The 56645-nt window shown below is 70.3% G+C and carries 54 protein-coding genes and 1 pseudogene (2 of these 55 cut by a window edge); 38 read left to right on the forward strand and 17 right to left on the reverse strand.

The window, feature by feature from the left end; genetic code table 11:
• On the forward strand, nt 1-2455 hold the 3' portion of the coding sequence (uvrA, locus tag OG878_RS29605) for an excinuclease ABC subunit UvrA (protein WP_328889605.1). Its footprint begins 563 nt before the window's first position; the window shows 2455 of its 3018 coding nt (coding positions 564-3018); its start codon lies off the left edge, out of view; its stop codon occupies nt 2453-2455.
• A 254-nt stretch (nt 2456-2709) separates the two neighbouring features.
• Nucleotides 2710-3138: a Rieske (2Fe-2S) protein gene (locus tag OG878_RS29610; protein WP_328889606.1), complete on the forward strand. Its 429-nt coding sequence runs from the start codon at nt 2710-2712 to the stop codon at nt 3136-3138.
• Between the two features lie 55 nt (nt 3139-3193).
• Here the strand turns inward: OG878_RS29610 and OG878_RS29615 are convergent, their stop codons facing one another.
• Nucleotides 3194-4120, reverse strand: coding sequence for a hypothetical protein (locus OG878_RS29615; protein ID WP_328889607.1), 927 nt, complete (start codon nt 4118-4120; stop codon nt 3194-3196).
• Between the two features lie 391 nt (nt 4121-4511).
• Between OG878_RS29615 and uvrC the strand changes: the two genes are divergently transcribed.
• The 12 genes from uvrC to OG878_RS29675 all read left to right on the forward strand — a co-directional run bounded on the left by uvrC (nt 4512) and on the right by OG878_RS29675 (nt 17688).
• The gene (gene uvrC, locus OG878_RS29620) at nt 4512-6566 is read left to right on the forward strand and encodes an excinuclease ABC subunit UvrC (RefSeq protein ID WP_328889608.1); all 2055 of its coding nucleotides are present in this window, start codon (nt 4512-4514) and stop codon (nt 6564-6566) included.
• Entirely contained in the window at nt 6563-7588 is a 1026-nt protein-coding gene (gene rapZ / locus OG878_RS29625; protein ID WP_328889609.1) for an RNase adapter RapZ, read from the forward strand. Before uvrC ends, rapZ begins: the two co-directional genes overlap by 4 nt.
• Complete coding sequence (locus tag OG878_RS29630; RefSeq protein WP_328889610.1) at nt 7585-8619, forward strand: gluconeogenesis factor YvcK family protein; 1035 nt, start codon at nt 7585-7587, stop codon at nt 8617-8619. The genes rapZ and OG878_RS29630 overlap by 4 nt, the downstream gene beginning before the upstream one ends.
• A complete protein-coding gene (gene whiA, locus OG878_RS29635; RefSeq protein WP_030919772.1) occupies nt 8610-9599 on the forward strand; it encodes a DNA-binding protein WhiA in 990 nt (329 codons plus the stop codon). Before OG878_RS29630 ends, whiA begins: the two co-directional genes overlap by 10 nt.
• Before the next feature lie 262 nt (nt 9600-9861).
• A complete protein-coding gene (gene gap, locus OG878_RS29640) occupies nt 9862-10869 on the forward strand; it encodes a type I glyceraldehyde-3-phosphate dehydrogenase (protein ID WP_277325565.1) in 1008 nt (335 codons plus the stop codon).
• A 108-nt stretch (nt 10870-10977) separates the two neighbouring features.
• Nucleotides 10978-12189 (forward strand): phosphoglycerate kinase, encoded by a 1212-nt coding sequence (locus tag OG878_RS29645; protein ID WP_328889611.1) that lies wholly within the window; start codon nt 10978-10980, stop codon nt 12187-12189.
• A 6-nt stretch (nt 12190-12195) separates the two neighbouring features.
• Nucleotides 12196-12972 carry a triose-phosphate isomerase gene (tpiA, locus tag OG878_RS29650; RefSeq protein ID WP_328889612.1) on the forward strand — a complete coding sequence of 259 codons (777 nt, stop codon included), beginning with the start codon at nt 12196-12198 and terminating at the stop codon, nt 12970-12972.
• Nucleotides 12973-13087: 115 nt separating this feature from the next.
• Nucleotides 13088-13324, forward strand: coding sequence for a preprotein translocase subunit SecG (gene secG / locus OG878_RS29655; protein ID WP_328889613.1), 237 nt, complete (start codon nt 13088-13090; stop codon nt 13322-13324).
• Nucleotides 13325-13432: 108 nt separating this feature from the next.
• Nucleotides 13433-13768, forward strand: a complete 336-nt coding sequence (locus OG878_RS29660; RefSeq protein WP_078852825.1) for an RNA polymerase-binding protein RbpA — start codon at nt 13433-13435, stop codon at nt 13766-13768.
• Between the two features lie 155 nt (nt 13769-13923).
• Nucleotides 13924-15579 carry a glucose-6-phosphate isomerase gene (gene pgi / locus OG878_RS29665; protein ID WP_328889614.1) on the forward strand — a complete coding sequence of 552 codons (1656 nt, stop codon included), beginning with the start codon at nt 13924-13926 and terminating at the stop codon, nt 15577-15579.
• A 4-nt stretch (nt 15580-15583) separates the two neighbouring features.
• Entirely contained in the window at nt 15584-16087 is a 504-nt protein-coding gene (locus OG878_RS29670) for a PH domain-containing protein (RefSeq protein ID WP_328889615.1), read from the forward strand.
• Complete coding sequence (locus tag OG878_RS29675) at nt 16084-17688, forward strand: PH domain-containing protein (RefSeq protein ID WP_328889616.1); 1605 nt, start codon at nt 16084-16086, stop codon at nt 17686-17688. Before OG878_RS29670 ends, OG878_RS29675 begins: the two co-directional genes overlap by 4 nt.
• 233 nt (nt 17689-17921) lie before the next feature.
• Here the strand turns inward: OG878_RS29675 and pgl are convergent, their stop codons facing one another.
• The 5 genes from pgl to tkt are packed head-to-tail and all read right to left on the reverse strand — an operon-like array spanning nt 17922 to nt 24510.
• Nucleotides 17922-18704 carry a 6-phosphogluconolactonase gene (pgl, locus tag OG878_RS29680; protein WP_328889617.1) on the reverse strand — a complete coding sequence of 261 codons (783 nt, stop codon included), beginning with the start codon at nt 18702-18704 and terminating at the stop codon, nt 17922-17924.
• The gene (gene opcA / locus OG878_RS29685; protein ID WP_328889618.1) at nt 18701-19735 is read right to left on the reverse strand and encodes a glucose-6-phosphate dehydrogenase assembly protein OpcA; all 1035 of its coding nucleotides are present in this window, start codon (nt 19733-19735) and stop codon (nt 18701-18703) included. Before opcA ends, pgl begins: the two co-directional genes overlap by 4 nt.
• A complete protein-coding gene (gene zwf, locus OG878_RS29690) occupies nt 19732-21264 on the reverse strand; it encodes a glucose-6-phosphate dehydrogenase (protein WP_328889619.1) in 1533 nt (510 codons plus the stop codon). Before zwf ends, opcA begins: the two co-directional genes overlap by 4 nt.
• Before the next feature lie 5 nt (nt 21265-21269).
• Nucleotides 21270-22388 (reverse strand): transaldolase, encoded by a 1119-nt coding sequence (gene tal, locus OG878_RS29695; RefSeq protein WP_328889620.1) that lies wholly within the window; start codon nt 22386-22388, stop codon nt 21270-21272.
• Nucleotides 22389-22422: 34 nt separating this feature from the next.
• Nucleotides 22423-24510 carry a transketolase gene (gene tkt / locus OG878_RS29700; protein ID WP_328889621.1) on the reverse strand — a complete coding sequence of 696 codons (2088 nt, stop codon included), beginning with the start codon at nt 24508-24510 and terminating at the stop codon, nt 22423-22425.
• A gap of 376 nt (nt 24511-24886) precedes the next feature.
• Here tkt and OG878_RS29705 point away from each other — a divergent pair, with 376 nt between their 5' ends.
• From OG878_RS29705 to OG878_RS29715, 3 genes are all read left to right on the forward strand, one after another.
• The gene (locus OG878_RS29705) at nt 24887-25840 is read left to right on the forward strand and encodes a heme o synthase (protein WP_328889622.1); all 954 of its coding nucleotides are present in this window, start codon (nt 24887-24889) and stop codon (nt 25838-25840) included.
• A 96-nt stretch (nt 25841-25936) separates the two neighbouring features.
• Nucleotides 25937-26296, forward strand: a complete 360-nt coding sequence (locus OG878_RS29710) for a hypothetical protein (RefSeq protein WP_277325552.1) — start codon at nt 25937-25939, stop codon at nt 26294-26296.
• Between the two features lie 120 nt (nt 26297-26416).
• Nucleotides 26417-27550, forward strand: a complete 1134-nt coding sequence (locus OG878_RS29715; protein ID WP_328889623.1) for an amidohydrolase — start codon at nt 26417-26419, stop codon at nt 27548-27550.
• A gap of 9 nt (nt 27551-27559) precedes the next feature.
• On the opposite strand, the gene OG878_RS29720 is transcribed toward OG878_RS29715, so the two are convergent.
• From OG878_RS29720 to OG878_RS29735, 4 genes are all read right to left on the reverse strand, one after another.
• A complete protein-coding gene (locus tag OG878_RS29720; RefSeq protein WP_328889624.1) occupies nt 27560-27982 on the reverse strand; it encodes a hypothetical protein in 423 nt (140 codons plus the stop codon).
• A gap of 209 nt (nt 27983-28191) precedes the next feature.
• Nucleotides 28192-29205, reverse strand: a complete 1014-nt coding sequence (locus OG878_RS29725) for a COX15/CtaA family protein (protein ID WP_328889625.1) — start codon at nt 29203-29205, stop codon at nt 28192-28194.
• A gap of 99 nt (nt 29206-29304) precedes the next feature.
• Nucleotides 29305-30072: an ABC transporter permease gene (locus tag OG878_RS29730; RefSeq protein WP_328889626.1), complete on the reverse strand. Its 768-nt coding sequence runs from the start codon at nt 30070-30072 to the stop codon at nt 29305-29307.
• A complete protein-coding gene (locus OG878_RS29735; protein WP_328889627.1) occupies nt 30069-30995 on the reverse strand; it encodes an ABC transporter ATP-binding protein in 927 nt (308 codons plus the stop codon). Before OG878_RS29735 ends, OG878_RS29730 begins: the two co-directional genes overlap by 4 nt.
• 136 nt (nt 30996-31131) lie before the next feature.
• Here OG878_RS29735 and OG878_RS29740 point away from each other — a divergent pair, with 136 nt between their 5' ends.
• The 10 genes and pseudogenes from OG878_RS29740 (at nt 31132) to OG878_RS29785 (ending at nt 38847) form a co-directional block, all read left to right on the forward strand.
• On the forward strand, nt 31132-31872 hold the full coding sequence (locus OG878_RS29740) for a helix-turn-helix transcriptional regulator (RefSeq protein WP_328889628.1): 741 nt from the start codon (nt 31132-31134) through the stop codon (nt 31870-31872).
• Nucleotides 31869-33290 carry a Fe-S cluster assembly protein SufB gene (sufB, locus tag OG878_RS29745; protein ID WP_328889629.1) on the forward strand — a complete coding sequence of 474 codons (1422 nt, stop codon included), beginning with the start codon at nt 31869-31871 and terminating at the stop codon, nt 33288-33290. The genes OG878_RS29740 and sufB overlap by 4 nt, the downstream gene beginning before the upstream one ends.
• A gap of 60 nt (nt 33291-33350) precedes the next feature.
• Nucleotides 33351-34532, forward strand: a complete 1182-nt coding sequence (sufD, locus tag OG878_RS29750) for a Fe-S cluster assembly protein SufD (RefSeq protein WP_328889630.1) — start codon at nt 33351-33353, stop codon at nt 34530-34532.
• Nucleotides 34532-34849, forward strand: a complete 318-nt coding sequence (locus OG878_RS29755) for a bifunctional 3-phenylpropionate/cinnamic acid dioxygenase ferredoxin subunit (RefSeq protein ID WP_030919832.1) — start codon at nt 34532-34534, stop codon at nt 34847-34849. The genes sufD and OG878_RS29755 overlap by 1 nt, the downstream gene beginning before the upstream one ends.
• A 7-nt stretch (nt 34850-34856) precedes the next feature.
• Nucleotides 34857-35621 carry a Fe-S cluster assembly ATPase SufC gene (gene sufC, locus OG878_RS29760; RefSeq protein WP_030919835.1) on the forward strand — a complete coding sequence of 255 codons (765 nt, stop codon included), beginning with the start codon at nt 34857-34859 and terminating at the stop codon, nt 35619-35621.
• Nucleotides 35618-36874, forward strand: a complete 1257-nt coding sequence (locus OG878_RS29765; protein WP_328889631.1) for a cysteine desulfurase — start codon at nt 35618-35620, stop codon at nt 36872-36874. The genes sufC and OG878_RS29765 overlap by 4 nt, the downstream gene beginning before the upstream one ends.
• A gap of 10 nt (nt 36875-36884) precedes the next feature.
• The gene (sufU, locus tag OG878_RS29770) at nt 36885-37340 is read left to right on the forward strand and encodes a Fe-S cluster assembly sulfur transfer protein SufU (RefSeq protein WP_277325541.1); all 456 of its coding nucleotides are present in this window, start codon (nt 36885-36887) and stop codon (nt 37338-37340) included.
• Complete coding sequence (locus tag OG878_RS29775; protein ID WP_277325540.1) at nt 37337-37672, forward strand: metal-sulfur cluster assembly factor; 336 nt, start codon at nt 37337-37339, stop codon at nt 37670-37672. The genes sufU and OG878_RS29775 overlap by 4 nt, the downstream gene beginning before the upstream one ends.
• Nucleotides 37673-37799: 127 nt before the next feature.
• A pseudogene (locus OG878_RS29780) lies at nt 37800-38417 on the forward strand (hypothetical protein); the annotation flags it as partial.
• A 64-nt stretch (nt 38418-38481) separates the two neighbouring features.
• Complete coding sequence (locus OG878_RS29785; RefSeq protein WP_328889632.1) at nt 38482-38847, forward strand: VOC family protein; 366 nt, start codon at nt 38482-38484, stop codon at nt 38845-38847.
• Between the two features lie 52 nt (nt 38848-38899).
• Here OG878_RS29785 and OG878_RS29790 read toward each other — a convergent pair whose 3' ends face one another.
• Nucleotides 38900-39922 (reverse strand): DUF7847 domain-containing protein, encoded by a 1023-nt coding sequence (locus OG878_RS29790; protein ID WP_328889633.1) that lies wholly within the window; start codon nt 39920-39922, stop codon nt 38900-38902.
• Between the two features lie 234 nt (nt 39923-40156).
• Between OG878_RS29790 and OG878_RS29795 the strand changes: the two genes are divergently transcribed.
• Both OG878_RS29795 and OG878_RS29800 read left to right on the forward strand, forming a co-directional pair.
• Complete coding sequence (locus OG878_RS29795; RefSeq protein ID WP_328889634.1) at nt 40157-40477, forward strand: DMT family transporter; 321 nt, start codon at nt 40157-40159, stop codon at nt 40475-40477.
• Entirely contained in the window at nt 40477-41013 is a 537-nt protein-coding gene (locus OG878_RS29800; protein WP_328889635.1) for a TetR/AcrR family transcriptional regulator, read from the forward strand. Before OG878_RS29795 ends, OG878_RS29800 begins: the two co-directional genes overlap by 1 nt.
• Here the strand turns inward: OG878_RS29800 and OG878_RS29805 are convergent.
• A complete protein-coding gene (locus OG878_RS29805) occupies nt 41003-41872 on the reverse strand; it encodes a winged helix-turn-helix transcriptional regulator (RefSeq protein WP_328889636.1) in 870 nt (289 codons plus the stop codon). The two genes, OG878_RS29800 and OG878_RS29805, sit on opposite strands and share 11 nt — an antisense overlap.
• Before the next feature lie 120 nt (nt 41873-41992).
• Here OG878_RS29805 and OG878_RS29810 point away from each other — a divergent pair, with 120 nt between their 5' ends.
• On the forward strand, nt 41993-43219 hold the full coding sequence (locus tag OG878_RS29810; protein ID WP_328889637.1) for an MFS transporter: 1227 nt from the start codon (nt 41993-41995) through the stop codon (nt 43217-43219).
• 80 nt (nt 43220-43299) lie between these two features.
• Entirely contained in the window at nt 43300-44286 is a 987-nt protein-coding gene (dapD, locus tag OG878_RS29815) for a 2,3,4,5-tetrahydropyridine-2,6-dicarboxylate N-succinyltransferase (RefSeq protein WP_328889638.1), read from the forward strand.
• Here the strand turns inward: dapD and dapA are convergent.
• The gene (dapA, locus tag OG878_RS29820; protein ID WP_328889639.1) at nt 44283-45185 is read right to left on the reverse strand and encodes a 4-hydroxy-tetrahydrodipicolinate synthase; all 903 of its coding nucleotides are present in this window, start codon (nt 45183-45185) and stop codon (nt 44283-44285) included. The genes dapD and dapA overlap by 4 nt on opposite strands.
• A 150-nt stretch (nt 45186-45335) precedes the next feature.
• Here dapA and OG878_RS29825 point away from each other — a divergent pair, with 150 nt between their 5' ends.
• On the forward strand, nt 45336-46031 hold the full coding sequence (locus OG878_RS29825) for a DUF4232 domain-containing protein (protein WP_443049177.1): 696 nt from the start codon (nt 45336-45338) through the stop codon (nt 46029-46031).
• Nucleotides 46032-46044: 13 nt separating this feature from the next.
• On the opposite strand, the gene OG878_RS29830 is transcribed toward OG878_RS29825, so the two are convergent.
• Nucleotides 46045-46488, reverse strand: a complete 444-nt coding sequence (locus OG878_RS29830) for a GNAT family N-acetyltransferase (RefSeq protein WP_328889640.1) — start codon at nt 46486-46488, stop codon at nt 46045-46047.
• Between the two features lie 315 nt (nt 46489-46803).
• On the opposite strand from OG878_RS29830, the gene OG878_RS29835 reads away from it, so the two are divergent.
• The 4 genes from OG878_RS29835 (at nt 46804) to OG878_RS29850 (ending at nt 52299) form a co-directional block, all read left to right on the forward strand.
• Nucleotides 46804-48279, forward strand: coding sequence for a hypothetical protein (locus OG878_RS29835; protein WP_328889641.1), 1476 nt, complete (start codon nt 46804-46806; stop codon nt 48277-48279).
• Nucleotides 48280-48452: 173 nt separating this feature from the next.
• Nucleotides 48453-49922, forward strand: coding sequence for an alkaline phosphatase PhoX (locus OG878_RS29840; protein ID WP_328889642.1), 1470 nt, complete (start codon nt 48453-48455; stop codon nt 49920-49922).
• 487 nt (nt 49923-50409) lie between these two features.
• Nucleotides 50410-51990, forward strand: a complete 1581-nt coding sequence (locus OG878_RS29845) for a TROVE domain-containing protein (RefSeq protein ID WP_328889643.1) — start codon at nt 50410-50412, stop codon at nt 51988-51990.
• A 78-nt stretch (nt 51991-52068) separates the two neighbouring features.
• On the forward strand, nt 52069-52299 hold the full coding sequence (locus OG878_RS29850) for a hypothetical protein (protein WP_014156926.1): 231 nt from the start codon (nt 52069-52071) through the stop codon (nt 52297-52299).
• A gap of 108 nt (nt 52300-52407) precedes the next feature.
• Here OG878_RS29850 and OG878_RS29855 read toward each other — a convergent pair whose 3' ends face one another.
• The 3 genes from OG878_RS29855 to OG878_RS29865 form a co-directional block, all read right to left on the reverse strand.
• A complete protein-coding gene (locus tag OG878_RS29855) occupies nt 52408-53622 on the reverse strand; it encodes a TerD family protein (RefSeq protein ID WP_328889644.1) in 1215 nt (404 codons plus the stop codon).
• Nucleotides 53623-53686: 64 nt separating this feature from the next.
• Nucleotides 53687-53920, reverse strand: a complete 234-nt coding sequence (locus OG878_RS29860; protein WP_328889645.1) for a hypothetical protein — start codon at nt 53918-53920, stop codon at nt 53687-53689.
• A gap of 272 nt (nt 53921-54192) precedes the next feature.
• A complete protein-coding gene (locus OG878_RS29865; protein ID WP_328889646.1) occupies nt 54193-55002 on the reverse strand; it encodes an NAD-dependent epimerase/dehydratase family protein in 810 nt (269 codons plus the stop codon).
• 294 nt (nt 55003-55296) lie between these two features.
• Here OG878_RS29865 and OG878_RS29870 point away from each other — a divergent pair, with 294 nt between their 5' ends.
• Together OG878_RS29870 and OG878_RS29875 are read left to right on the forward strand one after the other, a co-directional pair.
• The gene (locus OG878_RS29870; RefSeq protein ID WP_328889647.1) at nt 55297-56286 is read left to right on the forward strand and encodes a 5-dehydro-4-deoxyglucarate dehydratase; all 990 of its coding nucleotides are present in this window, start codon (nt 55297-55299) and stop codon (nt 56284-56286) included.
• Nucleotides 56283-56645, forward strand: partial view of a hypothetical protein gene (locus OG878_RS29875; RefSeq protein ID WP_328889648.1) — the start only. The gene runs 819 nt beyond the window's last position; 363 of the gene's 1182 nt are visible here — the first part of the coding sequence; its start codon is at nt 56283-56285; the stop codon falls past the right edge of the window. Before OG878_RS29870 ends, OG878_RS29875 begins: the two co-directional genes overlap by 4 nt.

Below are 56645 nucleotides of genomic sequence, written 5' to 3' on the forward strand. Positions count from 1 at the left end.
CGAGCCGCCCACGCTGAAGAAGCAGGAGAAGCACACCATCGAGGTGGTCATCGACCGTCTTACGGTGAAGGAAAGCGCCAAGCGCCGCCTGACCGACTCGGTCGAGACCGCGCTCGGCCTGTCCGGCGGCATGGTCGTGCTCGACTTCGTCGACCTCCCCGAGGACGACCCCGAGCGTGAGCGGATGTATTCCGAGCACCTCTACTGCCCGTACGACGACCTCTCCTTCGAGGAGCTGGAGCCGCGCTCCTTCTCCTTCAACTCGCCGTTCGGCGCCTGCCCCGACTGCACGGGCATCGGTACGCGGATGGAGGTCGACCCGGAGCTGGTCGTCCCCGACGAGGAGAAGTCCCTCGACGAGGGGGCGATCCACCCCTGGTCGCACGGCCACACCAAGGAGTACTTCGGGCGGCTGATCGGCGCCCTCGCCGACGCGCTGGGATTCCGTACGGACATCCCGTGGGCGGGTCTGCCGCAGCGCGCCAAGAAGGCCCTGCTCCACGGCCACAAGATCCAGACCGAGGTCCGCTACCGCAACCGGTACGGGCGCGAGCGCGCCTACACCACCCCCGCCTTCGAGGGCGCGGTGCAGTTCGTCAAGCGGCGGCACTCCGAGGCCGAGAGCGACTCCAGCCGGGAGCGCTTCGAGGGCTACATGCGCGAGGTGCCCTGCCCGACCTGTGAGGGCACGAGGCTGAAGCCGATCGTCCTCGCGGTGACGGTGATGGAGAAGTCCATCGCCCAGATCTCCGCGATGTCGATCAGCGAGTGCGCCGAATTCCTCGGCCGGCTGACGCTGAACGCCCGCGACAAGAAGATCGCCGAGCGAGTGCTGAAGGAGGTCAACGAGCGGCTGAGGTTCCTGGTCGACGTCGGCCTCGACTACCTCTCGCTGAACCGCGCGGCAGGCACCCTGTCCGGCGGCGAGGCACAGCGCATCCGGCTCGCCACCCAGATCGGCTCCGGCCTGGTCGGTGTGCTGTACGTGCTGGACGAGCCGTCCATCGGACTCCACCAGCGCGACAACCACCGGCTGATCGAGACCCTGGTCCGGCTGCGCGACATGGGCAACACGCTCATCGTCGTCGAGCACGACGAGGACACCATCAAGGTCGCGGACTGGGTCGTCGACATCGGCCCCGGCGCCGGCGAGCACGGCGGCAAGGTGGTCCACTCCGGATCACTCAAGGAGCTGCTGGCCAACGGCGATTCGATCACCGGTCAGTATTTGGTCGGCAAGAAGGTCATCCCGATGCCGGACATCCGGCGCCCGGCCGACCCGGCCCGCCGGCTCACGGTGCGCGGAGCCCGGGAGAACAACCTCCAGGACATCGACGTCTCCTTCCCGCTCGGTGTGCTCACGGCGGTCACCGGTGTCTCCGGCTCCGGAAAGTCGACGCTGGTCAACGACATCCTCTACACCCACCTGGCACGCGAGCTGAACGGCGCCAAGTCGGTCCCGGGCCGGCACACCCGGGTCGACGGTGACGATCTGGTCGACAAGGTGGTGCACGTCGACCAGTCGCCGATCGGCCGTACGCCCCGGTCCAACCCGGCGACGTACACCGGCGTCTTCGACCACGTCCGCAAGCTCTTCGCGGAGACGATGGAGGCGAAGGTGCGTGGCTATCTGCCGGGCCGCTTCTCGTTCAACGTCAAGGGCGGCCGTTGCGAGAACTGCTCCGGCGACGGCACGATCAAGATCGAGATGAACTTCCTGCCGGATGTGTACGTCCCGTGCGAGGTCTGCCACGGGGCGCGGTACAACCGGGAGACCCTGGAGGTCCACTACAAGGGCAAGTCCATTGCCGAGGTGCTGGACATGCCGATCGAGGAGGGCCTGGAGTTCTTCGAGGCCGTCCCGACGATCGCCCGCCATCTGCGTACGCTCCACGAGGTGGGCCTCGGATACGTCAGGCTCGGCCAGTCCGCGCCGACGCTCTCCGGCGGTGAGGCGCAGCGCGTGAAGCTCGCGAGCGAGCTGCAGAAGCGCTCCACCGGCCGCACGGTCTACGTCCTGGACGAGCCGACCACCGGACTGCACTTCGAGGACATCAGCAAGCTCATCAAGGTGCTGTCCGGGCTGGTCGACAAGGGCAACTCGGTGATCGTCATCGAGCACAACCTCGATGTCATCAAGACCGCGGACTGGGTCATCGACATGGGCCCCGAGGGTGGCAGCGGTGGTGGACTGGTCATCGCCGAGGGCACCCCGGAGCAGGTCGCCACGGTCCCGGGGAGCCACACCGGCAAGTTCCTGCAGAGTGTCCTGGACGCGGACCGGGTGAGCGAGGCGGCGGTGCCGGCGGCGCGCAAGCCGGTGCGGAAGGCGTCGGCGAAGGCGGTGGCCGCGAAGTCGACCCCGGCAAGGAGGACGGCGACGGCCAAGACCGCGACGAAGGCTGCGGCGAAGAAGCCCGCGGCCAAGAAGGCGACCCGCGCGCGCAAGGTCTGACCTCTCGCACGGCAGGCACGACGGCGGCTCCCGGAAGGGGGCCGTCGTCGTGTTCGCACAAGGCCTGTGACCAGGGGTGATGGCCCAGGACCGGCCCGGCCGCAGGGTCGCCCGACTCCGCCGGTATCGTCGGTTCTGTCACCGATGCCTGTGGTGCCCCGGGTGCCTCCGGTGTCCCCGGTGCCTCCGGCATCCCGGTGATCCGGCGCCTCTCCGACGCCCCTCACGCCGCCCCTCACCCCCGTGGAGTCCGCATGCCCGGCCAGCCCGCCGCCCGCCGAACCGTGCTGAAGGGGGCTGCTCTCGCCGGTATCGCCGGGCTGGGAGCGGCCGCCTGTTCGACCGAGTCGAAGCTCGGGCACGCCCAGACGCCCACCCCCACCGCCCCCGTCGAGCTCGGCGCCGCGGACGAGGTGCCGGTCGGCGGGTCCAAGCTCTACCGCGAGCAGCGGGTCGTCGTCAGCTGCCCGGCCGAGGGCCGGTACAAGGCGTTCAGTGCCCAGTGCACCCACGCGGGCTGTCTCCTGGACAAGGTCGAGAAGAACGAGGGGAGCTGCCCCTGCCACGGCAGTCGTTTCGACACGACCACCGGCGAGGCGGTGCGCGGTCCGGCGACCGTGCCGCTGCCCGCCGTTCCGGTCAAGGTCGAGGGCGGAAGGCTGATAGCAGGTCCCGACGCCTGACGCGGCCGGTGCGGCGCCCGACGTCACCCATCCCCGTCCGCACCGGAACCGTTCGTCACTCCCAGTCCCAGTCGATGCCCACCAGGCCGGGCCGCACCCCCTGCTCCACCAGGTGGACGGTCCGGTGCCGTCCGGTGAGCGCGAGGTCGGTACGGCCGGCCCGCGGAGCCCCTGCCGTTGCCTGGGCGAACCGCCGGCACCGTACCGGCAGCGCGGCCTCGTCGAAGCGCACCTGCAGTACGTACTGTCCGCCGCCGAAGCCGAAGCCGCGCACGTACTCGCCGCACGGGCCGCCCGTACCGTCGTCGAATCCGTATCCGAACAGGTACGTCTGGCCCACCTGCAACCGGGTATCGAAGAGCAGTTCGGCGACGAGCACCCCCGACCTCCGGTCCCGGCGGACCCGGCCCGTCCGGCAGTTCTCCCGGGCCACCACCTCGACCCGTGCGGGGTCGCAGCCCGGATCGCCGCGGTAGACGGCGAGATAGCGGTCGATCCCGTCGCGGTGCGCGCGCACGACATGCTGCGAGTCCCGGCGCCGCAGCTCCCGGCCCGCCCCGATCCGTACCCGCTCCTGGTGTCCCACCGTGTGCAGCCCGCCGTCGGCCGGTGACTCCAGCGCGTCGAGCAGCCGCTCCACCGCGCCGGACGCCTCCGTCGCGGAGCGGTACGAACGGGCCGCCGGGCGCTCGGAGGCCGTGGGGGAGTCCCCGCCACGGAGCAGACGGAGCAGTGAATTCCGCGGCAGCTCCAGTACCTCCTCCAGGGCCCTCACCGCCCGCAGGGACTCGGCGCGCTGTGGGCGCCGGGCCCCTTGCTGCCAGTAACTCAGGCTGGTCACACCGACCTTGACCCCACGGTGCGCGAGATGGTGCTGCACCCGCTGGAGCGGCAGCCCGCGCACCGAGAAGGCGGTGCGCAGCGCCAGATGGAACGGGCCGGTGTGCAGCACCTGCGCCAGTTCGGCCTCGGTGCGCTGCATGGCGAGCCTCCAGTGAACGATTCACGGCACGGGGCGGGGAGACCGCGCCGGTGGGAGCGGGACGGCAGGCGGCCGCGGGCGGACCGGTCACGTGTCCGCCACACCGTTCGCGCCGCGATGTTCCCCCGCATTGAAGCGTGTTGACCCGTTCCCGACAACGGTTGAAGCCGCCTTCGGCGGAGCCCCGCAGAGGCTGCCGCGATGTCCTCTGCCCCGGCCGGGGCAGGAACGCCTGCACAGCCGCGGCATCCGGCCGGGAGTGCGGCCGGTGCGGTGGCCCCCGCCCCGCTAGTGCTGTGCCACCACTCTGCGCAACCGGTCCGTACCCCGGAGCACGGTTCAGTCTCCCGGGGGCACCTGACTGTCACCGCCCGCAAGTAGGGTGGGTGGCATGGCAGACCCCTCCAGCTACCGCCCCAAGCCGGGACAGATCCCCGACTCCCCGGGGGTCTACAGATTCCGCGACGAGCACCGCCGGGTGATCTACGTCGGGAAGGCGAAGAGCCTGCGCCAGCGCCTGGCCAACTACTTCCAGGACCTGGCCGGTCTCCACCCGCGTACCCGCACGATGGTCACCACGGCCGCCTCCGTCGAGTGGACCGTCGTCGCCACCGAGGTCGAGGCGCTGCAGCTGGAGTACTCCTGGATCAAGGAGTACGACCCCCGGTTCAACGTCAAGTACCGCGACGACAAGAGCTATCCGTATCTCGCGGTCACGCTGAACGAACAGTTCCCGCGGGTCCAGGTCATGCGCGGCGCCAAGAAGAAGGGCGTGCGCTACTTCGGTCCGTACGGGCACGCCTGGGCGATCCGCGAGACCGTCGACCTGATGCTCCGGGTCTTTCCGGTGCGTACGTGCTCCGCCGGCGTCTTCAAGAATGCCGCGCGGACCGGGCGGCCCTGCCTCCTCGGCTACATCGGGAAGTGCTCGGCCCCCTGCGTCGGCCGGATCACCCCCGAGGAACACCGCGAACTGGCGGACGATTTCTGCGACTTCATGGCCGGCCGTACGGGCACGTACATCCGGCGCCTCGAGAAGGACATGATGGCGGCCGCCGAGGAGATGGAGTACGAGCGGGCGGCCCGGCTCCGCGACGACGTGGAGGCACTCAAGCGGGCCATGGAGAAGAGCGCCGTCGTCCTCGCGGACGCCACCGACGCCGACCTGATCGCGGTCGCCGAGGACGAGCTCGAAGCCGCCGTGCAGATCTTCCATGTCCGCGGCGGCCGGGTACGCGGGCAGCGCGGGTGGGTCACCGACAAGGTCGAGGCGGTCGACACCGCGGGCCTCGTCGAGCACGCCCTGCAGCAGCTGTACGGGGAGGAGACGGGAGACTCCGTCCCGAAGGAGGTCCTCGTCCCCGCCCTGCCCGAGGACCCCGAATCGGTCTCCCAGTGGCTCGCCGGCCGCCGCGGCTCCCAGGTCAGCCTGCGCATACCGCAGCGCGGCGACAAGAAGGACCTGATGGTGACGGTCCAGCGCAACGCCCAGCAGGCCCTGGGGCTGCACAAGACCAAGCGCGCCTCCGACCTGACCACCCGCTCCCGCGCCCTGGAGGAGATCTCCGAGGCGCTCGGCCTCGATACGGCTCCGCTGCGCATCGAATGCTTCGACATCTCCCATCTCCAGGGCGACGACGTGGTCGCGTCCATGGTCGTCTTCGAGGACGGGCTGGCCCGCAAGAGCGAGTACCGCCGCTTCCAGATCAAGGGCTTCGAGGGACAGGACGACGTCCGCTCGATGCACGAGGTGATCGGCCGCCGCTTCCGGCGCTACCTCCAGGAGAAGGAGCGCACGGGGGAGTGGGAGGAGGCGCCGGCCCCCGCGGACACCGTCGCGGACCCGGGTGCCGGAGCGGTCCCGGGGGTCCCCGCCCGGGACGCCGACCCCTTCGACAACGAGCCCCGCGAGGACGACGGCCGTCCCAAGCGGTTCGCCTACCCGCCGCAGCTCGTCGTGGTCGACGGCGGGCAGCCGCAGGTCGCCGCGGCCAAGAGGGCCCTGGACGAGCTGGGGATCGACGACATCGCCGTCTGCGGCCTCGCCAAGCGCCTCGAAGAGGTCTGGCTGCCCGATGACGACGACCCCGTGGTCCTGCCCCGCTCCAGCGAGGGTCTCTACCTCCTGCAGCGCGTCCGTGACGAAGCACACCGTTTCGCCATCACCTACCAGCGCGCCAAGCGGGCCAAGCGCATCCGCTCCAGCCCCCTGGACGCCGTCGTCGGCCTCGGCGAGACCCGGAAGCAGGCGCTGATCAAGCATTTCGGCTCCGTGAAGAAGCTGAAGCAGGCGACAATCGACGAGATCTGCGAGGTTCCGGGGATAGGCCGCAGGACGGCGGAATCAGTGGCTGTCGCCCTCGCCTCGACCACCCCGGCCGCGCCCGCCGTGAACACGGCGACAGGAGAGATCATTGAAGAGGACGACGGGGGCAGCGCACCATGACTGAGAACGAACACGAGCAGGAACGACCGCAGGAACACGAACAGCCGGGTCAGGAGCGCGCGCACGACCGCACAGGCCGCGCGCACGACGGCACGGACCGAGCAGACGGAGCAGGACACGTGAGTACGGGCACCACGACCGAGACGGGCGATGCCGGTGCGGCCATCCCCGAGCTGGTGATCATCTCCGGCATGTCGGGCGCCGGGCGGTCCACCGCCGCCAAGTGCCTGGAGGACCTCGGCTGGTTCGTGGTCGACAACCTGCCACCTGCCCTGATCCCCACCATGGTGGAGCTCGGCGCCCGGTCCCAGGGCAATGTCGCCCGGATCGCCGTCGTCGTCGACGTGCGCGGCCGCCGCTTCTTCGACAACCTCCGGGAGTCCCTCGCCGACCTGGAGGCGAAGCACGTCACCCGGCGGATCGTCTTCCTGGAGTCCTCCGACGACGCACTGGTGCGCCGATTCGAATCGGTCCGCCGCCCGCACCCCCTCCAGGGCGACGGACGCATCGTCGACGGCATCGCCGCCGAGCGGGACCTGCTGCGCGAGCTGCGCGGCGACGCCGACCTGGTGATCGACACCTCCAGCCTGAACGTGCACGAGCTACGCGCCAAGATGGACGCCCAGTTCGCCGGTGACGAGGAGCCGGAGCTGCGCGCCACGGTGATGTCGTTCGGCTTCAAGTACGGCCTGCCGGTCGACGCCGATCTGGTGGCGGACTGCCGCTTCCTGCCCAACCCGCACTGGGTCCCCGAGCTGCGCCCGTTCACCGGACTCAACGAGGAGGTCTCGGCGTACGTCTTCAACCAGCCGGGCGCCAAGGAGTTCCTCAACCAGTACACCGAGCTGCTGCAGCTGGTCGCCGCGGGCTACCGCCGCGAGGGCAAGCGCTACGTGACGATCGCCGTCGGCTGCACCGGTGGCAAGCACCGTTCCGTCGCGATGTCCGAGAAGCTTGCAGCCCGGCTCGCCACCGAGGGGATCGAGACGGTCATCGTCCACCGGGACATGGGGCGCGAGTGACCAGCCGTAATCTCCGCCTGCGACGGCTGCGCCGAGCCACCAGCGCACTGTCCGCCCGCAAGCGCGGCGCCCAGCCCAAGGTCGTCGCCCTCGGCGGCGGCATGGGGCTGTCCGCGTCGCTCGCGGCGCTGCGCCGGATCACCGGTGATCTCACCGCCGTGGTCACCGTCGCCGACGACGGCGGCTCCAGCGGCCGGCTCCGCGAGGAGCTCGGCGTTCTGCCGCCCGGCGACCTGCGCAAGGCGCTCGCCGCGCTCTGCGGCGACGACGAGTGGGGCCAGACCTGGGCGCAGGTCATCCAGCACCGCTTCCAGTCCAAGGGTGATCTGCACGAGCACGCGGTCGGCAATCTGCTGATCGTCGCCCTGTGGGAGCAGCTCGGCGACCATGTCCAGGCCCTCGACCTGGTCGGCAGGCTGCTCGGTGCGCACGGCCGGGTCCTGCCCATGTCCGCCGTGCCGCTTGAGCTCCAGGCGCTCGTACGGGGGCACGACCCGGCCCGCCCGGACGACGTGGACACGGTGCGGGGCCAGGCGACGGTGGCGCTCACCCCCGGGGAGGTGCAGTCCGTGCACCTCGTCCCGAACGACCCGCCGGCCGTTCCGGAGGCCGTCGCGGCGGTCCTGGATGCAGACTGGGTGGTGCTCGGCCCGGGATCCTGGTTCTCCTCGGTGATCCCGCATCTGCTCGTACCGGAACTGCTCGACGCGCTCGTCACGACCAGGGCCCGCAAGGTCCTCTCGCTCAATCTCGCCCCGCAACCCGGCGAAACTGATGGCTTCTCTCCGCAGCGTCATTTGGAGGTTTTGGGACGACACGCCCCTAAACTCGCCCTGGACGTGGTGCTGGCCGACGAAGCCGCCGTGCCCGATCGCGAGTCACTCGCCGATGCCGCCAAGCGGCTCGGCGCCGCGGTCGAGCTGGCGCCGGTGGCCTCACCCGACGGCGTTCCGATCCATGATCCGGAGCTGTTGGCCGCCGCGTACGACCGTATTTTTCGGATGCATGGAAGGATCGGCCCATGGCGATGACGCCGGCGGTGAAGGACGAAATCTCTCGGCTTCCCGTGACCCGCACCTGCTGCAGGAAGGCTGAGGTCTCGGCGATTCTTCGGTTCGCGGGCGGGCTGCACCTGGTGAGCGGCCGGATTGTGATCGAGGCGGAGCTGGACACCGCAATGGCGGCGCGCCGGCTCAAGCGGGACATCCTCGAGATCTTCGGGCACAGCTCGGAGCTGATCGTGATGGCCCCCGGCGGGCTGCGGCGCGGTTCCCGCTATGTCGTGCGGGTGGTGGCGGGCGGCGACCAGCTGGCTCGCCAGACCGGACTGGTGGACGGCCGTGGCCGGCCCATCCGCGGGCTGCCGCCGCAGGTGGTCTCGGGGGCCACGTGCGATGCCGAGGCCGCCTGGCGCGGAGCCTTCCTGGCCCACGGTTCGCTCACCGAGCCGGGCCGTTCCTCCTCGCTGGAGGTGACCTGCCCGGGCCCGGAGGCGGCGCTGGCGCTGGTCGGTGCGGCCCGCAGGCTCTCCATCGCCGCGAAGGCCCGCGAGGTGCGCGGAGTGGACCGCGTCGTCGTCCGCGACGGCGACGCGATCGGCGCCCTGCTCACCCGGCTCGGTGCCCATGAGTCGGTGCTGGCCTGGGAGGAGCGGCGGATGCGCCGCGAGGTGCGCGCCACCGCCAACCGGCTGGCCAACTTCGACGACGCCAACCTGCGCCGCTCCGCGCGCGCGGCGGTGGCCGCAGGTGCCCGGGTGGGCCGCGCCCTGGAGATCCTGGGCGAGGAGGTGCCCGAGCACCTCGCGGCGGCCGGACGGCTGCGCATGGAGCACAAGCAGGCCTCCCTGGAGGAGCTGGGCGCGCTCGCAGATCCGCCGCTGACCAAGGACGCGGTCGCCGGCCGGATCCGGCGGCTGCTGGCCATGGCCGACAAGCGGGCCCAGGACCTGGGTATTCCGGGGACCGAATCGACCCTCAGCGAGGAGCTCGCGGACGGCCTGGTGGGATGACCCGCGCACAGCGACGAAAGCCGGCCAGGGACGGAACGCGCGGCACCCCAGCGGGTGTTGACACTCCGTAATCATGACTGCGTACGCGGCCGAGCAATCGGAGGCCCGTATTCCTACCGAGGAGTACGGGCCTCCGCGGCTCTCCGGGGCTCTCTCGATGTCACTCCAGCGCCGTCCGAGGGGTAGGGTCGGAGGCGGTCGGGGACATCCCATACAACTCGCCGGCGTCGAAACCCGGCGTACCTAACGAGGAGATCGGTTCGTGACGATCCGCGTAGGCATCAACGGCTTTGGCCGCATCGGTCGTAACTACTTCCGCGCGCTGCTGGAGCAGGGTGCGGACATCGAGATCGTGGCTGTCAACGACCTGGGTGACACTGCGACCACGGCTCACCTGCTGAAGTACGACACCATCCTGGGCCGTCTGAAGGCCGAGGTCAGCCACACCGCCGACAGCATCACCGTCGACGACCACACCATCAAGGTGCTCTCCGAGCGCAACCCGGCCGACATCCCCTGGGGTGAGCTGGGTGTCGACATCGTCATCGAGTCGACCGGCATCTTCACCAAGAAGGCCGACGCCGAGAAGCACATCGCCGGTGGCGCGAAGAAGGTCCTCATCTCGGCTCCGGCCAAGGACGAGGACATCACCATCGTGATGGGTGTCAACGAGGAGAAGTACGACGCGGCCAAGCACCACGTCATCTCCAACGCCTCCTGCACCACCAACTGTGTGGCGCCGATGGCCAAGGTCCTCGACGAGAACTTCGGCGTCGTCAAGGGCCTCATGACGACGGTCCACGCGTACACGAACGACCAGCGCATCCTGGACTTCCCGCACTCCGACCTGCGTCGCGCCCGCGCCGCGGCGGAGAACATCATCCCGACCACGACCGGTGCCGCCAAGGCCACCGCTCTGGTGCTCCCGCAGCTCAAGGGCAAGCTCGACGGCCTCGCGATGCGCGTCCCGGTCCCGACCGGTTCGGTCACCGACCTGGTCATCACCCTCGAGCGCGAGGTCACCAAGGACGAGGTCAACGCGGCCTTCCAGAAGGCCGCCGAGGAGGGCCCCCTCAAGGGCCGCCTCTTCTACACCGAGGACCCGATCGTGTCCTCGGACATCGTGTCGAGCCCGGCGTCCTGCACCTTCGACTCCCTGCTGACCATGGCAGAGGGCACGCAGGTCAAGGTCATCGGCTGGTACGACAACGAGTGGGGCTACTCCAACCGCCTCGTCGACCTGACCGTCTTCGTCGGCAGCCAGCTCTGACCTTCGAATCGGCAGGCACCTCGATGTGAGCACGGGGCTCGAACAGCGCAACGCCGCGCGGTTCGAGCCCCGTTGCATGCTCTCTCGCCCTCCAAGGAGTCCAGCAAGATGAAGACGATCGACGAACTTCTCGCCGAAGGCGTCGCCGGCAAGCGCGTATTCGTACGCGCCGACCTCAACGTGCCGCTGAGCGGCACCACCATCACCGACGACGGCCGCATCCGCGCCGTCCAGCCGACCGTGGAGAAGCTCGCTGCGGCCGGGGCGCGGGTCGTCGTCGCCTCGCACCTGGGCCGCCCCAAGGGCGCCCCGGACCCGGCGTTCTCCCTGGCCCCTGCCGCCGCCCGGCTCGGTGAGCTGATCGGCGCCGACGTGGCCTTCGCGACCGACACGGTCGGTGAGTCCGCCCGCGCCACCGTCGCCGCGCTCACCGACGGCAAGGTCGCCGTCATCGAGAACCTCCGCTTCAACCCCGGCGAGACCTCGAAGGACGACGCCGAGCGCGGCGCGTTCGCCGACCAGCTCGCCGAGCTCGCCGACGTGTACGTGGGCGACGGCTTCGGAGCCGTCCACCGCAAGCACGCCTCGGTCTTCGACCTCCCGGCCCGGCTGCCGCACGCCGCGGGCGACCTGATCGCCACCGAGGTCGGCGTCCTGAAGAAGCTCACCGAGGACGTCGAGCGCCCGTACGCCGTCGTGCTCGGCGGCTCCAAGGTCTCCGACAAGCTCGGCGTCATCGACCACCTGCTGGAGCGGGCCGACCGCATCCTCATCGGCGGCGGCATGGCGTACACCTTCCTCAAGGCCCAGGGCCACGAGGTCGGCAGCTCCCTCCTGCAGGAGGACCAGATCCCGGCGGTGCTGGAGTATCTGAAGCGGGCCGAGGAGAAGGGCGTGGAGTTCGTGCTCCCCGTCGACGTCGTGGTCTCCGCGCAGTTCCCGGACCTCGGGACCAAGGCCCCGACCGAGCACCGCACCGTGGCCGCGGACGCCATTCCCGCCGGTTTCATGGGCCTGGACAACGGACCCGAGACCAACAAGCTGTACGCCTCGAAGCTCGCCGACGCCGTCACCGTCTTCTGGAACGGTCCGATGGGCGTCTTCGAGCACCCCGACTACGCCGAGGGCACCCGGGCCGTCGCCCAGGCCCTCGTCGACTCCCAGGGCTTCAGCGTCGTGGGCGGTGGCGACTCCGCCGCCGCCGTCCGCATCCTGGGCTTCGACGAGAATGCATTCGGCCACATCTCGACCGGTGGCGGCGCCAGCCTCGAATACCTCGAGGGCAAGACGCTTCCCGGACTCGCCGCACTGGAGGACTGACCTTTCATGAGCACCCGTACCCCGCTGATGGCGGGCAACTGGAAGATGAACCTCAACCACCTCGAGGCCATCGCACACGTCCAGAAGCTCGCCTTCGCCCTGGCCGACAAGGACTACGACGCGGTCGAGGTCGCCGTCCTGCCGCCCTTCACCGACCTGCGCTCGGTGCAGACGCTGGTCGACGGCGACAAACTGAAGATCAAGTACGGCGCCCAGGACGTCTCGGCGCAGGACTCCGGCGCGTACACCGGTGAGATCTCCGGCCCCATGCTCGCCAAGCTGAAGTGCACCTATGTCGCGATCGGCCACTCCGAGCGGCGCCAGTACCACCACGAGACCGACGAGATCGTCAACGCCAAGGTGAAGGCCGCCTACAAGCACGGCCTGACCCCGATCCTGTGCGTCGGCGAGGAGGAGTCGGTCCGTGAGGAGGGCCGCCACGTCGCGTACACCCTCGCGCAGGTCGACGGAGCGCTCAAGGACATCCCGGCCGAGCAGGCCGAGTCCATCGTGATCGCGTACGAGCCGGTCTGGGCCATCGGGACCGGCAAGGTCTGCGGCGCCGACGACGCCCAGGAGGTCTGCGGGGCCATCCGCGGCCGGCTCGCCGAGCTGTACTCCCAGGAGCTGGCCGACGCGGTCCGTATCCAGTACGGCGGCTCCGTGAAGTCGGGGAACGTCGCGGAGATCATGGCGAAGCCCGACATCGACGGTGCGCTGATCGGCGGCGCCGCCCTCGACGCGGACGAGTTCGTCAAGATCGTCCGCTTCCGCGACCAGTGAGTATGCGGTAGCGCGGATCCGTCGTACCCTTGCGGGGGCCGGGGAGGTGTCGTCCTCCCGGCCCCCGTTGTCCGATAGAGCAGTCCAAGGGAATTCCGGAAAGTAGGGACCAGCCGTGGTTGTGGGGTTCTCGATCGCCCTGATCGTCTTCAGTCTGCTGCTGATGCTGCTGGTGCTGATGCACAAGGGAAAGGGCGGCGGCCTCTCCGACATGTTCGGTGGCGGTATGCAGTCGTCCGTCGGTGGCTCCTCGGTCGCCGAACGAAACCTCGACCGGATCACTGTGGTGGTCGGTCTGGGATGGTTCGCGTGCATTATCGTGCTTGGTCTGCTGATGAAGCTGGACAGCTGACCCGGCGTCCGCGATTTCGGTGAGGGTGTAACTCCTTTCACTGGACGCGCGTTGGGCCTTACGTAGACTGGGGCATCTTCGAGCACCATCACGCAGGGAGTTACGACCGTGGCAAGTGGCAACGCGATCCGGGGAAGCCGGGTCGGAGCGGGGCCGATGGGGGAGGCCGAGCGGGGCGAGTCCGCGCCGCGCCTCCGCATCTCCTTCTGGTGCTCGAACGGGCACGAGACGCAGCCGAGCTTCGCCAGTGACGCGCAGACGCCGGAGACCTGGGACTGCCCGCGCTGTGGTTTCCCGGCCGGGCAGGACCGGGACAACCCGCCGGACCCGCCGCGCACCGAACCGTACAAGACGCACCTTGCGTACGTACGCGAGCGGCGCAGCGATGCGGACGGCGAGGCCATCCTGGCCGAGGCCCTGGCGAAACTCCGGGGCGAGATCTAGAAGTTGTTCACCGGCCGGACACCCCATGGGTGCCCGGCCGGAGTGCAATTGTCGGCGCCGCAGCTCTCTGTCGCCTCGTCAACCCCTCTGATCAATTAAGTTGGAGGGGCAGCGGGGTATGTGCAGGCACGAGAAGAAGTGGGCTGATATCCGGGATGAACGCACCAAGCCGAACCAAGCTCAATCAGACGCCCGAATGGATCGCTCTCGGCAAGCACCGTGAGCAGCTCGGTCAGACGCATCTGCGGCAGCTGTTCGCGGACGATCCGGACCGGGGGATCGGATACACCCTCCGCGTCGGCGATCTGTATCTCGACTACTCCAAGCATCTGGTCACCGACGAGACGCTCCGGCTGCTGCGCGAGCTCGCCGGTGCGACCGGGGTCGCCGAGCTGCGTGACGCCATGTTCCGCGGCGAGAAGATCAATACCACCGAGGACCGTGCCGTCCTGCACACCGCGCTGCGCGCCCCGCGCGACGCGGTGATCGAGGTCGACGGCGAGAACGTGGTGCCCGCCGTGCACGCCGTCCTCGACAAGATGGCCGCCTTCGCCGACCGCATCAGGTCGGGGGAGTGGACCGGTCACACCGGCAAGCGGATCAAGAACGTCGTCAACATCGGCATCGGCGGTTCCGACCTCGGACCCGCCATGGCGTACGAGGTGCTGCGCTCCTTCACGGACCGCTCCCTCATCGTCCGCTTCGTCTCCAACGTCGACGGCGCCGACCTGCACGAGGCCGTCCGCGACCTCGACCCGGCCGAGACGCTCTTCGTCATCGCGTCGAAGACGTTCACCACGATCGAGACCATCACCAACGCCACCTCGGCCCGCAACTGGCTGCTGACCGGTCTGCGCGCCGATCAGGACGCCGTCGCGAAGCACTTCGTGGCCCTGTCGACGAACGCCGAGAAGGTCGCGGACTTCGGCATCGACACCGCCAACATGTTCGAGTTCTGGGACTGGGTCGGCGGCCGCTACTCGTACGACTCCGCCATCGGCCTCTCGCTGATGATCGCCATCGGCCCGGACCGGTTCCGCGAGATGCTCGACGGCTTCCACCTCGTCGACGAGCACTTCCGCACCGCCCCGCCGGAGGCCAACGCGCCGCTGCTGCTCGGCCTGTTGGGTGTCTGGTACGGCGCGTTCTTCGACGCCCAGTCGCACGCCGTACTGCCGTACAGCCACTATCTGTCCAAGTTCACCGCCTACTTGCAGCAGCTGGACATGGAGTCCAACGGCAAGTCCGTGGACCGGGACGGTCATCCGGTCGAGTGGCAGACCGGACCGGTGGTCTGGGGCACCCCCGGCACCAACGGGCAGCACGCCTACTACCAGCTGATCCACCAGGGCACCAAGGTCATCCCGGCCGACTTCATCGGCTTCGCCGAGCCGGTCGCCGATCTGCTGCCCGGGCTTGTTGCCCAGCACGATCTGCTGATGGCCAATTTCTTCGCTCAGACCCAGGCGCTGGCCTTCGGTAAGACGCCGGACGAGGTCCGCGCGGAGGGCGTCGCCGAGGAGCTGGTCCCGCACAAGACATTCCGGGGCAACCACCCGACGACCACGATCCTGGCCGACCGGCTGACGCCGTCCGTTCTCGGACAGCTGATCGCGCTCTACGAGCACAAGGTCTTCGTCCAGGGCGCCGTCTGGAACATCGACTCGTTCGACCAGTGGGGCGTCGAGCTCGGCAAGGTCCTCGCCAAGAAGATCGAACCGGTGCTGACCGGCGACGAACGCGGCGGGGAGCAGCTGGACAGCTCGACCGCCGCGCTCGTCGCCGCGTACCGCACGCGCAGGGGCCGCTGAGCCGATGACCAGGGGGGAGGGGACGGTACGGCTCCGGCCGCCGAACAACACGCCTGACCCGAGGGCCGTCGGCTGGTGGCGTACCCAGTGGCTGCTGGTGACCGCGGCGCCGGTGGCCGTCCTGGCCGTGCTGGGTGCGCTCATCGAGTCCGCCCGGTTCTGGCTCTGGCTGCCGGCCGCGGTCCTCGCGGTCCTCGGTGCGGCGTGTGCCCTCCTCCTGCCCCTCTGGCGGTTCCGCACCCACCGCTGGGAGGTCACCGACGAAGCGGTGTACGTCAGGACCGGGGTGTTCCGGCAGGAGTGGCGGATCGCGCCGATGTCCCGTATCCAGACCGTCGACACGGTGCGCGGCCCGCTCGAACAGCTCTGGAGGCTCGCCTCGGTCACCGTCACCACTGCGTCGTCCAGGGGAGCGGTGACGATCGGGGGCCTCGACCACGAGCTGGCGGCCGAGCTGGCCGAGCGGCTGACCCGGATCACCAGGGACACCCCAGGGGACGCCACATGAGCGAGGTGGCGGACGGCACGGGCCCCGAGCGGCTCGCCTCCGCCCCGGTCGGCAGGACGGACCGCGACGCCACAGCCTCCGTTGCGGCCACCGGCGGGGACTGGCGGCGGCTCGACCGGCGAACGGTCCTCGTCACCGCGTTCGTCTCGGCAGGCGTGGCAGCCGGCGCGGCCGTGCCCACCACGCTCGGCCTCGCCGGACGGCTCGGCTTCGCGGCCGCCGTCGGCTGGGTGCTGACCGGCGCGCTCCTGCTGATCGGCTGCGGCGCGGGCGGCGACTACGTGCGCTGGCGCCGCACCCGCTACCGCATCGGTGCCGAACGCATCGACCTGCACACCGGGCTGCTGCTGGTCAAAAGGCGCTCACTGGCCCGCGAACGCATCCGCAGTGTCGACCTCACCGCTCATCCGATGCTGCGGCTCCTCGGTCTCGTCACCGTCCGGATCGGCACCGGCGAGCACACCGGCGGCGAATCCACCCTGGAGCTCGACCCGGTCCGCAGGAGCGAGGGCGAGCGCCTCCGCCGCGAACTGCTGTCCCGTACGGCCACCGGCACACCCGGCGCCCACCGCCAGGGCGAGCTCGTCGTGCTCGACCCGCGCTGGATCCGCTACGCACCGCTCTCGTTCGTCGCACCCGCGCTCGGCGGTGCGGCAGCCGGGGCGGTGATGCAGGTCAGCGACTGGTTCGGGGCACAGGGCCAGGTGCTCGACTGGATAGGCGACCGGTTCCGGGACACCTCGCTGACCGTGATGATCGTGGTCCTGGCCGGCGCCGCAGCGGTCGCCGGGGTCGTCGGCGCGTTCGGCCTCTGGGTCGAGATGTGGTGGAACTACCGGCTGGAGCGCGAACCCGGCGGCACGCTGCGGATCCGGCGCGGACTGCTCACCTCGCGGTCCGTCTCCATCGAGGAGCGACGGCTGCGCGGTGTCGACCTCGTCGAGCCGCTCGGCATCCGGCTGTTCGGTGCCGCCCGGGTGGACGCGATCACCACCGGCCTCGCCACGGACGACGAGGAGCAGCGCCGTGACCACCACACACTGCTGCCCGCCGCGCCGCGGACCGTCGCCGACACCGTGGCCGCCGACGTCCTGCGCGAGACCGTGTCCCCGACCGGCGCCGCGCTCACCGCGCACCCCGTCGCGGCCCGCGGCCGGCGGCTGCGCCGGGCACTCTGGGCGGCCCTGACGCCCGTACTGGTCCTCGGCGTCCTCGGCGTCCTCGGCGTCCTGCTGACGCCCGTGCTGCTGTGGATCGCGCTGGGCTGCGCCGCCGTCGGGATGCCCGCCGCGGTGCTCCTCGCCCGGGACGCGTACCGCGGCCTGGGACACGCCCTCAGCGGCGACTACCTGGTGACCCGTTCCGGCACCGTACGGCGCTCCACCGCCGCCCTGGAACGGGCCGGCGTGATCGGCTGGACGGTCAGGCAGTCGTACTTCCAGCGGCGGGCCGGGCTGCTGAGCGTCACTGCCACGACGGCGGCCGGAGCAGGCGCGTACACGGCGTACGACGCCGATGCGGCCGAGGGCCTCGACTTCGCCTCCGAGGCCGTACCAGGACTGCTCGAGCCCTTCCTGGAGCGCACCCCGCCGACCGCCTGAACCCGTCGGCCGTACATCGCGCCCATGGTGCAGCAGTGGTCGCCCGTGGTGCCCGCACGCACGGGGGAGTCCGGGGTCCGCCGGATGCGGCCGTCCCTCCTCGGCGTCCTGCGTGGTCCGCCGGCCGTGGGGCGCCCTCGCCACGGTTCGCGCCGTGACCTGGCAGGACACGACAGGGGCCCGGCCGCTCCTGGGAGCGAACCGGGCCCGAGTGCAGCAGCGCTGACGACCGCTCAGGGAGAGGCCGGCGGATACAGCGCACGCGGCAGCCGCGAGGCCGCCGCCGCGTCCAGCAGCCACAGCGTCCGGCTGCGACCGTACGCGCCCGCCGCCGGGGCCTGGATCTCCCCGGCGCCCGACAGCGCGATCTCGGCGGCCTCCGCCTTGTCCTCGCCCGCCGCGAGCAGCCACACCTCGCGGGCCGCCCGGATCGCCGGCAGCGTCAGGGAGATCCGGGTGGGCGGCGGCTTGGGAGCGCCGTGCACACCGACGACGGTGCGCTCGGTCTCCCGGACCGCGGGGAGCTCCGGGAAGAGCGACGCGACATGCGTGTCCGGGCCCACGCCCAGCATCAGCACATCGAACGTCGGTACCGGACCGTGGTCCTCCGGGCGGGCCGCGGCGGCCAGTTCGCCGGCGTACGCGGCCGCGGCGGCGTCGGCGTCGCTGCCGTGCGGACCGTCCGAAGCGGGCATCGCATGGACCCGGGACGGGTCCAGCGGCACCGAGTCCAGCAGGGCCTTGCGGGCCTGCGTGACATTGCGCTCCGGATCGCCGTCCGGCAGGAAACGCTCGTCGCCCCACCACAGTTCGAGCCGCGACCAGTCGATCGCGTCCCGGGCGGGCGCCTCGGCGAGGGCGGCCAGCAGGCCGTTGCCGTTGCGCCCGCCGGTGAGCACCACCGACGCGTGGTCCCGTGCGGCCTGGGCGTCCACGATCTTCGTGATCAGCCGGGCCGCGGCGGCCTGTGCCATCAGCTCCTTGTCGCGGTGCACGACAAGCTGAGGGGCACTCACTTCGCTGCCGTCTTCTTCGCCGCGGTCTTCTTGGCGGCCGCCGGTGCGGCAGACGCCGTGCCGGCGGTGGCGGGCTTCGCCGCCTCGGCGGGCCCGGACTCTGCCGCGCCGGTGAGCCGGTCCACGCCGAACTTCACCGCGGACGCGTACGTGTTGTCCGGGTCCAGCCGGCGCAGCTCCTCGGCGAGCAGCTCGGCGGTCTCCCGCCGCTTGAGCGCCACCGCGCGGTTCGGCTGTCCCTCCATGGAGAGCGTGGCCAGCGAACCGTCGGGGCGGTCCAGGACGATGGTGCCGCCCTTGGTCTGCATCCGTACGGCCGTCAGACCGGGCCCCTGGGACTGCGTACGCTCCACCGGCACGTTCAGCCGGTCCGCGAGCCACATGGCGAGCAGCTCGCAGCTCGGGTTCTCCGACTCGCCCTCGACCGTCGCCGAGACGACCTCGACGGGCTTCTGGTCGAGTGCGGCCGCGAGCATGGAACGCCACGGCGTGATGCGGGTCCAGGACAGATCCGTGTCGCCCGGGGTGTACGACTGGGCGCGCACCGCGAGTTCGGCGCTCGGGTGTTCCGCCGAGTACGCGTCCGTGATCCGGCGCTGGGCGAGTGCGCCCAGCGGATCCTTGGCCGGGTCCTCGGGCGCGCCCTCGGGCCACCACACCACGACCGGGGCGTCCGGCAGCAGCAGTGGCAGGACCACCGACTGGGCGTGGTTCGCAAGTTCACCGTGCAGTCGCAGCACGATGGTCTCGCCGGAGCCCGAGTCGGAACCGACCCGCACCTCGGCGTCCAGCCGCGCGTCGCGCCGGCTGCGCGGCGAGCGGCTGGCCCGCTTGATCACCGCGATGATGCGCGAGGGGTGCTCGCGCGAGGAGTCGCCGGCCGCCTTCAGGGCGTCGTACGCGTTCTCCTCGTCGGTGACGACCACCAGGGTCAGCACCATGCCGACGGCCGGGGAACCGGCGGCACGCCGGGCCGACACCAGCGCCTGGTTGATCTTGCTGGAAGTGGTCTCCGTGAGATCGATCTTCATGGCCGACGCCAGCTCCGTCCGTCTCGTGCGAGCATCTCGTCCGCCTCGGCCGGACCCCAGGTTCCCGACGCGTACTGCGCGGGCTTGCCGTGCTTGTCCCAGTACTCCTCGATCGGGTCGAGGATGTTCCAGGAGAGCTCGACCTCCTGGTGACGGGGGAAGAGGTTGGCGTCGCCGAGCAGCACATCGAGGATGAGCCGCTCGTACGCCTCCGGGCTGGACTCGGTGAAGGACTCGCCGTAGGCGAAGTCCATCGTGACGTCCCGGACCTCCATCGAGGTGCCGGGCACCTTGGAACCGAAGCGCACTGTCACGCCCTCGTCCGGCTGGACCCGGATGACCAGGGCGTTGCCGCCCAGCTCCTCCGTCGCGCCGGACTCGAAGGGCAGATACGGCGCCCGCTTGAAGACGACCGCGATCTCGGTGACCCGGCGGCCGAGCCGCTTTCCGGTCCGGAGATAGAACGGCACGCCCGCCCAGCGGCGGTTGTTGATCGTCAGCTTGATCGCGGCGTAGGTGTCGGTCTTCGACTTGGGGTCGATACCGTCCTCCTCGAGGTAGCCGAGGACCTCCTCGCCGCCCTGCCAGGCGTGCGCGTACTGGCCGCGCACGGTGTGCTTGCCGAGATCCTCGGGCAGCTCCACCGCGGTGAGGACCTTGAGCTTCTCGGCGACCAGGGCCTTCGGGTGGAAGGAGCCGGGCTCCTCCATCGCGGTCAGCGCCAGCAGCTGGAGCAGGTGGTTCTGGATGACGTCACGGGCGGCGCCGATGCCGTCGTAGTAGCCGGCCCGGCCGCCGATACCGATGTCCTCGGCCATCGTGATCTGGATGTGGTCGACGTACGACCGGTTCCAGATCGGCTCGAACATCGTGTTGGCGAACCGCAGCGCCAGGATGTTCTGGACCGTCTCCTTGCCCAGGTAGTGGTCGATCCGGAAGACCTCGTTGGGCGGGAACACGTCGTGCACGAGCTGGTTGAGCTCCTGCGCGCTGGCGAGGTCGTGGCCGAACGGCTTCTCGATGACGGCGCGCCGCCAGGAGCCCTCCTTCTGGTCGGCGAGCCCGTGCTTCTTGAGCTGCTGGACGACCTTGGGGAAGAACTTCGGCGGGACGGACAGGTAGAAGGCGAAGTTGCCGCCCGTGCCCTGCTCCTTGTCGAGCTCCTGGATGGTGGCCTTGAGGGTCTCGAACGCGTCGTCGTCGTCGAAGTTGCCCTGGACGAAGCGCATTCCCTGGATGAGCTGCTGCCAGACCTCTTCGCGGAACGGCGTACGGGCGTGCTGCTTGACGGCGTCGTGGACCTCTTGCGCGAAGTCCTCGTCGTGCCACTCGCGGCGCGCGAAACCGATGAGGGAGAAGCCCGGCGGCAACAGGCCGCGATTGGCCAGGTCGTAGACGGCGGGCATCAGCTTTTTACGGGACAAATCGCCCGTGACGCCAAAGATGACCAGGCCCGACGGCCCCGCGATACGCGGGAGCCGGCGGTCCTGGGCGTCACGGAGCGGATTGGCTCCGGGAACACCAGACAATGTGGTCAGCCCTCCGAAGGGGCGAGGCGCTTGAGCTCCGCCTCGGTGGAGTTGAGCAGGTCGATCCAGGACGCCTCGAACTTCTCGACGCCCTCGTCCTCGAGGAGCTGCACGACGTCGTCGTAGGAGATCCCGAGCTTCGCGACGGCGTCGAGCTCGGCCTGCGCCTGCTCGTAGGTGCCGGCGATGGTGTTGCCGGTGATCTGCCCGTGGTCGGCCGTGGCCTCGAGGGTGGCCTCGGGCATGGTGTTCACCGTGCCGGGGGCGACCAGGTCGTCGACGTACAGCGTGTCCTTGTACGCGGGGTCCTTCACGCCGGTGGAGGCCCACAGCGGGCGCTGCTTGTTGGCCTGCGCCTTGTCCAGCGCGGCCCAGCGGTCGGAGGAGAAGACCTCCTCGTACGCCTGGTAGGCCAGCCGGGCGTTGGCGAGCGCCGCCTTGCCCTTCAGCGCCTTGGCCTCGTCGGTGCCCAGCGCGTCGAGCCGCTTGTCGATCTCGGAGTCCACGCGGGACACGAAGAACGAAGCCACCGAGTGGATCCTGGAGAGGTCGAGGCCCGCGGCCTTCGCCTTCTCCAGGCCCGCCAGGTAGGCGTCCATGACTTCGCGGTAGCGCTCCAGCGAGAAGATCAGCGTCACGTTGACGCTGATGCCCTTGCCGATGACCTCGGTGATCGCCGGCAGACCGGCCTTCGTCGCCGGGATCTTGATGAGCGTGTTCGGCCGGTCCACCAGCCAGGCCAGCTGCTTGGCCTCGGCGATCGTGGCGTCGGTGTGGTGGGCCAGGCGCGGGTCGACCTCGATGGAGACCCGGCCGTCCTGGCCGTCCGTGGCGTCGAAGACAGGACGCAGGATGTCGGCGGCGTCGCGTACGTCCGCAGTCGTGATCATGCGGATGGCCTCGTCGACCGTGACCTTGCGGGTCGCGAGGTCGGTGAGCTGCTGCTCGTAACCGTCGCCGTGCGAGATCGCCTTCTGGAAGATCGACGGGTTGGTGGTGACGCCCACGACGTGCTGCTGGTCGATCAGCTCGGCGAGGTTGCCGGAGGTGATCCGCTTGCGCGACAGGTCATCGAGCCAGATCGCCACGCCCTCGTCGGAGAGGCGCTTGAGTGCGTCTGTCATGAGAGTTGCATCTCCTACTAGTCGTATAACGGCGTCAGCGCGTGACGTCGGCGAGAGATTCCCGTGCGGCGGCGGCGACGTGCTCGCCGGTGAAGCCGAACTCGCGGAAGAGGACCTTGGCGTCGGCCGAGGCGCCGAAGTGCTCCAGCGAGACGATGCGGCCGGCGTCACCGACGTACCGGTGCCAGGTCAGGCCGATGCCCGCCTCGACGGCGACGCGGGCCTTCACGGACGGCGGCAGAACGCTGTCCTTGTACGCCTGGTCCTGCTCCTCGAACCACTCGACCGACGGCATCGACACCACGCGGGTCGGGATGCCGGCCGCCTGCAGCTCCTCGCGCGCCTCGACGGCGAGGTGCACCTCGGAGCCGGTGCCGATCAGGAGAACCTGCGGCTCGCCGCCGTCGGCCTCGAAGAGCACGTAGCCGCCCTTGGCCGCGTCCTCGTTCGCCTCGTACGTCGGCACGCCCTGACGGGTGAGCGCCAGACCGTGCGGGGCACCCTTGCCGAACACCTTGGTGTAGCGGCGCAGGATCTCGCGCCAGGCGATGGAGGTCTCGTTGGCGTCGGCCGGGCGGACGATGTTCAGGCCCGGGATGGCGCGCAGCGAAGCCAGGTGCTCCACCGGCTGGTGGGTCGGACCGTCCTCGCCGAGACCGATCGAGTCGTGCGTCCACACATACGTCACCGGCAGGTGCATCAGCGCGGACAGGCGCACGGCGTTGCGCATGTAGTCGGAGAACACCAGGAAGGTGCCGCCGTAGATGCGGGTGTGACCGTGCAGTGCGATGCCGTTCATGGCCGCGGCCATGGTGTGCTCGCGGATACCGAAGTGGATCGTCCGGCCGTACGGATCCGCGCCCGGCAGCGGGTTGCCCGCCGGGAGGAACGACGACGTCTTGTCGATCGTGGTGTTGTTCGAGCCCGCGAGGTCGGCGGAGCCGCCCCACAGCTCGGGGATGATCTCGCCGAGCGCCTGGAGCACCTTGCCGGAGGCGGCGCGGGTGGCGACACCCTTGCCCGGCTCGAAGACCGGAAGCCTGTCCTCCCAGCCCTTGGGGAGCTCGCCCGCGGAGATCCGGTCGAACTCGGCGGCGCGCTCCGGGTTGGCGGTGCGCCACGCGGCGAAGGACTTCTCCCACTCGGCCTTGGTCTCGCGGCCGCGGTCCAGCGCCTCACGGGTGTGCGAGATGACCTCGTCGGAGACCTCGAAGGACTTCTCCGGGTCGAAGCCGAGGACCTTCTTGGTCGCGGCGACCTCGTCGGCGCCGAGCGCCGAGCCGTGCGAGGCCTCGGTGTTCTGGGCGTGCGGGGCCGGCCAGGCGATGATCGAGCGGGCCGCGATGAACGACGGGCGCTCGGTCTCGGCCTTGGCCGCCTGCAGCGCCTCGTACAGACCCGCCGGATCCAGGTCGCCGTTGGGCAGCTGCTCGACACGCTGCACGTGCCAGCCGTACGCCTCGTACCGCTTCAGGGTGTCCTCGGAGACCGCGGTCTCCGTGTCGCCCTCGATGGAGATGTGGTTGTCGTCCCAGAGCAGCACCAGGTTGCCGAGCTTCTGGTGTCCGGCCAGCGAGGACGCCTCCGCGGAGATGCCCTCCTGCAGGCAGCCGTCACCTGCGATCACCCAGACCATGTGGTCGAAGGGAGAGGTGCCGGGGGCCGCCTCCGGGTCGAACAGGCCGCGCTCGTAGCGGGCGGCCATCGCCATGCCCACGGCGTTGGCGACACCCTGGCCCAGCGGGCCCGTCGTCGTCTCGACACCGGTGGTGTGGCCGTACTCCGGGTGTCCGGGGGTCTTCGAGCCCCAGGTACGGAATGCCTTGAGGTCATCGAGCTCCAGGCCGTACCCGGCGAGGTAGAGCTGGATGTAGAGGGTCAGGCTGGTGTGACCTGCCGAGAGCACGAACCGGTCGCGACCGGTCCACTCCGCGTCGGCGGGGTCGTGCCGCATCACCTTCTGGAAAAGGGTGTACGCGGCGGGAGCCAGGCTCATCGCCGTGCCCGGGTGGCCGTTTCCGACCTTCTGTACGGCGTCGGCGGCAAGGACGCGGACAGTGTCCACGGCCCGCTGGTCCAATTCGGTCCACTGGAGGTCTGTGGTGGTCGGCTTGGTGCTCACCCTGAGTCAGGGCTCCTCTCCACTGTTGTAAAACCGGTGACTGTGACGCACCGGGCATTGCCGAGCCTACCCCCGACAGAACCCGCAATTTCCTGGTGCTTTCCAGGGTGCAGGCCTCCCGACGAGTTCGCCTCCCGTATGAGCGGAGCGGCTCACTTTTGGGCTTCTCCGATGAGCGCGAGGGCATACTTTTGGGCCTCTCCGATGAGCGCCGCCCGTCACTTGTGCGCCACTTCCGAGCGGTGGTTCCGCGCCACTCCAACACGACCCCACCCCCGCGAAGGAGGGCCTGTCCCCAACGTCTACAGTGGTCTGGTTCGCGCAAGTCTCTCCTGGGCCTCCACGCCCGGAGCTTGCTGGGATTTCTCTGTCAGGGGTGTGCGTGACGGCCGTCGAGTCCCGACCCGCAGGGGTCGCCTTGACTCCGAGCCCAGGGGGCCATCGCCCGTTCGGGGCCCGTATCAAGGCATTCGTGGCGCTGACCAAGCCGCGGATCATCGAGCTGTTGCTGATCACCACTGTTCCGGTGATGTTCCTGGCCGCTCAGGGTGTGCCGGACCTGTGGCTCGTAGTCATCACCACCATCGGCGGATATCTCTCCGCCGGCGGTGCCAATGCGCTCAACATGTACATCGACCGCGACATCGACGCGCTGATGGACCGTACGTCGCAGCGTCCGCTCGTCACCGGCATGGTGAGTCCGCGCGAGTGCCTGGTCTTCGGTATCTCCCTCGCGGTGATCTCGACCGTCTGGTTCGGGCTGCTGGTCAACTGGCTGTCGGCGGCGCTGTCGCTCGGTGCGCTGCTCTTCTACGTCGTCGTCTACACGATGCTGCTCAAGCGCCGTACCGCGCAGAACATCGTCTGGGGCGGCATCGCGGGCTGCATGCCGGTCCTCATCGGCTGGTCCTCCGTCACGAACTCGATGTCGTGGGCGGCCGTCATCCTCTTCGCCGTCATCTTCTTCTGGACGCCGCCGCATTACTGGCCGCTGTCGATGAAGGTGAAGGACGACTACGCCCGGGTCGGCGTTCCGATGCTTCCGGTCGTCGCCTCCAACCGGGTGGTGGCCCGCCAGATCGTCCTCTACAGCTGGGTGATGGTGATCGTCTCGCTGCTGCTGACCCCGCTCGGCTACACCGGCTGGTTCTACACCGCGGTGGCGCTGCTGACCGGCGGGTTCTGGCTCTGGGAGGCGCACGGCCTGCAGAACCGGGCCAGGGCCGGGGTCTCCGGTGCCAAGCTCAAGGAGATGCGGCTGTTCCACTGGTCGATCACCTATGTCTCGCTGCTGTTCGTCGCGGTCGCGGTGGACCCCTTCCTGCGCTAGCACCCCCTTCTGCTCCTGCCGACGGGCGGACGACGTGGCCCATGCCACGCCGTCCGCCCGTCGCCAGTTGATCTACCGCTCGGTAGCATCCGATGCATGGCAGAGACGGCAGAAACCCAGCAGGTTGACGACAGCAAGCAGGCCGCCCGCGCGGAGCGCAGGGCAGCCAGGCTCGCCAAGCAGATCGGCGCCTTCGCCAAGGCGCACGGCGGCGCAGAGGGGCAGCTCGCCTACATCGGGCAGATGGGCACCCGTATCGTCCTGGTCGGCGAGGACGGCGGCTGGGGCGACCTGGTCGCCCCGTCGTACGCGGTCGCCGAGAGCGCCGCGGCGAAGGCCGGGATCACGATGCACGAGTCCTTCGACGGCGAGTTCGCCGCCAAGGTCCGCACCGGCCCGTACGAGTGGACGCGGATGGCCGGGATCCAGCTGGGCGGCCCGTCCAACCAGGCCTGAACGGTGCGCAACAAGGGCTGAACGGGCGCGCGGGCCGTATCCCGGTGACACAGGAGCAACACCTGACACCGGGGTCACCCGTTAGGACGTGTACACACACGTCGTCGCAGGGAGCCCGGGATGGCCGACACACTGCACGTGACGGATCTGGTCGACCAGCACTGCCACGGGGTGCTCCGCACCGAGCTCGGCCTCGGCACCTTCGAGGCCCGGCTGGCGACGGCCGGCGGGCCGCCGGCCCCCGGCACCACCTTGTTCGACACCCAGACCGGCTTCGCCGTGCGCCGCTGGTGCGCGCCACTGCTCGGCCTCGACCCCCACTGCCCGCCGGCCGGCTATCTGGCGCGCCGCCGGGAACTGGGCGTCGTGGAGACCGGCCGGCGGCTGCTGCGCGCCACCGGGGTCTCCACCTATCTCGTCGGCACCGGGCTCCCCGGTGACCTCACGGGCCCCGCCGAGATCGCCGCCGCGGCCGGGGCGGACGCGCGCGAGATCGTCCGGCTGGAGTCCCTGGCCGAGCAGATCGCCGACACCTCGGGCACCGTCGAGAGCTTCGTCGCCAACCTCGCCGAGGCCGTGCACACCGCCGCCGCCTCGGCCGCCGCCTTCACGTCCGACACGGCCGCGCACCACGGACCGGAACCCGACCCGGGGCCACCGGGACCGGGGCAGGTGCGGGGCGCGGCCGGCCGGTGGCTCGCCGGACGCGACGCGGCACGCAGGGCCGCCCGCACCGGCGCGGGCGGCCCGCGTACACCGGGCGCCGCCCCCGACGACCCGGTGCTGCTGCGGCATCTGCTGTGGGCCGCGGTGGCCTGCGGGCGTCCGCTGCAACTGCAGCTGCGCTCCACCGACCCGCGGCGGCTCGCCGGCTTCGCCGCCGCCACGGCCGGACTGGGCAGCGATCTGATGCTGCTGAACAGCTATCCGTACCACCGGCACGCCGCGCAGCTCGCGCACGCCCACCCGCATGTGTACGCCGACGCGGGCGCCGCCCCTGCCCGTACGGGGGCGCGCGCCGCGGCCGTTCTGGCGGAGATCCTGGAACTGGCCCCGTTCGGCAAGGTGCTCTTCTCCAGCGGCGCCCAGGGGCTGCCGGAGCTCCACGTGGTGGGCGCGCGTCAGTTCCGTGAGGCGCTCGGCCGGGTGCTGGGCGGGTGGGTGGCGGACGGCGCGTGGTCACGCACCGATGCCACCCGGGTCGCCGCGATGATCGCGTCCGGCAATGCGCGCAGGGTGTACGGGCTGGGGTGACGGACCGGCTCAACCCTTGCCCTGGTCGGGCGCCTTCCCCCGGGAGCCGGGCGCCGGAGCGAAACGCGCTCCGTTCTTCTCGGCCCAGTCACGGAAGCCCGACATATGGGTGGGTGTCGAGAAGTGCTCGGCGCTCTCCCCGGTGCCCTCGCGCATCAGCACGTACTGGCAGCCCCGGCAGTGCCTGAGGTCCGGCCCCTGCGCGGCCCCGGTGCCATGGACCCGGTCCCCGAGGGCGGCGGCCCGGTCGCGGGAGCGCACCGCCGTGCGGACCGAGGCGCGGGCGAGCGCCGTCGCAAGCGGGACCAGGACGATCAGCACCCCGAGCCGGCCCCACGAGAAGTCCGCGAAGAGGAGGAACAGCCCGATGACGACGACCAGCGAGGGCAGTGCCGTGTTGACCCGGGGCAGCTTGGCCCGGGGGAGGGGCATCTCGTACTTTCCGCTCTCCGCGAGCGAGAGGCCGCGGTGGAAGCACCGGACGCGGTCCTGTCCCGTACACGAACCCATGTCCACCCCAGAGATCGAACGAACGATCTGTGACGGCCTACATGGTGGGGCCGGAGGGACGCGTTCCTTGAATACGCGACGGGAAATGGCCGAAAGCGGAGGGGAAGTGAGCCGAACCGCCGCTCTTGCGCTCAGCCGGCGGCCGCGGGCTCCGGCTGCTCGGCGGCGGGGCCGGGGACGGAGGCGACGGCCGAGGGGCGCTCGCGAAGCGACAGCAGGACCCGCAGGACCGCGATCCACACCAGGCACGAGCCGAGCATGTGCAGCCCGACCAGGATCTCCGGGGTGTCGGTGAAGTACTGGACGTAACCGATCACGCCCTGCGCCATCAGCACCAGGAAGAGATCACGGGTGCGGCGCTGCGGCCCGGCCGGCGCGTCGACGGCCTTCAGCACGAACCAGAGTGCCACCGTCAGTGCCACCACGACCCAGGCGAGATCGGCGTGCAGCTGCGCGATCATCTTCCAGTCGAGCGGGATGCGGTGGACGTCGCTGGAGTCTCCCGCGTGCCGTCCGGCGCCCGTGACGACGGTGCCGGCGGCGATCAGCAGTCCGGCCGCGGCCGTCAGCAGCCAGGTCAGCTGCACGACCGCCTTGCCCACCAGCGGTCGGGGCTCGGTGTCGCCCTCACGGGCCCGCTGCCAGGTCAGCACGGCGACCGTGAGCAGCGCGGTGGAGAGCAGGAAGTGCGCCGCGACGGTGTACGGGTTGAGGCCGACCAGCACCACGATGCCGCCGAGTACCGCATTGCCCATGACCACCCAGAACTGCGCCCAGCCCAGCCGGGTGACGCTGCGCCGCCACGGCTTCGCGGAACGGGCGGCGATGATCGCCCAGCCGACCGCCGCGCACAGGACGTACGTGAGCATCCGGTTGCCGAACTCGATGGCTCCGTGGAAACCCATCGCGCTGGTCGCCGTCAGGCTCTCGTCGGTGCACTTGGGCCAGGTCGGGCAGCCCAGGCCGGAGCCGGTGAGCCGCACGGCGCCGCCGGTCACCACGATGAGCACGGCCATCACGACGGCCGACATCGCCGCACGCCGGACCGTCCGGGGGGACGGGGTCCAGCGTCCGGCGATGAAGGAGAGCGGGTTCCGTACGGCTTGAGCGACGTCGGCTCGGGTCAGCTGAGGCACGCGCACCATCGTAAGCGGCGGCTTGTGCAAGCTTTCACGAGGGGGACGAGTTACCCCGAACCGCCGGACCGGAGCGCCGGACGGGCGGTCGTGCGCGGCCGGGCGCGGTCACTCCCAGCGGAAGAACTTCGCCGCCGCGCCCAGCCCGAGCACCGCCCAGACCGCGAGGATCCCGAGGTCCCGCCACGGCATCGATGCGCCGTGCTGGAGCACGTCCCGCAGCCCGTCCGACAGGGCCGCGATCGGCAGCAGCCCGAGCACCGACTGCACCGCGTCCGGGAACTTGTCCAGCGGCACGATGACCCCGCCGCCGACCAGCAGCAGCAGGAAGACCAGGTTGGCGGCGGCGAGCGTCGCCTCCGCCTTGAGCGTCCCGGCCATCAGCAGCCCGAGTCCGGAGAAGGCCGCGGTGCCGAGCACGAGGAGCAGCAGCACGGCGAACGGGCTGCCGTGCGGCGACCAGCCCAGCGCGAACGCGATCGCCGTCAGCAGCACGACCTGAAGGACCTCGGTAACGAGCACGGAGAGGGTCTTGGCGGTCATCAGGCCCCAGCGGGGCAGGGGTGAGGCACCGAGTCGCTTGAGCACCCCGTACCGCCGCTCGAAGCCGGTGCCGATGGCCTGGCCGGTGAAGGCGGTGGACATCACGGCGAGCGCGAGAATGCCGGGCGCCAGGAAGTCGACGGACCTGCCGGCACCGGTGTCCACGATGTCGACGGCGCTGAACAGCACCAGCAGCAGCGTCGGAATGATCACCGTCAGGAGCAGCTGCTCGCCGTTGCGCAGCAGCATCCGCGTCTCCAGTGCGGCCTGCGCACCGATCATGCGGGGCAGCGGGGCGGCACCGGGCCGCGGGGCGTACGTACCGGCGCTCATGCGCGCAGCTCCTTGCCGGTCAGTTCCAGGAAGACGTCCTCCAGGGTGTGGCGCTCGACGGCGATGCCGTCCGGCATCACGCCGTGCTGCGCGCACCAGGAGGTGACGGTGGCCAGCAGTTGGGGGTCCACCTCGCCGGTGATGCGGTAGGCGCCCGAGGCGACCTCGGCCGCCTGGGTACCGTCGGGCAGCGCCTTGAGCAGCGAGCCGAGGTCGAGGCGGGGGCGGCCGGTGAAGCGCAGGGTGTTCTCGGCGCCGCCGCGGCAGAGCGTCTCGGGGCTCCCCTGGGCGATGACCCGGCCCGCGTCGACGATGGCGACGTCGTCGGCGAGTTCCTCGGCCTCGTCCATGAAGTGGGTGGTGAGGACCACCGACACACCGTCGCCGCGCAGCTCCCGTACGAGATCCCAGGTGGAGCGGCGGGCCTGCGGATCGAGGCCCGCGGTCGGCTCGTCCAGGAACACGAGCTCGGGGCGGCCGACGACGGCCATCGCCAGGGCGAGCCGCTGCTGCTGGCCGCCGGAGAGCCGCCGGTAGGTCGTACGGCCGCAGCTGCCCAGGCCCAGGCGTTCGATCAGGGCGTCGACATCCAGCGGGTGGGCATGGAGCTTCGCCATGTGGCGGAGCATCTCGTCGGCACGCGCCCCGGAGTGGACACCACCCGACTGCAGCATCACGCCGATCCGGGGCCGGAGCGCGGCCGCGTCGGCGACCGGGTCCAGGCCGAGGACGCGCACGGTGCCCGCGTCCGGCCGGCGGTAGCCCTCGCAGGTTTCGATGGTGGTGGTCTTGCCGGCGCCGTTGGGGCCGAGGACGGCGGTGACCGCACCGGTGCGTACGCCCAGGTCGAGGCCGTCCACCGCGGTCTTGGCGCCGTACCGCTTCACCAGGCCACGGATCTGCACGACCGGCTCGTTCTTCATGGCCGGTAAGTCTAGGCAGCGGCCCGGCAGCCGAGTCCCCCGGGGCTGAATTAGGTAACCCTAAGTGACGAATTCCACGATTGATCGTTTCGGGCCGTGGTTGTCAGGGCCGGAGGAATTACGCAACAATGGCGTTGTGAAATACCAGGGCGAGGCTCCGCAGGAGGAACTCGCGACCGGAGAGCGCTCGACGCGCAACCGGGTCGCGCGCTCCATCCTGGACCACGGCCCGTCCACCGTCGCCGATCTGGCGAAGCGCCTGGGGCTGACCCAGGCCGCGGTCCGCCGCCATCTCGACGCGCTCGTCTCCGACGGCGTCGTCGAGGCCCGCGAACAGCGGGTGTACGGGGCGCGGACCCGCGGCCGTCCGGCCAAGGTGTTCGCCCTGACCGACTGCGGCCGGGACGCCTTCGACCAGTCGTACGACAAGCTTGCCGCCGACGCCCTGCGCTGGATCGCCGAGACCGCGGGCGACGAAGCGGTCGTCGCCTTCGTCCGCGCCAGGGCCGCCGCCCAGTCGGCCGCCTACCGCGAGGCCATCGACGCGGCGGGCCCCGAGCAGCGCACAGAGGCGCTGGCCAAGGCCTTGTCCGCCGACGGGTACGCTGCTACGGCGCGAAGCGCGCCGGGCCCTCAGCAGGGCGAGCAGCTGTGCCAGCACCACTGCCCGGTCGCACATGTCGCCGAGCAGTTCCCGCAGCTGTGCGAGGCGGAGACGGAGATCTTCTCCAGCCTGCTCGGGACCCATGTGCAGCGTCTGGCCACCATCGCCCACGGCGACGGGGTGTGCACGACGTTCGTACCGCGCGGCGGACCTGCAACCGCACAGACCACCACATCAGCATCTGCAAGCACGGCCGGGAGGAACCCCGCATGACGCTCCCCACGGAGACTGTCCACCCTGAGCTCGAGGGTCTGGGTACGTACGAATTCGGCTGGGCCGACTCCGACGCGGCAGGCGCGGCGGCCAAGCGCGGCCTCTCCGAGGATGTCGTGCGCGACATCTCGGCAAAGAAGAACGAGCCCGAGTGGATGCTGAAGCTCCGCCTCAAGGGCCTGCGCCTGTTCGACAAGAAGCCCATGCCGAACTGGGGCTCGGACCTCTCGGGCATCGACTTCGACAACATCAAGTACTTCGTGCGGTCCACCGAGAAGCAGGCGGAGTCCTGGGAGGACCTGCCCGAGGACATCAAGAACACGTACGACAAGCTCGGCATCCCGGAGGCGGAGAAGCAGCGCCTGGTCGCCGGTGTCGCTGCGCAGTACGAGTCCGAGGTCGTCTACCACCAGATCCGTGAGGACCTGGAGGAGCAGGGCGTCATCTTCCTCGACACGGACACCGCGCTGAAGGAGCACCCGGAGCTCTTCAAGGAGTACTTCGGCACCGTCATCCCGGTCGGCGACAACAAGTTCGCCTCGCTGAACTCGGCCGTGTGGTCCGGTGGCTCGTTCATCTACGTGCCGAAGGGTGTCCACGTCGACATCCCGCTGCAGGCCTACTTCCGTATCAACACGGAGAACATGGGCCAGTTCGAGCGGACGCTGATCATCGTCGACGAGGACGCCTACGTCCACTACGTCGAGGGCTGCACCGCGCCGATCTACTCCTCGGACTCGCTGCACTCCGCAGTCGTCGAGATCATCGTGAAGAAGGGCGGCCGCTGCCGCTACACGACGATCCAGAACTGGTCGAACAACGTCTACAACCTGGTCACCAAGCGCGCCGTGGCGTACGAGGGCGCGACCATGGAGTGGGTCGACGGCAACATCGGCTCCAAGGTCACCATGAAGTACCCGGCCGTCTACCTGATGGGCGAGCACGCCAAGGGCGAGACGCTCTCCATCGCCTTCGCGGGCGAGGGCCAGCACCAGGACGCCGGATCCAAGATGGTCCACATGGCGCCGAACACCTCCTCCAACATCGTCTCCAAGTCGGTGGCGCGAGGCGGCGGCCGTACCTCCTACCGCGGTCTGGTCGAGATCGGCGAGGGCGCCGCGGGCTCCAAGTCCAACGTGCTGTGCGACGCGCTCCTGGTCGACACGATTTCCCGCTCCGACACGTACCCGTACGTGGACGTCCGCGAGGACGACGTGTCCATGGGCCATGAGGCCACCGTCTCCAAGGTCTCCGAGGACCAGCTCTTCTACCTGATGAGCCGCGGTCTGACCGAGTTCGAGGCCATGGCCATGATCGTGCGCGGCTTTGTCGAGCCGATCGCGCGCGAGCTGCCCATGGAGTACGCGCTTGAGCTCAACCGGCTGATCGAGCTGCAGATGGAGGGTTCGGTCGGCTAGCACAGCCTGACGACCGAATCCCCCGACTTTTTGACAGAGAAAGCGAGCACTACGACAGCCATGGCTGAGGCTCAGAACATTCCGGCGGGGTCCACCACCACCGGGTCCATCGCGGTGGCCGCCGAGTCGACCGTCGCCACGCGCATGAGCGCGCCCCCGTCCTTCGATGTGGCGGACTTCCCGGTCCCGCACGGCCGCGAGGAGGAGTGGCGGTTCACGCCGCTGGAGCGGCTGCGCGGGCTGCACGACGGCACCGCCGTCGCGACCGGTGGCGCCGTCAAGGTCGCGGTGGAGGCTCCCGAGGGCGTCACCGTCGAGACCGTCGGCCGTGACGACGCCCGGCTCGGCCGGGCCGGCACCCCGGTGGACCGCGTCGCCGCCCAGGCGTACTCGTCCTTCGAGCAGGCCTCGGTCATCACGGTCGCCAAGGAGGCCGTGCTCTCCGAGCCGATCCGGATCGCCGTGCACGGCGAGGGCGGTGTGGCCTACGCCCACCAGGTCGTCGAGCTGGGAGCCTTCGCCGAGGCTGTCGTGGTCATCGACCACACCGGTGACGCGGTCGTCGCGGGCAACGTCGAGTACGTCCTCGGTGACGGTGCGAAGCTCACCGTCGTCTCCGTCCAGGACTGGGACGACACGGCCGTCCACGCCGCTCAGCACAACGCGCTGATCGGCCGGGACGCCACCTTCAAGTCGATCGTCGTCACCTTCGGCGGCGACCTGGTCCGGCTCCACCCGCGGGTCGCCTACGCGGGCACCGGGGGCGAGGCCGAGCTCTTCGGTCTGTACTTCACCGACAAGGGCCAGCACCAGGAGCACCGCCTCCTGGTCGACCACAACACCCCGCACTGCAAGTCCAATGCCGTTTACAAGGGCGCGCTGCAGGGCCAGGACGCGCACGCCGTATGGATCGGTGACGTGCTCATCCAGGCCAAGGCCGAGGGCACCGACACGTACGAGATGAACCGCAACCTGGTTCTCACGGACGGTGCGCGGGTCGACTCCGTGCCGAACCTGGAGATCGAGACCGGCGAGATCGTCGGCGCCGGTCACGCCTCCGCCACCGGCCGCTTCGACGACGAGCAGCTCTTCTACCTGATGTCCCGCGGCATCCCGGCCGAGGATGCCCGCCGGCTCGTCGTGCGCGGCTTCTTCGCCGAGCTCGTCCAGCAGATCGGTCTGCCGGACGTCGAGGCCCGTCTGCTCGACAAGATCGAGGCCGAGCTGAAGGCTTCCGTCTGATGGCCTTCGTCAAAGTCTGTGCGCTGAGCGAGCTGGAGGAGGACACCCCGAAGCGGGTGGAGCTCGACGGTACGCCGGTCTCCCTGGTCCGCACCGAGGGCGAGGTGTTCGCGATCAACGACATCTGCTCGCACGCGAACGTCTCACTGTCCGAGGGAGAGGTCGAGGACTGCATGATCGAGTGCTGGCTGCACGGCTCCAGCTTCGACCTGCGCACCGGTAAGCCGTCCGGCCTTCCCGCGACGCGCCCCGTCCCCGTATACCCCGTCAAGATCGAAGGGGACGATGTGCTCGTCTCCGTCACCCAGGAGTCCTGAGTCACCCATGGCAACGCTTGAAATCCGCGACCTGCACGTCTCCGTCGAGGCCGACAACGCCACGAAGGAGATCCTCAAGGGCGTCGACCTGATCGTGAAGCAGGGCGAGACCCACGCCATCATGGGCCCCAACGGGTCCGGCAAGTCGACCCTCGCGTACTCCCTCGCGGGTCACCCCAAGTACACGATCACCAGCGGCACGGTGACCCTGGACGGCGAGGACGTCCTGGCGATGACCGTCGACGAGCGCGCCCGCGCCGGCCTCTTCCTGGCCATGCAGTACCCGGTCGAGATCCCCGGTGTCTCGGTCTCCAACTTCCTGCGTACCTCCGCCACCGCCGTCCGCGGCGAGGCGCCCAAGCTGCGTACCTGGGTGAAGGAGGTCAAGGAGACGATGGCCGACCTCCAGATGGACCCGGCGTTCGCCGAGCGCAACGTCAACGAGGGCTTCTCCGGCGGTGAGAAGAAGCGCCACGAGATCCTTCAGCTGGAGCTCCTCAAGCCGAAGGTCGCGATCCTCGACGAGACCGACTCCGGCCTGGACGTCGACGCCCTGCGCGTCGTCTCCGAGGGCGTCAACCGGGTCCGCGAGACGGGCGAGGTCGGCACGCTGCTGATCACGCACTACACGCGGATCCTCCGTTACATCAAGCCCGACTTCGTGCACGTCTTCGCCAACGGCCGTATTGCCGAGTCCGGCGGCGCCGAGCTCGCCGACAAGCTGGAGAACGAGGGCTACGAGGCATATGTGAAGGGTGGCGCTTCCGCGTGACACAGCTGCCGGGCCTCCTCGACACCGAGGCGATCCGCAAGGACTTCCCCCTGCTGGATCGTACGGTCCACGACGGGAAGAAGATCGTTTACCTGGACAGCGCGGCGACTTCGCAGAAGCCGCGCCAGGTGCTCGACGCTCTCAGTGAGTACTACGAGCGGCACAACGCCAACGTCCACCGCGGTGTGTACACGATCGCGGAGGAGGCCACGGCGCTGTACGAAGGCGCCCGTGACAAGGTCGCCGCGTTCATCAACGCGCCGAGCCGCAACGAGGTGATCTTCACCAAGAACGCCTCGGAGTCGCTCAACCTGGTGGCGAACATGCTCGGCTGGGCCGACGAGCCCTACCGGGTGGACCACGAGACCGAGATCGTCACCACGGAGATGGAACACCACTCCAACATCGTGCCGTGGCAGCTGCTCTCGCAGCGCACCGGCGCGAAGCTGAAGTGGTTCGGCATCACCGACGACGGCCGCCTCGACCTGTCCAACATCGACGAGATCATCACGGAGAAGACGAAGATCGTCTCCTTCACACTGGTCTCCAACATCATGGGCACGATCAACCCGGTCGAGAAGATCATCCGCCGCGCCCAGCAGGTCGGCGCGCTGGTCTGCATCGACGCCTCGCAGGCCGCCCCGCACATGGTGCTCGACGTGCAGGCGCTGCAGGCCGACTTCGTGGCCTTCACCGGTCACAAGATGGTCGGCCCGACCGGCATCGGTGTCCTCTGGGGCCGCCACGAGCTGCTCGAGGACCTGCCGCCGTTCCTCGGCGGCGGCGAGATGATCGAGACCGTGTCGATGCACTCGTCGACCTACGCCCCGGCGCCGCACAAGTTCGAGGCGGGTACGCCCCCGATCGCGCAGGCCGTCGGCCTCGGCGCGGCCGTGGACTACCTCTCGGCGATCGGCATGGACAAGATCTTCCAGCACGAGCACGCGATCACCGAGTACGCGGTGAAGCGTCTCCTGGAGGTCCCGGACCTCAGGATCATCGGTCCGTCCAGCGCGGAGGACCGCGGCGCCACGATCTCGTTCACGCTCGGCGACATCCACCCGCACGACGTGGGCCAGGTCCTCGACGAGCAGGGCATCGCGGTCAGGGTCGGACACCACTGCGCACGGCCGGTCTGCCTGCGGTACGGAATTCCTGCGACGACGCGAGCGTCGTTCTATCTGTACTCCACGCCTGCCGAGGTCGACGCCCTGGTGGACGGTCTGGAGCACGTACGGAACTTCTTCGGCTGAGGGTTGACTGGTGAAGCTTGATTCGATGTACCAGGAAGTGATCCTGGACCACTACAAGCACCCCCACGGGCGCGGCCTGCGGGACGGCGACGCCGAGGTGCACCACGTCAACCCGACGTGCGGCGACGAGATCACGCTCCGGGTGAAGTACGACGGCGAGACCATCGCCGATGTGTCGTACGAGGGTCAGGGCTGCTCCATCAGCCAGGCCTCCGCCTCCGTGCTGAACGAGCTGCTGGTCGGCAAGGAGCTGGGCGACGCGCAGAAGATCCAGGAGACCTTCCTGGAGCTGATGCAGTCGAAGGGCCAGCTGGAGCCGGACGACGCGATGGAGGAGGTGCTGGAGGACGCGGTCGCGTTCGCCGGTGTCTCGAAGTACCCGGCCCGGGTCAAGTGCGCTCTGCTGAGCTGGATGGCGTGGAAGGATGCGACGGCGCAGGCGCTGTCCGAAGGGAAGACCGCATGAGCGAGAACGAGACCCTGAGCAAGCCGGCCTCCGAGGAGGAGGTCCGCGAGGCTCTGTACGACGTGGTCGACCCCGAGCTGGGCATCGACGTCGTCAACCTGGGCCTGATCTACGGCATCCACATCGACGACGCCAACATCGCCACCCTCGACATGACGCTGACGTCCGCGGCCTGCCCGCTGACCGACGTCATCGAGGACCAGGCGAAGTCCGCGACCGACGGCCTCGTCAGTGAGCTGCGGATCAACTGGGTCTGGATGCCGCCGTGGGGTCCGGACAAGATCACGGACGACGGGCGCGAGCAGCTGCGCGCACTCGGCTTCAACGTCTGAGCCGACTGCACCCGTGTGACGGCCCCCGGCTCCTGCCGGGGGCCGTCCCGCGTTGTTCGTCTGCTGTACGCATGACGTGTGTCCTGCGTTGGCACGGGAACCGGAACCTACTCGTCGACATCACGCCGACGAGAGGCACGCCTGGGACAAGGCGAACGGCAACCGGTACGGCTTCGCCGCGGGGACGGCCGACGGCGAAGTGCCCAAGCAGATCGACGGGTTCAACATCGAGGGCCTGGAGTTCGCACCCGGCTCGACCACCACCGCGTACCTCGGCTTCCGGGCGCCGCTCGTACCGCCGAAGAGCGGCGGCAAGGCACTGATCGTGCCCGTCACGAACTTCGACAAGGTGGCCGGCAGCGGGGCGAAGGCGGTCATCGGCACGCCGATCGAGCTGGACCTCGGCGGGCTCAGCATCCGCGACATCCGGAAGAACGCCGCCGACCGGTATCTGATCGTGGCCGGTTCGTGGGCGGCCGACGACAACTCCGACCCGTACGCCCTCTACTCCTGGGACGGTGTCGCCGGGCACGCGCCCGTCAAGCGGCTCGATCTGCCGACCGCCGACCCGGGCGGCTGGGAGGCCGTCGTCGACGTGCCGGACCTGACGGTTCCGGGCGCGCGGGCCCAGCTGATCACGGACGCCGGCTCCGCCGATCTGTACGGGGACGGCACGGAGGCGAAGGACCTCGACCACGCCGAGTGGAAGAAGTCCCGCTCGGTCTGGTTCACCGTCAGCAGCTGACGGACGCGCGCGGTTTCGCGCCGGGACCTGCGAACGGCCGTGTCCGCCGGGCAGACTGGCGGGCATGGCCGTTTCCTTTTACTCCCTCGTCGTCGACGCCCACGATCTGCCGTCGCAGGCCCGGTTCTGGTGCCGGGTGCTCGACTGGAAGGTGCTCTTCGAGACCGACGACGAAATCGTCATCGGTGCCGACAAGGACGCCGTGCCCGGCATCACCTTCGTCCCTGTGCCCGAGAGGAAAACCCTCAAGAACCGGCTGCACATCGATCTCGCCCCCGACGACCAGACGGCCGAGGTCGGGCGGATCGTCGGGCTCGGCGCCACCCGGGTGGATGTCGGTCAGCAGGCCGATACGGGCTGGGCGGTGCTGGCGGACCCGGAGGGGAACGAGTTCTGCGTGCTGAGCCCGAAGAACTCGCTCATCGACTGAGCTGCGGTCCGGCCCGTGCTCACGCGCCGGACCGCAGAGGTGCGTAGCGTGCTCAGGGGCCGAACTGCGGGGGCACGGCAGCGGCTTCGGCGAGGACCGGGCCCAGGTTCTCGTTGCGCATCCGGCGGTCCACGTACAGCAGCCCGATCACCAGCTGCGGGAACGTCGCCGAGACGAGCTGCCCGACCAGCTGGCCGAGCAGCATGGTCACCAGGTAGCCGCTCATCGCGGCGACGACCGCCGCGGGACTCGGGTCGGAGCCCAGGTTCGACGTACCGACCATGCTGGAGAACATGCCGAAGATCGAGAACGGCAGCTGGATGAAGTAGCTCGCCACGGCCGCCATGACGAAGGCCAGCAGCGAGATCCCGAAGATCCGCCACCAGTCCCCGCGCACCAGTTGCGCGGAGCGGCGCAGCGCCGCGACCGGGCGCTGCCGCTCGAAGACCACGGCCGCCGGGGCCAGCGCGAACTTCACCCAGAGCCAGGTCGCCAGCGGGGCGGTGAGCAGAGCGCCCACGAAGCCCAGCGCGACCAGCGCCCCGGCGCCGGATCCGCTGTCCAGGGTGATGGCGGTGATCATCGTGGCGATGAAGCCGACCATCACGAGCACCACTGGGACCACCGCGATCAGGTAGGTCAGGAACACCGTGCCGATCACGGCCGGGACCCGCGCCCAGGCCCGGCGCCAGATGATGCCGAATGTGGTCGGCCGGCCCAGGACCGCGTCCTGCAGCACCGCCGGAACCGTCGCGTACATCATCGCCGTACTGAGCACCAGCGCCAGCACGACCACCAGCCAGATCGCACCGAGGGCGATCACCAGTGGTACGACGTCCTCCGTGCGCGCGTTCTCCTCCGACGAGAGCTCGATGACCCGGTGCAGATGGTCACCGACCGCGGAGTACGCGACCGCGACCGCGGCCCCGACCACGGCCAGCGCCCCGCCGTACACGGCCGCGCCGATGCCGAACAGCTGCTTCCAGTAGCGGCCCATCGTGGAGAACGCCCCGCCGATCATGTCCCCGAGACCGAGGGGGCGCAGCGGTATCACTCCGGGTCTGGGCGGCGGCATCCAGCCACCCCATCCCGGCGGTCCGGGAGGCCCCCCGTACGGCGCTCCTCCGTACGGTGCGCCGCCCCCGGGCACACCGCCGCCCCACCCTGCATCCTGCGCCACTGCTGCTCCGTCGTGTGTTGGGTCCATGAACCGGTCGGGACACCGTAGCGCCCCGGATGGGACAGCGGATCCCCTGCGCCCGCCGCAGTATGTGTACGGATGTACGCAACCATGCGTACACTCGTACACATGGGATACGGACTGCTGGCCGCGGCCATAGCAGCAGAGGTGGCCGGGACGACGGCGATGAAGTACAGCGAGGGCTTCACCCGGCTCTGGCCCTCGCTCATCACCGTCCTCGGCTATCTGCTCGCCTTCTCGCTCCTCGCGCAGACCCTGAAGACGCTGTCCATGGGCACCGCCTACGCCATCTGGGCCGGGATCGGCACGGCGGCGGTCGCCGCCATAGGGGTGCTCTTCATGGGCGAATCCGGAGGCGTGGCGAAGGTGGTGGGCATCGCGCTGATCATCGCCGGTGTGGTCGTGCTCAACGCGGGCGGAGCGCACTGATGGCCCGCCGTTACGACCCCGAGCGACGGGACCGCATCATCGATGCGGCGATCCGGGTCGTCGGTGCCGGCGGCATCGCGGGGCTCAGCCACCGCTCCGTCGCCGCCGAGGCCGATGTGCCGCTCGGCTCGACGACGTATCACTTCGCCTCCCTCGACGAGCTGCTGGTCGCCGCGCTGCGCCGCTCGAACGAGAACTTCTCCCGGGCCGTACGGGAGAGCGAGGCCCTCCTCGCCCCGGACGCGGACCTCGCCGAGGCGCTGGCCCGTCTGCTGGGGGAGTGGTTCTCCGGCGGGCGCGGGCGCCTGGAGCTGGAGTACGAGCTCTATCTCGCGGCGCTGCGCCGACCCGTGCTGCAGCCCGTCGCCGCCGAGTGGACGGACGTCACCGCCGAGCTGCTGGCCGGGCGCACCGACCCGGCCACCGCGCGGGCACTGATCGCGCTGATGGACGGGATCTGTCTGCAGGTGCTGCTGACAGGGGGGAGCTACGACGCGGCGTACACACGGGAGATGCTGGCGCGGATCATCGGCTGACCGCCGCCAAGGCCGCCTGCACGCTCGCCTCGATGTCCGTGATCGGATACAGCGCCTCGCGCACGGTCCGGTCCCGGTCCACCACCAGAGTCAGCCGCTTCAGCCGGCTGACCCCCGCCGCCCGGAACGTCGGCAGTCGCAGCGCCGCAGTCAGCTCCAGCTCCGCGTCGGACAGCAGCGGGAAGCGCAGCCCCTCCGCGTCGGCGAACGCCCGCTGCTCATCGGGCCGTTGGGTGGACACGCCGCGCACGCTCGCCCCCACTGCCGTGAACTCGGCCAGCTGGTCGCGGTACGTACAGGATTCGAGGGTGCAGCCACGCGCGCCCGGGATCTCCGCCCAGCCCGGCGGATAGGCGTCCCGGCGGGCGTACGCGCTCGGGAAGCAGTACAGGACGGTGTACGGGGTGTCGGCGACCGGATCACGCAACACGCCGTCGTAGTCGAGTAGTTGCAGCTCGGGCAGGCGCGTGCCCACCAGAGACCGCACCCGCTCCGCCTCCCTTGACGCCTCCGCGGTCGTCGCCATCATCTCTCCGTCTCCCAATACCCAGGTGTCGCCCCAGTCCTGGAGCGCGATCAGCGCGGGCACCAGCGCACGGCCGCGCGGGGTGAGCCGGTACTCGTACCGGACCGGGCGGTCCTGGTACGGCTCCCGGGACAGCACGTCCGCGTCGACCAGCAGCCGCAGCCGCTCGGTGAGTACCTTGCGGGACACGCCCAGCTCCTGCTGGAGCGCGTCGAAGCGGTGCACCCCGCGCGCGGTGTCCCGCACGATCAGCAGGGTCCACCAGTCGCCCACGACATCGAGGGCCTGGGCGATCGCGCAGTCGGCGTCGGCCAGGCGGGTGCGCTGCGCCATTGCTTCGCCCTTTCCGTTCTCTTCCGAGGCAGGTCATGCCCCGATCCCTCGATTGACCTGCGGAAGTCATGCTGCCATAGTCAGTTCCCAAAAGAAACTCACTGGGGGAGGGTGCTGCGGATGAGGATGCTGCGGGATGTGCCGCGGACGGTGCGGCTGATGGCGTTGGGTGCCTTTCTCAACCAAGTGGTCAGCTTCACCTTCGTCTACCTCTTCGTGTATCTGACCGCAGTGCGCGGACTGACCGTCCCGCAGGCCGGAGTCATCGCCGGTATCGGCGGCATCGGTCTCGTCGCAGGGAACTTCACCGGTGGCTGGTTCGGTGACCACTACGGCCACCGCCGGATGCTTCTGGCCGGCGCGCTGGTCAGTGGTTCGGCGCTCGTCACCCTGCCGGTACTGCCGATCGCGGCGATGTACGGGGTGCTGCCGATCGCGCAGTACGCAGCGGGCGTCGTACGCGCCGCCAACGCCGCACTCGTCGCCGTCACCGTGCCCGAGGGCAGCCGGCGCCAGAGCTTCGCCCTGATGCGTGCCGGGAGCAATGCGGGCTTCACCATCGGCCCGCCGCTCGGCGCGCTGGTCGCCGCCCGTTTCTCGTACGACTGGCTGTTCGTCGTCGACGGCCTGGGGACGCTGCTCTTCGCCGCATACGCGTCGAAGGTGCTCCCGGCGCGCGGCGCCGCACACGCCAGGCCGCCGCGTGACCCCGACGCGCCCGGCCTTCGGCGGGAGCTGCGGGCCAGGCCCGCCGTCCTGGTCCTGCTCGCCGCGATCCTCTGCGTCGATCTCGTCTACCGGCAGCAGTACACGACCCTGCCTGTCTTCCTCGCCGATCATGGCCGCAGCACCCAGTTCTACGGCTGGCTGCTGGCCATCAACGGCGGCGTCATCCTCTGTCTCGAACTCCCCGTGACGCATGCGCTGCGCCGACGGGCGCCGCTGAGCATCGTCGGCTCCGGCCTGCTGCTGGTGGGACTGGGATTCGCTGTGCTGGTCCCGGGGGCCGGGGTCATGTTCGCCGTCACCATGATGGCGTCGGTGACCGCGGGCGAGATCCTCTACAAGACCACCGCCACGGCCTACGTCGCCGACCAGGCGCCCGCCCACGCGCAGGGCCGCTTCCAGAGCCTGTACGGGGGTGCCTCCATCAGCGGGCAGGTGCTGGCGCCACCGCTGGGCGGCGCGCTCTATGCCGCGGCGCCCGGGCTGCTCTGGCCGGTGTGCGCGGTCCTGGCGGGCGGTGCGGGGGCGGCCGTGCTGGCGGCGCGGCGGCTGCGGGGGCCGGCGCGCATGGTGGTCCCCGCGCCGGCTCCGGCGCCCGAACGGCAGGCACAGTCCGGCTGACCGGGCGACCGGGGCCGCGCCGCGACCATCCGGCGGGACCGGTTGGCTCCGGCGGTGCCCGGCCGGTTAGGTTCTGTGTCATGACCGACACGACTTCCCGCACCACCGGCGCCGTCGCCGCCGGCCTCGCCACCATCGCCGGCGACGGTTCCCTTCTCGACACCTGGTTCCCCGCCCCCGAGCTCAGCGCCGAGCCCGGCCCGGCCGGAACCGAACGGCTCACCCCCGACGGCGCCGTGAACCTCCTCGGCGAGGGCGCGGCCAAGGCCATCGGTGTGGACGCCCGTCGCGGGGTCGAGGTCGTCGCCGTCCGTACGGTCATCGCCTCGCTCGACGACAAGCCCCTCGACGCGCACGACGCGTACCTGCGTCTGCACCTCCTCTCCCACCGCCTCGTCCAGCCGCACGGCCAGAACCTGGACGGCCTCTTCGGCCTCCTCGCCAACGTCGCCTGGACGTCGCTCGGTCCGGTCGCCGTCGACGATCTCGAGAGGGTGCGGCTGAACGCCCGCGCCGACGGCCTGCACCTCCAGGTCACCTCCGTCGACAAGTTCCCCCGGATGACGGACTACGTCGCGCCGAAGGGTGTCCGGATCGCCGACGCCGACCGGGTCAGGCTCGGCGCGCACCTCGCCGCCGGTACGACCGTCATGCACGAGGGCTTCGTCAACTTCAACGCCGGCACGCTCGGCACGTCGATGGTCGAGGGCCGCATCTCCGCGGGCGTCGTCGTCGGCGACGGCTCCGACATCGGTGGCGGCGCCTCCACGATGGGCACCCTCTCCGGCGGCGGCAAGGAGCGCATCGTCATCGGTGAGCGCTGCCTGATCGGTGCCGAGGCGGGCGTCGGGATCGCGCTCGGCGACGAGTGCGTCGTCGAGGCCGGTCTGTACGTCACCGCCGGCACGCGGGTCACGCTGCCGGACGGCCAGATCGTCAAGGCGCGGGAACTCTCCGGTGCCTCGAACATCCTCTTCCGCCGCAACTCGGTCACCGGCGCCGTCGAAGCCCGCCCGAACAACGCGGTGTGGGACGGCCTCAACGAGATCCTGCACAGCCACAACTAACGTGTAGCGGCGAGGAGCTCCTCGTACGCCCGCCGCAGCCCGTCGGTCGCCCCGCGTCCGGCGGGCTGCAGCGGTTCGCGCACCGGTCCGGCACCGAGCAGTGCCTTGGCCGTCACGGTGCCGGGCAGGCCCGACGCCATCATCAACTCGGCCAGCGGCAGGATCAGCTGATTGAGCCGGGCGGCCCCGGCCGTGTCCCCGGCGTCGAACGCGTCCAGGACCGCCCGCAGTTGCCCGGGCGCCACATTCGCGACCGTGCTCACATAGCCTGCCGCGCCCACCGCGTACAGCGGCAGGTTCAGCTCCTCGCAGCCCGAGTAGTACGCGAGCGAGGTCGCGCCGATCACCTTCGTCGAGCCGAGCAGGTCGTACGCGCAGTCCTTCACCGCCACGATGTGCGGGTGTTCGGCGAGCCGCAGCAGGGTGGCCGGCTCGATGCGGGTGCCGGTGCGGCCGGGGATGTCGTACAGCATCAGCGGAACACCGGCTGCGTCGGCGACGCGCCGGAAGTGTGCCTCGACTGCGGCCTGCGGAGGCCTGCTGTAGTACGGCGTCACGACCAACAGTCCGTCCGCGCCGGCCCGTTCGGCCTGCCGGGCCAGCTCCACGGTGTGCCGGGTGTCCGCACTGCCGACCCCGGCGACCAGCGGCACCCCGTCGCCGACCGCATCCCGGACGGCGCGCAGCAGTGCGGTCTTCTCGGCGTCGGTGGTGGTCGGGGACTCGCCGGTGGTGCCGCTGAGCACCAGACCGTCGCAGCCGTCGGCGACGAGACCGGCGGCGTGCTTCCCGGCGGCGTCCAGGTCCAGCTCGCCGTCGGCGGTGAACGGCGTGATCATGGCGCAGAGGGCGCGGCCGAAGGGGGCTGCGGGGGCTGCGAGGGCTTCATGGGCTGTCATGTCCGAAGTGTCCGCCTGTTGACCGTGAAGGTCCACTTAGATTTTCTTGCGGCGAAGGCCAACAAATGCTCAACAATCGGTGGGGGAGGCAAGCCCTCTGGCATGATCGAACAACCATGCGGCGGGCCGACACGGGGCGGGTGCACGATCATGCGGGGACCGGCGGGTACTGAAGCGGGTACCGGAGCGCGGCGGGCGGCGGCGGGCGCCTGCCTGGCGGGGGCGCTGACCCTGATGCTGTCGGGATGCGCCGGATTTCTCGTACCGGCGGGCGAGGGGGAGCCGGAGCCGACACCGAGCAGGTCGTACCCACCGGGCGTGCACGCGGACGAGCTGGATCTGTCCGGCCTGCCCACGCCCTCCGGCCGGCCCCCCACGGGGCGCACCCCCCGTGCCACGCCCACTCCGGGCGCGGTCGCCGCCGGCGACTGTCCGTCCTCCGGCGTCGTCGTGGACATGGGTGAGGTCCAGGCGGCGCTGGGCCACCGGGCCGTGTCGCTCACACTCACCAACTGCGGCAGGAAACCGTTCCGGGTGAACGGCTACCCGTCCGTCCGCGCCCTGGACGACCAGGGCGAACCGCTGCCGGTCCCGGTGAACCCGGCCTCCTCGTACATGGGGACCGACCGGGGACCGATGGAGGTCATGCTGAAGCCGGGGAAGACGCTCACCGCGCTGCTCGCCTGGGTGTCCACCCCGACCGGCGGCGACCTCATCGAGGGCGACGCACTGGAGATCGCACCGGCCCCGGGGCTGGAGGCGCGCACGTTCCCGCTGGAGGGGAGCGACGTGCGGCTGCTCGACGAGCTGAACATGACCGCCTGGCGCCCCGATCCGCCCCGGTAGCGCCCGGCGGGGATCAGAGTGCGAGCTTGAAGCCGTCGTGACTGCGGGCGAAGCCGAGCGACGCGTAGAACCGGTGCGCGTCCGTGCGCCGCTTGTTGCTGGTCAGCTGCACCAGCCCGCACCCCCGCAGCCGGGCCCGGTCGACGGCCCGCTTCATCAGCTCCCGCCCCAGTCCGCCGCCCCGCCGGTCGGCCCGGATCCGTACCGCCTCGATCAGGACCCGCTCCGCGCCGTGCTTGCCGAGTCCCGGTATGTACGTCGCCTGCAGACAGCCCAGCACCGTTTCGCCCTCCACCAGCACCAGCAGCTCGTTGCGCCGGTCGCTCTCGATGGCGGCGAAGGCCCTCTCGTACGCCTCGTCGACCACGACCGAGGCCGGGTCGACGACCCGCTCCTCGTCGGCGAGGAGCGCGAGAACGGCGGGCAGGTCGGCGCGGGTGGCGGTACGAAGGATCATGCCCGGAGTCTGGCACGGGTGCCTCGGCGCTCCGTAGCCGGACAACGGTGCGGCCCTCGTCGACGCAGCCGCGCCGACATCCGGCGGCCCGGACCGCACACCTACGAGCTCCACCGCTCCAGGACACCGGGTGAGGGGGACGGCCGTGAGGGGGAAGAGAGGTGGATGTGCATCAATCCCCACCTCGTGCACGGGAGTTGCCGGGGTCCGCCGCGCAGCAGGATGCCGTCCGTTGCGTGAACCAAGTGGCATCGGGCGAAATGCGTCTACGCTTGAGCGGCCGGACTGACCCCTGTACGCCCGAGGAGAATCCTGATGTCCGCAGAGCGCCCCACCCTGCCGCCGGTACGGCTGCACACCGAGGCGGAGCTGGCACGGGACGCGCTCGCCGCGCCGCTGCTCGCCCGTGCCGTCCGGCTCGCCCGCTGGGCCGGACCCGGGACCCGGGTCGGCGCCGGCGGCGAGCTCGTCGATGCGCAGCTGCCCGCGGCGGCCGAGCACCTCGGGCTGGCCGAGGACGAGGACGGTGCGGCCGAGGCCAGCGAGGCATGGCGGCTCGCGGTCGACACCGGGCTCCTCGATGTCCACGACCCGGACGCGGACGAGGCCGGGGACGACGCCGAAGGGACCGTCACCGCGGGCGAGAACCTGCGGCTGCTGACCGGCGGCTCCCCGCAGGACGTCCTTGCGATCTGGCTCGACGGCCTGGAAGCCGTGCACGCCGACGCCACCGCACCCGTCTTCGACGACTTCGCCGATCTCATCGGCGAGGACGGCGCGATCGACCTCGACGCCCTCGACTGGGACCCGGAGGCGGAAGCCGATTTCCTCGACGGCGTGCTCGGCAACCTCTATCTGCTCACGGTCGGCGACGGCGACGGCGGCGAGTCACCCGTACCGCTGCCCGCGCTCGCCGCATCGGTGATCGTGCCCGACGACATGGGCGAGCCCACCGACGACATCCTGGAGCAGGTGTCGGAAGCGATGATGCGTCTCGACGACCAGTTCCGGCTTCTCGAACCGATCGGGCTCGTCTCCTACCGTCCGGTGGACGAGGCGCTGCTCGTCGAGGAGGCGGAGCAGGGCGCGGAGGGCGAGGGGGACAGGCCGCCCGCCGACGACGAGGACGTCAGCCGGTACGGCATGGTGAGGCTGACCCCCCTGGGCCTGTACGGCATCCGGGCCCGGATGCTGGAGGCCGGTGTCGACGCGCCGGCCGTCGGTGACCTCGCGGACAAGGGCGCGGACGCGCTTCTCGGCGGCATCGCGTACTACCCCGAGGCGGCGGCCCGCAGCGAGGTCGAGCAGTGGCTCGCCCGGCGCGGGGGCGACGGGGCCGCGGCCGAACTGCTGGACGCGGCACGCGGCGCGGACCAGCAGGCCCCGCTGCGCAGGCTGCACTGCCAGCAGGCGCTCGCCCTGGTCGGCGCGGAGGCGGAACCCGCGGTCCGCACGGTGCTCGACGACGCACAGCTGGGCGGCCTCGCCCGGGTCTGGCTCGCGGAGCGCGGCGCGGCGGACGTGCCCCCGCCGCCGGAGTCGATGATCTTCTGGCTCGCCATCGACACGATCGCCGCCCAACTGGAGGCGGACGGCGACCTCGACGAACTCCAGGGACTGGTCGAGGGACTCGCCGGCCAGCACAGCGGGTTCTTCGACGAGGCATGGCGCGTCGCCCACCCGGCGACGGCGGACGTCCTGGAAGCGATGGGGCGGCTGCACAGCGACAAGAGGAAAGCGAAGGAAGCGCGGAAGGCGGCGTTCAAGGCGCGGTCGCGCTCGGACGGCTGAGCGGGGCGGCCGGGCCGTCCGGCCCGGCCGACGGGCGGGAGCGGCGGTGGCAACTCTGTGAAGGTTCACAGCAAGGATGCCGCTTGAAGTCGCCCGGAGTTCAACTGGTGTTGGTGCAGGGGCGGGAGCGTGAGGCCGCAAACACCCGTCTGAGCAGCTCCAGGAGTTTCGTGATGCCCTTCACGCGCAGGGAATTCACCAAGCAGTCCGCCCTCACCGGCGCCGGCATCGCCCTGACCGGTACCGTCGCCGCGCTGGCCACCGCCCCTGGTGCCCTCGCCGCGCAGGACTCCGGCCACGGCCACGACGACCACCACGGTCATGACCACGAGCACGGTCACAGCGACGGGCCCGGCTACGGGCCGCTCGTCTCCGACCCGAAGGGCATACTCGCGCTGCCCGCCGGATTCTCGTACCGCATCATCACGCACAGCGGTGTCACCACCCTGGAGTCCGGCGAGTCCACCCCCTCCAACCACGACGGCACGGCCGCCTTCGAAGGCCCGCGCGGCGTCACTCTGCTCGTGAACAACCACGAGCTGAGCGGCACGCGGGCCGGCTGGGAGCACCCCGTCCCGCTCGCCGAGGGCCTCGTCTACGACCCGATCGCCGCCGGTGGCTGCACCGTCGTCGAGACCCGCCGCGACGGCCACACCGCCGAGTGGGTCGGCATCGCCGGCACGTCCACCAACTGCGCCGGGGGTGCCACCCCGTGGGGCACCTGGCTCACCTGCGAGGAGACCGAGGACAAGGCCGGCAAGAACGGTCTGCTCAAGGACCACGGCTACGTCTTCGAGGTCGACCCGTACGACAAGCGCGCCAACCGCGACCCGCGCCCGATCAAGGCGTTCGGGCGGTACGCCCACGAGGCCGTCGTCATCGACCCCAAGCTCGGCCACGCCTACCTGACCGAGGACGCGGCCGGCCCCAACGGACTGCTCTACCGCTGGGTTCCGCCGCACGGCTTCAAGCACGGCCGCGGCAAGCTCCGCACGCTCGCCGACGACGCCGGTGTCCTGCAGGCCACCAAGTGCTTCGACAGCAGTGGCAAGTTCGTCGACGACCTGTCCCGCGCCACGAAGATCGGCACGGTGTACGGAGTGGACTGGGTCGACGTCGTCGACCGTGACGCCAAGTCCGTCTCCGTGCGCAAGCAGTTCGGCGACCAGGACGTCACCCGCGCCCGCAAGCTCGAAGGCATGTGGTGGGGCGACGGCGGCGTCTACATCGTCTCCTCGTTCGCCCGCGGGGAGAGCCCCGTCCAGCACGACGGCCAGGTCTGGTTCTACGACCCGAAGCGCCGCACGCTGACGCTGAAGGTGCTTCTCGGCGTCAACGCCGACCCGTCGAAGGACGGTGCCTTCGACGGCCCGGACAACATCACCGTCTCGCCGTACGGCGGTCTGGTCATCGCCGAGGACGGCGAGGGCGTTCAGCACCTCTTCGGGGCCACGGAGAGCGGCCGCACGTACCCGATCGCGCGCAACGAGCTGAACGCGGGCACGGCCGAGGAGCCGGAGTACAGCGAGTTCACCGGAGTCACCTTCTCGCCCGACGGGAAGACGCTGTTCGCCAACATCCAGACGCCCGGCATCATGCTCGCCATCACCGGCCCGTGGAAGCGCCAGCCGAACCGGCACTGACGCACCGTCCGGACGCGCGGAAAAACCCGTCGCGCGTCCGGAGGCCGCTCTTCTAAGGTCCTGTCTGTGCCCAGGTGCGCAGGCAGGACCTACTTCCACTCTTAATGGGGATGTCGCGGGTTCGAGTCCCGCCATCGGCTTTCGAGCCGGTGTAGCTCAGTGGGCAGAGCACCTTCGTCGGTTCCGCCGACTGTGATCTCTGGGCACGTACAGCTCAAAGAAATTGCACGCACCTCCCGGTGCGCAGGCTACGGCTACTTCTTCGAACAAGTTCTGCCGTCGCCGACCTTGATCTCGGGAGGCACAGCATCGGGTGCCCGGTGCGCAGGTGACGGATACTTCCCGGACCTGACGGTTGCGGGTTCGAGTCCCGCCCGGCCACGGCCGGTAGCTCAATGGACAGAGCATCAGGCAAGCCCGTCGCCGACTCCTGGCCTCGGGCACAGGTGCGCTGTGTCTTCCCCCAACGAATTCGGGGGAATTCGCCATGGCACGCTTCAACACCCGTACCACCAAGCCGAAGACGGCATCGCCCGTGAAGTCGACCGGGCGCACCGCACCCACCCATGCGGGTGGCCGCGGATATCTCCGGGACAACCGTTCGGAACTTTTCCTGCTTGCGGTCGCCAATTTCGTCTCGCAGCAGACGTTCTACGAGAATGCCGAACAGCGCGACAGCCGATTCGCCACGCTGGTACGCATCCTTGCGGTGGGTGACCCCGACTGGACCGCCGGACTGCTGGGATGGCTGCGCCGCGACGGCGGGATGCGGACCGCGGCGATCGTCGGCGCCGCCGAGTACGTGAAGGCCCGCCTCGACGCGGGGGCCGAGGACGGGCCGTCCAACCGGCAGGTCGTCGACTCCGTCCTGCTGCGCGCCGACGAGCCGGGTGAGCTGCTGGGGTACTGGACGTCGCAGTACGGCCGCAGCGTGCCCAAGCCCGTCAAGCGCGGGATCGCCGACGCCGTGCGCCGCCTCTACAACGGCAAGTCGCTGCTGAAGTACGACACCGTGTCCAAGGGCTACCGCTTCGGCGACATCCTGAACCTGGTGCACGCCGCGCCCGACCCGGAGAAGACCTGGCAGGGCGAGCTGTTCCGCTACGCGCTCGACCGCCGGCATCACCCGGCCGCGGCGGTGCCGCCTGCCTCGAACCGCACCCTCACCGCCCACCGGGCGCTGATGGAGCTGCCGGCCGACGAGCGGCGGTCCGTGATCATCACGCCCGACGGGTCGGACCGGCTGGCCGCGGCGGGCATGACCTGGGAGGCCCTCGCGGGCTGGCTGCAGGGTCCGATGGACGCCGCGGCATGGGAAGCGGTCATACCCTCGATGGGGGCGATGGCACTCGTCCGCAATCTGCGGAACTTCGACGAGGCGGGCGTCTCGGACGAGGTCGCCGCGCAGGTGGCGGCGAAGATCTCCGACCCGGCCGTGGTCGCCGCATCGCGGCAGTTCCCGTTCCGCTACCTCGCCGCGTACCGGCACGCCCCGTCGCTGCGCTGGGCGTACCCGCTGGAGCAGGCGCTCGGCCACTCCCTCGCGAACGTTCCGGTGCTGCGGGGGCGGACGCTGATCCTGGTCGACCGCTCGGGCTCGATGTGGTCGCCGCTCTCGGACCGGTCGCAGCTGAACCGGGCCGACGCCGCCGCGATCTTCGGTGCGGCACTCGCGCTGCGGGCCGCCGATGCCGATCTGGTGGAATTCGGTACGAACAGCGCACCGGTGACCTTTCGCGGGGGCGAGTCCGTGCTGAAGATCCTGGACCGGTTCGGTGATCTCGGTGGCACCAATACCGCGGAGGCGGTCCGCCGGCACTACCGCGGCCACGACCGGGTGCTGATCGTCACGGACGAGCAGGCGTCCTTCACGTACTACGGCGATGCCACCGAGGCGGTCCCCGCACGGGTGCCCGTGTACACCTGGAATCTGGCCGGATACCGGGTCGGGCACGCCCCGTCCGGAAGCGAGAACCGCCACACCTTCGGGGGTCTTTCGGACGCCGCATTCCGCATGGTGCCCCTGCTGGAGGCGGGTCGGGACGCCGACTGGCCCTGGATCCGCTGATTACGAATCCGGCATCAGTGGGCTCCCAGGAGTGGTCGGGCATGGCGTCGGGCGTCCCGGAGGCGCATACTCAACGTAATGAAACAGTCAGCCGGATCCCGGCGTCACCTGCCTTCCAGTCCCTTCAACCGCCCGGCCCAGGCGGCCCCACCGGTCGAATGCTTCGATGTGGGCGACAGGGTGTCGCACGACCAGTTCGGACTCGGTCGAGTCCTCGCTGTCGAGGGCGACAACGACGCAGTGCTCATCGACTTCTCGGGGCGACAGGGGAGGATCCTGAGCCCGTACTCCAAGCTGACCAAGCTCTGAGAGGGCCGGCGAGCGCCTGCGTACGCCCGTCCCGCTCTCCCCTTCCGGGGCACCTGCGCATCGAGCAGGTGCCCCGGAAGCCGTTCCCGGAGCGGTGCGGCGCCGGTGCTACAGCGCCTGGGCGGCGGGCTTGACCATGCCGCGGACCGTGCGCGACTTCACGAAGTCGCCCATCGCCGTCATCTCCCACTCGCCGGAAAACTGCTTGATCAGCTTCGCCATCATCACGCCGGTCTGCGGCTCGGCGCCGGTCAGGTCGAAGCGGACCAGCTCCTCACCGGTGGCCGCGTCGATCAGCCGGCAGTAGGCCTTGGCGACCTCGGTGAACTTCTGGCCGGTGAACGAGTTCACCGTGAAGACCAGCCCCGTCGCCTCCGGGGGGATCCGGCCCAGGTCCACGACGATCACCTCGTCGTCCCCCGCGCCCTCGCCCGTGAGGTTGTCGCCGGAGTGCTTGATCGCGCCGTTGAGGATGGAGAGCTTGCCGAAGTAGCAGCTGTCCAGATGATTGCGGTTGGGTCCGTAGGCGATCACCGAGGCATCGAGGTCGATGTCCTTGCCGCGGAACGCGGGCTCCCAGCCGAGACCCATCTTGACCTGGGAGAGCAGCGGGCGGCCGCCCTTGACCAGGGACACCGTCTGGTTCTTCTGGAGACTGACGCGGCCCTTGTCGAGGTTGATCTTTCCGGAGCCGGCGGGCGCCGGGGCGGCGGCGGGCGGGGCCGGCGGGGCGGCCGGGGCCGGGGGAGCGGCGATCCGCGGGTCCATGGGTGCGGCGGCGGGCATCGGGGGTGCGACCGGGGCGGGCGGCGCGGCGGGCTCCTCCTCGACCGAGACACCGAAGTCCGTGGCGATGCCCGCCAGCCCGTTGGCGTAGCCCTGGCCGACCGCACGGGCCTTCCAGGCGCCATTGCGGAGATAGACCTCGATGACCACGAGCGCCGTCTCGGCGCCCAGCCGGGGCGGGGTGAAGGTGGCGAGCACGCTGTTGTCGTCCGCGTTGCGCACCGTGGCGGTGGGTTCGATGCCCTGGAAGGTCTGCCCCGCGGCGTCCGGGCTCGCCGTGACGACGATCTTCTCGATGCCGGGCGGCACCGCCGTGGTGTCCACCACGATCGCGTCCGGAGCCGCGCCGCCGCCGGAGCGGTAGGTCACTCCGGGGCCCGCGGGCTGGTTGTAGAAGATGAAGTCGTCGTCGGAGCGCACCTTGCCGTCGGCGGTGAGCAGCAGGCCCGAGACGTCGAGCCGCACCGGGGCGGCGACGTCCACCGCCACGCGGGCGGCGGAGAGAGGGATGTTCGAGCCGGGGGTCATTGCGGTCATGTCCCGGGTAACGAACGACCCGGCTTTGCCGTTCCCTTACCTTTGCAGGCTTGCTCCGTACGGATCAGCGCCCGCCGCGTGCCCGGTTGCGGGGGTGGTCGCGGGCGGTGCGTTCGTTGCCGTGCTTGTACGCGCCCGTCCAGCGCGCCATGACGAGCTGGGCGTCGCCGGACACCGCTTCGGCCAGGAACTTCTCCGCCCGGCCGCCGCGCAGGGTGCCCGCAGGGCGGCCGTGGTGGGTGATCGTGACGCTCGCGTCGCCGTGCTGCTCGTACTGGAATCCGGAAGGCTTCGGCATGGCCGTATGGTGCCCGCCGGCACCGGATGCCGTCGCGCGAATTTCCGGACCAGGGCCTGTCGTTCGGATCATGCTGGGCTCGCGGGGCCTGGCACGTGCATCTGCCGCGTTGTCGTCGGTCCTCCACCGGCTCTCGGCTTCGCTCGAGCAGGGGAGACCCCATGCGCTCCGCGTCGGCTCTTTACTCCGCCGTGCAGCTGCACGCACCACGGTGACATCAGCCGCTCCGCGGCGGGCCGCTCCCTGATCCGGCCTGATCCGAACGCAGGACCCTAGTAGGGCCAGATCGGCGGGTTGGTGACGAAGTGGCCACCGACGTTGGCGTGGTCCGGGTTGTCCGGGTCGAGTTCGCCTTGTTCGGCGATGAGCTTCTCCGCGTACTGCTCGGAGTCGTCCTGCGGTTCGTATCCGAGCGATCGGGCCGTCGTCAGGTCCCACCACAGGCGGGTGTTGTCGGAGGAGCCGTAGACCACGGTGTGGCCGACCTCCTCGGCGGTGAGTGCCGCGTGGAAGAGCCGGGCGCCGTCGCCGGGGCTCATCCAGACGGACAGCATCCGCACCGACGTCGGCTCCATGAAGCAGGAGCCGATGCGCACGGACACGGTTTCGACGCCGTGCTTGTCCCAGTAGAGCTGGGCGAGGTCCTCGCCGAACGCCTTGGAGAGGCCGTAGTACGTGTCGGGGCGGCGCGGTGTGCCGATCGGGATCATCGGGTCGCCCGCGAGCGGGCGCGGGGTGTAGCCGATGGCGTGGTTGGAGGAGGCGAACACGATGCGCCGGACACCCTCCTCGCGCGCGGCCTCGTAGAGGTTGTAGGTGCCTTCGATGTTGGCCCGCAGAATTTTGTCGAAGGAGGCTTCCAGCGAGATGCCCGCGAGGTGGATGATCGCGTCGACGCCGCGCACCGCCTCGCGCAGTGCCTCCTTGTCGCCCAGGTCGGCCGTGATCGCGTCCGGCTCGCCCTCGATGGGGGTGAGGTCGAAGAGGCGGAGTTCGTAGCCGTACGCGGGCAGCAGGCCGCGCATCAGGGTGCCGAGGCCGCCGGCGGCGCCGGTGAGCAGGACGGTGCGGGGAGCGGGCATTCGCTGATCTCCTCGGTACATGCGCGACACATCAAGTTCATGGACGACATTCACATCCATGGACAACTTAGGAAGCGAGCGCGTGGCGCGTCAAGTGGTGCGTCCGTCGTGCGTGCGGCGGGGCGGTGCGCGTCGATGGGCTCCCGGATCCGCCCGGACTCCGAGCCAACTCCGTCGCTGCGCCGGGCGATTCCCGCCTTGACCTGTGCCGCGCGGCTGCCTTAACTTGGATCCGTTCATAAATATGGACACCAATCAGAATTGTGCACGCCTGAACCTGCTCAGGGAGCGCCCGTGACCTCAGCCCCCCTTGCCGCCCGGCTCACCCATGTCGCCGGGCCGCTCTTCTTCCCCGTCACCGCGTACGGCCCGGACGGCGCCGTCGACCTCGGCGCCTTCCGCGCGCACGTGCGCAGCGGCATCGACGCCGGTGCGGCGGCCGTCTTCGCCTGCTGCGGCACGGGCGAGTTCCACGCGCTGACGCCGGAGGAGTTCCGGCTCGTCGTCGCTGCCGCGGTCGAGGAGACCGCCGGGGAGGTTCCCGTCGTCGCGGGCGCCGGATACGGCACGGCTCTTGCGGTCCAGTACGCGAAGCTCGCCGAGGAGGCGGGTGCGGACGGGCTCCTCGCCATGCCCCCGTACCTGGTCTTCGCGGACCAGGAAGGGCTGCTCGCCCACTACACGGCGCTGGCCGCCGCGACCTCCCTCGAGACGATCGTCTACCAGCGCGACAACGCCGTCTTCACCCCGGAGACCGTCGTCGCCCTGGCCGGGACGCCCGGCATCATCGGTCTCAAGGACGGCTACGGCGACCTCGATCTGATGCAGCGCATCGTCAGCGCCGTCCGTACCGAACGGCCCGGCGAGGACTTCCTGTACTTCAACGGACTGCCCACCGCCGAGCTCACCGGCCTGGCCTACCGCGGCATCGGCGTCACGCTGTACTCCTCCGCTGTTTTCGCCTTCGCTCCCGACATCGCCCTCGCCTTCCACCGGGCGCTGGAGTCGGGCGACGACGAGTTCGCCAACGCGCTGCTCGACCACTTCTACCGGCCGCTCGTCGAACTGCGGGCCAAGGGCCGCGGCTACGCCGTCTCGCTGGTCAAGGCGGCCGTCCGGCTGGAGGGCCGGCCGGTCGGCGAGGTCCGCACCCCGCTCAGCGAGCCGACCGCCGCGCACATCGAGGAACTGACCGCGATCATCGAGCGCGGCCGCGCCCTGCTGGAGAAGTACGGGCAGACGAAGAGCACCTCCGGCGAGCCCGCGGCGCAGGAGCGCGGGTGAAGACCTCCGCCTTCCTCTACCCCTGGGACATCGTCGGGGATCCGGACGCGGCCGCCCGCGTCGCGGACCTCGGCGTCCAGCAGGTGACGCTCGCCGCCGCCTACCATTCGACCCGGGCGCTGACCCCGCGTCATCCCGGCCGCCGCATCGTCACCGCCGAGCACGCCGCGGTGCTGTACCCGCCGGACGCCGCGCGGTGGGCGGGGCATGAGCTGCGCCCGTACGAGCAGTCCTGGGTGGCGTCGGACGATCCGTACGCCGAGGCCGCGCAGGCGCTCGCCGACGCCGGTCTCGAGGTGCACAGCTGGGTGGTCCTCGCGCACAACTCCCGGCTGGGTGCGGAGCATCCGGACACCTCG

Source organism: Streptomyces sp. NBC_00316 (assembly GCF_036158715.1).
In the GTDB taxonomy this organism is placed as follows: Bacteria; Actinomycetota; Actinomycetes; order Streptomycetales; family Streptomycetaceae; genus Streptomyces.

Bases quoted from the DNA above. Each gene is read 5' to 3' on its own strand.
- OG878_RS29610 (WP_328889606.1), top strand. From the start codon at position 2,710: ATGCCCGGCCAGCCCGCCGCCCGCCGAACCGTGCTGAAGGGGGCTGCT.
- OG878_RS29615 (WP_328889607.1), bottom strand. From the start codon at position 4,120: ATGCAGCGCACCGAGGCCGAACTGGCGCAGGTGCTGCACACCGGCCCG.
- uvrC (WP_328889608.1), top strand. From the start codon at position 4,512: ATGGCAGACCCCTCCAGCTACCGCCCCAAGCCGGGACAGATCCCCGAC.
- rapZ (WP_328889609.1), top strand. From the start codon at position 6,563: ATGACTGAGAACGAACACGAGCAGGAACGACCGCAGGAACACGAACAG.
- whiA (WP_030919772.1), top strand. From the start codon at position 8,610: ATGGCGATGACGCCGGCGGTGAAGGACGAAATCTCTCGGCTTCCCGTG.
- OG878_RS29645 (WP_328889611.1), top strand. From the start codon at position 10,978: ATGAAGACGATCGACGAACTTCTCGCCGAAGGCGTCGCCGGCAAGCGC.
- tpiA (WP_328889612.1), top strand. From the start codon at position 12,196: ATGAGCACCCGTACCCCGCTGATGGCGGGCAACTGGAAGATGAACCTC.
- pgi (WP_328889614.1), top strand. From the start codon at position 13,924: ATGAACGCACCAAGCCGAACCAAGCTCAATCAGACGCCCGAATGGATC.
- OG878_RS29670 (WP_328889615.1), top strand. From the start codon at position 15,584: ATGACCAGGGGGGAGGGGACGGTACGGCTCCGGCCGCCGAACAACACG.
- OG878_RS29675 (WP_328889616.1), top strand. From the start codon at position 16,084: ATGAGCGAGGTGGCGGACGGCACGGGCCCCGAGCGGCTCGCCTCCGCC.
- opcA (WP_328889618.1), bottom strand. From the start codon at position 19,735: ATGAAGATCGATCTCACGGAGACCACTTCCAGCAAGATCAACCAGGCG.
- tal (WP_328889620.1), bottom strand. From the start codon at position 22,388: ATGACAGACGCACTCAAGCGCCTCTCCGACGAGGGCGTGGCGATCTGG.
- OG878_RS29710 (WP_277325552.1), top strand. From the start codon at position 25,937: ATGGCAGAGACGGCAGAAACCCAGCAGGTTGACGACAGCAAGCAGGCC.
- OG878_RS29715 (WP_328889623.1), top strand. From the start codon at position 26,417: ATGGCCGACACACTGCACGTGACGGATCTGGTCGACCAGCACTGCCAC.
- OG878_RS29720 (WP_328889624.1), bottom strand. From the start codon at position 27,982: ATGCCCCTCCCCCGGGCCAAGCTGCCCCGGGTCAACACGGCACTGCCC.
- OG878_RS29725 (WP_328889625.1), bottom strand. From the start codon at position 29,205: ATGGTGCGCGTGCCTCAGCTGACCCGAGCCGACGTCGCTCAAGCCGTA.
- OG878_RS29730 (WP_328889626.1), bottom strand. From the start codon at position 30,072: ATGAGCGCCGGTACGTACGCCCCGCGGCCCGGTGCCGCCCCGCTGCCC.
- OG878_RS29735 (WP_328889627.1), bottom strand. From the start codon at position 30,995: ATGAAGAACGAGCCGGTCGTGCAGATCCGTGGCCTGGTGAAGCGGTAC.
- sufB (WP_328889629.1), top strand. From the start codon at position 31,869: ATGACGCTCCCCACGGAGACTGTCCACCCTGAGCTCGAGGGTCTGGGT.
- sufD (WP_328889630.1), top strand. From the start codon at position 33,351: ATGGCTGAGGCTCAGAACATTCCGGCGGGGTCCACCACCACCGGGTCC.
- OG878_RS29755 (WP_030919832.1), top strand. From the start codon at position 34,532: ATGGCCTTCGTCAAAGTCTGTGCGCTGAGCGAGCTGGAGGAGGACACC.
- sufC (WP_030919835.1), top strand. From the start codon at position 34,857: ATGGCAACGCTTGAAATCCGCGACCTGCACGTCTCCGTCGAGGCCGAC.
- OG878_RS29775 (WP_277325540.1), top strand. From the start codon at position 37,337: ATGAGCGAGAACGAGACCCTGAGCAAGCCGGCCTCCGAGGAGGAGGTC.
- OG878_RS29785 (WP_328889632.1), top strand. From the start codon at position 38,482: ATGGCCGTTTCCTTTTACTCCCTCGTCGTCGACGCCCACGATCTGCCG.
- OG878_RS29790 (WP_328889633.1), bottom strand. From the start codon at position 39,922: ATGCCGCCGCCCAGACCCGGAGTGATACCGCTGCGCCCCCTCGGTCTC.
- OG878_RS29795 (WP_328889634.1), top strand. From the start codon at position 40,157: ATGGGATACGGACTGCTGGCCGCGGCCATAGCAGCAGAGGTGGCCGGG.
- OG878_RS29800 (WP_328889635.1), top strand. From the start codon at position 40,477: ATGGCCCGCCGTTACGACCCCGAGCGACGGGACCGCATCATCGATGCG.
- OG878_RS29805 (WP_328889636.1), bottom strand. From the start codon at position 41,872: ATGGCGCAGCGCACCCGCCTGGCCGACGCCGACTGCGCGATCGCCCAG.
- OG878_RS29810 (WP_328889637.1), top strand. From the start codon at position 41,993: ATGAGGATGCTGCGGGATGTGCCGCGGACGGTGCGGCTGATGGCGTTG.
- dapD (WP_328889638.1), top strand. From the start codon at position 43,300: ATGACCGACACGACTTCCCGCACCACCGGCGCCGTCGCCGCCGGCCTC.
- dapA (WP_328889639.1), bottom strand. From the start codon at position 45,185: ATGACAGCCCATGAAGCCCTCGCAGCCCCCGCAGCCCCCTTCGGCCGC.
- OG878_RS29825 (WP_443049177.1), top strand. From the start codon at position 45,336: ATGCGGGGACCGGCGGGTACTGAAGCGGGTACCGGAGCGCGGCGGGCG.
- OG878_RS29830 (WP_328889640.1), bottom strand. From the start codon at position 46,488: ATGATCCTTCGTACCGCCACCCGCGCCGACCTGCCCGCCGTTCTCGCG.
- OG878_RS29835 (WP_328889641.1), top strand. From the start codon at position 46,804: ATGTCCGCAGAGCGCCCCACCCTGCCGCCGGTACGGCTGCACACCGAG.
- OG878_RS29840 (WP_328889642.1), top strand. From the start codon at position 48,453: ATGCCCTTCACGCGCAGGGAATTCACCAAGCAGTCCGCCCTCACCGGC.
- OG878_RS29845 (WP_328889643.1), top strand. From the start codon at position 50,410: ATGGCACGCTTCAACACCCGTACCACCAAGCCGAAGACGGCATCGCCC.
- OG878_RS29850 (WP_014156926.1), top strand. From the start codon at position 52,069: ATGAAACAGTCAGCCGGATCCCGGCGTCACCTGCCTTCCAGTCCCTTC.
- OG878_RS29855 (WP_328889644.1), bottom strand. From the start codon at position 53,622: ATGACCGCAATGACCCCCGGCTCGAACATCCCTCTCTCCGCCGCCCGC.
- OG878_RS29860 (WP_328889645.1), bottom strand. From the start codon at position 53,920: ATGCCGAAGCCTTCCGGATTCCAGTACGAGCAGCACGGCGACGCGAGC.
- OG878_RS29865 (WP_328889646.1), bottom strand. From the start codon at position 55,002: ATGCCCGCTCCCCGCACCGTCCTGCTCACCGGCGCCGCCGGCGGCCTC.